Genomic DNA, 57,671 nt, shown 5'->3' with positions numbered 1-57,671 from the left:
CGGCTACTACAGCGGGGTGGTGGCCCTGCTGGGCCGCGACCAGGACGGCGGCCACGCGCTGGACTCCTCGATCCTGATCCGTACCGCCGACATCGATGCCACCGGCCGGCTGCGGATCGGCGTCGGCGCCACCCTCGTACGCCACTCCGACCCGATGTCCGAGGCGGCCGAGACCCGCGCCAAGGCGGCCGGTCTGCTCGCGGCGCTGGAGACCGGCGGTCAGGTCCGGCTCTCCGCCAACCCGGAGGTGCGGGCGGCGCTCGCCGAACGCAACTCCTCGCTGGCCGACTTCTGGCTCGCCCACGCGGGCGACCGGCACGCCCCTGACCCGTACCTCGCCGGGCGGCGGGTGCTGGTGGTCGACGCCGAGGACACGTTCACGTCGATGATCGCCCAGCAACTCGGCGCGGTGGGACTGTCGGTGACGGTGCGTCGGTTCGACGAGCCGTACGATCCGGCCGACCACGACCTCACGGTGATGGGCCCGGGCCCGGGCGACCCGCGGGACCTCACCGACCCGAAGATCACCCATCTCGACGCGACCGTGGGGAAGTTGCTGGAGACCCGTACGCCGTTCCTCGCCGTCTGCCTCAGCCACCAGGTGCTGAGCCGCCGGCTGGGGCTGCCGCTGATCCGCCGGGAGGTGCCCAACCAGGGCGTCCAGCGGGAGATCGACCTCTTCGGCCGGCGGGAACGGGTGGGCTTCTACAACACCTTCGCCGCGGTGTCGGAGGAGGACAAGACCGACTGCCCGGGCGTCGGCCCCGTCGAGGTCAGCCGCGACCCCGGGTCCGGCGAGGTGCACGGGCTGCGGGGGCCCTGGTTCGCCTCCACCCAGTTCCACGCCGAGTCGGTGCTCACCCGCGACGGGGTACACATCACCCGCAACCTGCTGACCGAACTGCTGCGGCGCACCGAAGGAGCGGCCCGATGACGAGCGACGACCCGGCCCTGGTCAACACCGAGCGTACGGAGGGCGATGCGCCCGTCCTCACCGTCTGGTCGGACATCGGCTGCCCCTGGGCGGCGCTGGCCCTGCACACCCTGCGGGCCGCCTCCGAGCGGCTGGAGCTGCCGGTCCTGGTCGACCACCGGGCCTTCCCGCTGGAGCTGTTCAACCGGGAGCCCACCCCGAAGTTCATCGTGGACGTGGAGCTCGCGGCCATCGCCGCCCGCCGCCCCGAGGTGGGCTGGCGGCGCTGGTCGGCCCCGGAGTGGACCTATCCCTCCAGCATCCTGCCCGCCCTGGAGGCCGTACAGGCGGCGAAGTCCCCGGCCGTGGGCGGGCTGCGCGCCTCCGACGAGCTGGACACCGCGCTGCGCCACGCCTTCTACCGCCAGAGCCGGTCGATCGGCGTGCACGCGGTGATCCTGGAGCTCGCGGAGGCGTGCGAGCACGTGGACGCGGAGGCGCTGGCGAAGGCGCTGCGCGCGGGGGAGGGCCGGGCGGAGGTGTACGGCCAGTGGGACATCGCCCAGGGACCCCAGGTGCAGGGCAGCCCGCACCTGTTCGCGCCGGGCGGGTACGCGGTGCACAACCCGGGGGTGCGGTGCCGCTGGACGGACGCGCCGGAGAACGGCGGCTTCCCGCTCTTCGAGGCGTACGAGGACGGGTGGGCGGAGGAGCTGCTGCGGCGGCTGCACGGCTGAACACACGGGTGCGCGGTGGCACTCCTCTCGGGGGTGCCACCGCGCACGTGTGTGATCAGCGGCGAGGGGGTTCTCCTTCCTGCCCCACCTCGCGGTCGACCAGGGTGCCCGCCGCACCCGTGTAGTGCGCCGGGTCGCAGAGCCGGTCCAGCTCCGCACCGGCCGGCAGCGCGGTGGCCTCGGGGTGGGCCGCCAGCACCTGCGCCAGCGAACGCCCGCCGGTCCGTACCTCGTCGGCCACCTCACCGAGCAGCCGCTTGGCCGCCGTACGGCCCAGGTGCGGGGCCAGATGCGCGGCGATCCGCTCGGTCACCACCTGGTCGCCGGTGAGCGCCAGGTTGTCCCGCATCCGGTCCGGGTGCACCTCCAGCCCCGCGCACAGCTCCACCGCCGTGTGCGCGGCCCCGGCGGTGAGCCGCAGGCACTCCCGCAACGGAGACCACTCGGCGTGCCAGACCCCCGCCGAACGCTCGTCCTCCGACACCAGGCACTGGGTCAACCCTGCTGCCAGCAGCGGCACTTGGAGGGCGGCGCTGCGGATCAGGGTGGCGAGGACCGGGTTGCGCTTGTGCGGCATGGCGGAGGAGGCGCCGCGCCCGGCCACGGACGGCTCGGCGACCTCGGCGACCTCGGTGCGGGCCAGCGACTGCACGTCGATCGCGATCTTGCCGAGGGCGCCGGTGGTGAAGGCGAGGGCGGCGCCGAGGTCGGCGACGGGCGTGCGCAGGGTGTGCCAGGGCAGCGGGGGCCTGGCGAGCCCGGTCTCGGCGGCGAACCCGTCCAGCAGCAGGCCGAGGTAGCCGTCGACGTCCTCGGCCCGTTCGTCGCCGTCGACGAGGGCGTACTCCAGGTACCCGGCGAGCGTCCCGGCCGCCCCGCCGAGCGAGACGGGCAGCCCGCCGTCGAGGACCGCGGTGATCCGCCGGTGGGCGTCCAGCAGCAGCCGCCGCCACCCGGCCGCCTTGAGCCCGAAGGTGGTCGGCACGGCCTGGAGGGCGAGGGTCCGCCCGGGCATCACGGTGTCCCGGTGCTCCCGCGCCAGGCCGGCCAGGGACGCGGCGGCCGCCTCCAGGTCCGCCGCGATCAGCTCCAGGGTCCGGGCGGCGACCAGCATGGCCCCGGTGTCCAGGATGTCCTGGCTGGTGGAGCCCCGGTGCACATACTCGGCGGCCTCCGGCGAGACCTCCGCGACGGCCCGGGTCAGCGCCGCGACCAGGGAGACCACGGGGTTGGCGGTCTCCCTGGAGGCGAGCGCGAGGGCCCGCAGATCCAGGGCCTCGGCCCGCGCCACCCGCGTGACGGTCTCGGCGGCCTCCTTCGGCACGGTACCGATCCCGGCCTGGGCCCGGGTCAGCGCCGCCTCGGCGTCCAGCATGGCCTGGAGCCAGGCCTCGTCGCCGGTCACGGCCTCACCGGGCGTGCCGACGCGGACGGGCGACAGGATCCCGGAGTCGATGCCGGGGGATGCCCCCGTACCGGTGCCGTGCGGAGCGGGTGACCGTACCCCCGCGGGGGCGCCGGCACGGGCGGGCGACGGAGCCCGGGAGCCGCTCCCCGGGGGCGTCCCCGGCCGGTCACCGGCCGGAGCCGGTGACCGTACCCCGGTATCGGCGCCGGTACGGGCGGGCTGCGTCGGTCCGGCGGCGGCGCCGGCCGGTCGCGCCGCCGCCCCCGGTGCCGGAGCACCGGGGGCGGCGGCGCGGGGGCCGTTGGCCTCGGCGGTCACACGATCACCCCGACGAAGCCCTCTGCCGAGGCGTGGGGCTGCGCGGACCACGGCTTGTGGGCCACGGGCGGCACGTCCAGGGCCGCCCGCGCGATGGCGTCCGAGTCGCCGAGCGTCACCGAGTCGACGCCGGGACGGATGCCCGCCGCGGTGACCCAGTGCACCGACTCCGTCGGCACGCCGTAGGCGAAGCGCCGGGGGTGCGCCTGCCCGTTCCCGTCCAGCAGCCGGTAGGGGCGTTCGGTGACGGCCAGCCCGCCGGTCTGGTAACTCCCGCCCCGCGAACCGGCGATGGAGTACGGACGGGCCTGCCCGGTGTCGAGGAGGTGGCGCATCAGCGGATCGTCGGTGCGCCGCAGGTCGGGCTCGGGCAGCCGGGCCTCGATCAGCACCGTGGAGTGGATCGGCGGCCCGGGTACGTCGGTGGAGACCGCGACGAACTGCGGCACGGCGGTGTCCACCGCGATCTTCGTGCCCGGCCCGGTCACCTCCAGCAGCCCGCACTCGATGAGCGCGATCATCTCCTCGATCCGCGAGGCCGGCGGACCGATGGAGAGGAACGCGTTGAGCGGCGTGTACCAGCCCTCCAGCTCGTCCCGGTAGGAGTCGCCCTCCAGACCGCCGTGGTCCACCGCGAGCCGGATCTCGTTGCGCAGATCGCGCAGCACGTCCAGCGCGGCCTTGACCGGCCCGCTGACGTTGCCGCTGCGGGCCGCGACCACATCGGCGGCCAGATACTCCAGCAGCCAGGCCCGGAAACCGTCCCGGCTGGTGAACTCCCGGTCCTCGTAGGGCCGGGAGAGCCGCTCCCAGGACCAGTGCTCGTCCGGCTGGATCCCGAACTCCGTGAGCAGCCGCCCCCCGTCGTCGTCGGCGGGCCGCTCCAGGTACCGCTCCGCCAGCTGTGCGCCGTCGTCCGCGCGGCCCTGGGCGGTGAGCAGGGTCTCGTAGTAGACGCTCTCCACCTCCCGCGAGATCAGCGGCCACAGATCGGTGGAGAACCGGATCCGCTGGCCCTCGGCGGAGCGGGCGCGCAGCTTGGCGATGTACTCGACGGTGAGCAGCCGGGGGAAGTACCGCCCGTAGGCGCCCTTCTGGTTCTCGCCACGGGAGTGGTACGGCACCCCGCGCCGCGAGAACGCGTACATCTGCGGTTCCCGGCCCGAGGGCCGGTAGACGAGCTTGCCGTCCGCCCCGCGCTCGTACGTCCCGCCCCGGCCCGCGCTGAACAGGGCCATGTGGTCGAAGAAGTTGAGCCCGAGGCCGCGCAGCAGGACCGGCTGGCCCGGCTGGATGGAGCTGAGGTCCAGGTCGGCCGGGTTGGCCGGGGCCACGTAGGTGAGGTGGTGGATACGGGCGAGGCCGGCCGTCCGGGCCTCACGGGTGGTCAGCCGGGTGGGCAGGTGGCCCTGGGCGAGGACGATCACGTCGAGTTGGTTGAGCCGGGTGCCGTCCTCCAGCCGTACGCCCTGGGTGCCGTCGGTGACACCGTGCACATCGGCGATGGCCACCGCGCGGGAGCGGTGGACGGTGACGGTCACATGCTCCGGCGCCCGGTCCACCACCTGCTGGAAGCAGCTGCGCAGGTAGCGGCCGTAGAAGGACCGGGTGGGGTACGTGTCCGGGCCCAGGGCCCGGGCCTCCGTCAGCACCTCCTCCTCGGCCTCGCCGTGGCCCGCCTCGGTCCGGGCGACGAGCGCGCGGGCCCACTCGTACAGGCTGGGCCCGGACTCGATCGGGCCCTCCAGCCGGGCGCTGTCGTCGGTGAAGACGGTGATCTGCGAGGCCACGGTGTTCATCAGCAGATGGCGGGACTGCTCGGGCCGCCAGACCGTCCCCGCGCCCGGCGGCGAGGGGTCCACGACATGGATGGTGATGGCGGAGTGGCGCGGGGTGGCCCGCTCGTTGGCGCAGAGCCGTTCCAGCACGGACAGTCCGCGGGGCCCGGCGCCCACCACACAGATCTCGAGAGGGGCCTCGCTCATGACAGCCCGCCCGCTGAACCGTTGGCGGCGGCAGACCCGTTGGAGCTGACGGTCCCGTCGGATTCCTCGGCACCGCCCGCCAGCAGCCGGGCCAGCTCCAGCCGCTTGATCTTGGTGGTCGCCGTCTGCGGCAGGTCCTCCAGCTTCCACCGGACCGGGTCGGCCATCGGCGGCAGACCGACCACCGCGTCCCGCCACACCCGCTCGTCCAGCGGCTTGTCGTCGCGGGTGGAGACGACGGGGACGGGCCGGCCGTCCGGGCCGGGGATGATGATGACCTCGATCAGGTCCTCGACCCGGGCGAAGAGCTTGTCCTCGATCTCCAGGGTGGACTCCACGCCGGGGATCTCGTCGACCTCGCGGTCCAGCAGGTGCAGACAGCCCCACTTGGTGCGGAAGCCGACGTCGCCCATCCGCCACCAGCCGTCGTTGACCTGCTTCTCCCACCGCTGGTGCTCACCGAGGTAGGTGACGATCCGGCCGTCGCTGCGCACCTCGATGAAGCCCGGCGAGGACTTGCTGGGCGGCCGCCCGTCGCGGCTGACCACGCGTACGTCGGTCATCCCCTGGAACGGTCGCCCGACACACCGGCCGTCCGCCTCGGCGCCGCGCTTGCGGGAGTAGGTGCGGGCCGCGATCGGGCCCACCTCGCTCTGGCCGTACGCCTGGGCGAACAGCGGCAGCCGGCGGCGCGAGGCGCCCAGCAGGGTGTGCACGGTCCGGGGGTGGATGGCGTCGAAGGTGGAGCTGAAGTATTTGACGTTGCCCAACGGGCCGCGCGGGTCCTTCGCCAGCACCTCCCAGCGCAGGAAGGTGTTGGGGTGGGCCTCGATCAGCCCGGGAGGGACCTGCGAGAAGAGCGTGGCCACCGACTGCGGCTCGTCGTCCTTGAGGATGATCAGCGGGTGGCCCTGGAGGATCGCGATCGGCATGGCGGTGAACATCCGCGAGTGCACGAACGAGACGTGGATGGCGACCGGTTCACGGCTGCGGACCGCCGAGACCACGGTGGCCTGGGGGCGGTAGCGGGCCTGGAAGGTGTGCCCGGTGTGCACGGCCAGCTTGGGCGTGCCGGTGGTGCCCGACGTGTGGGTGATCAGGGTCGGGTGGTCCGGCGGCATCGTGATCGGATCGACCCGTACGGCACCGGCGTACGAGGCCAGCGGGGTCGCACCCTCGAAGGTGCCGGAGGTCAGGAGAACCTTGCGCGCCGCCTCGAAGACCTCCGCCGGGAGGCTGTCGGTGAGCTTGGCCTCGTCGGTGACCAGATACGGCTCCTGCGCCCGGCGCACCAGCTCCACGACGGTGGCGCCGTCCAGCTTGGGGGAGAGCAGCACCGGTACGGCGCCGATCCGGGCCGCCGCGCAGGCCAGCAGCGAGATGTCGAAGCCGTCGGTCTTGTGGACGACGATCCGCTCACCGGTACGGACCCCGGCCGCCCACAGCCGGGATGCCAGTTCGGCGATCAGCTCGGCCACCTCGGGCAGGGACAGCCGCCGGCCCAGCTCGGGCGCGACGTCCAGGTCGTGGTCCAGGATCACCATGTTGCCGGGGTGCCGGGCGGCCGCCCGGTCGAAGAGCGTTCCGAGCCGGATGCCCTTGTTCCCTATTCGTTGCAGAAACATCTCGCCCACTCCGTTTCACGAACGTTCACGTACGCGGGAAGGAACCCGTGGGAACCCGCATCGCGGATTCAGGAACCCGCGATGCGGATTCGAAGGACCCGTCATCCGGATTCGCGCCGGACCCGCCATGCGGATCCGAGGAACCGTCATGCGGATTCGATGACGTCCTTGATCCGCTTGAGGGTGTCGTCGAGGTCCCGTTCCAGCTTTGCGGTCCACTCGTCGATGAATCGCTTGCGGGCGTCCTCGTCGAGTTCGGAGACAATCTTGTGAATTCCGGCGGTCGCTTTCCCCATGCGGAAGTGGTGGACCAGCCGGCTGCCCTCGGCGAGGGGTTCGATGTCGAAGCCCCAGACCGATTCCTGGTCGTCCTGGGCGTGCGAGAGCATCATCCAGCGGAAGGTCACGCCCGGCTCGGCCGCGGTGACGCGGGCCTCGGTGTACCAGGTCCCGCGCACGAGCGGGGCCCAGGCGACGACTTCCTCGCTGCGCAGGTTCTCCCCGCGGAAGATGGTGCCCACGGCCGCGGGCTCGCCGCCGATCCATTCACCGCCCTGGCACTCGGGGCTCCATTCCGCGCTACGCGGCAAATCGCTGACGACCGCGTAGACCTCTTTCGGGGTGGCGGATACGGCGATGTCCGCGCGCAGTTCGAAAAGCGGCGTGTTGTCGATGACTGATTTACTCATGAGGAGAACTCTGGTTGCGCGCGGAACGCGGGTCAACCAACCGCCGTATGGTCCGTCAAGTTCTACCGGCCGGAGCTCAGGAATGAACCCTGAGCAGGATTTTTCCGCGCACCTCGCCGCGTTCGAGGCGGCCGTGCGCGTCGGCGGCGGCGCTCAGCGGCATCGGGACCGTCGCCGGGGGCCGCAGCTTCCCCGCCGCCAGCAACGTGCCGATGGTCCCCGCGGCGGCGGCGAGTTCGGCGGCGGTGGCCTGCGAGATGGCGAAGCCGACGACGGAGCAGTCCTTGAGGTACAGCGGACCGGCGGGCAGCACCGGCCGGGTGGCCATCCCGGCGAGGATGACGATCCGCCCGCGCCGGGCGAGCAGGCCCACGGCCGTCTCCAGGTCGTTGGCGGCCGAGGTGTCGACGTACACGTCAACTCCCCCCGGACAGGCGGCTCGCAGCCGTCCCGCCACATCCGGGTCGCGGTAGTCGATCACCTCGGCGGCCCCCAGGCCCCGGCAGTGTTCGATGTCCCGCGCCGATGCGGTGGCGACGACCCGGGCGCCCGCGTGGACGGCCAGCACGATGAGGGCGCTGCCCACGTTGCCGCCGCCGCCCAGGACGACGACGGTCTCGCCGGCCTGGACCCGGCCGTGCGGATGGAGGGCGAGGTAGGCGGTGGCGGCGGGATGGGCCAGGGCGACGGCGTCCTCCGGGTCAACCCCGCCGGGCAGCCGGTAGAGCCGGTCGGCCGGGACGGCCACCCGCTCGGCGGCGGCGCCCTGCCGCCCCGCGTGCCCCATGCTGTTGCACCAGACCCGGTCACCGGCCTCGAAACCGGTCCCGGGCGCGGAGGCGGCGACAGTCCCGGCCAGGTCGCGGCCGATGACGAAGGGGAAGGTCAGGGGGGTACGCCAGGCCCCGGACCGGACGAACGTGTCGACGTGGTTGACGGAGGCGACACTCACGTCGACCAGAACCTCGCCCGCCTGTGCCACAGGCGGGGGGAGTTCGCCGTACCGGATGGTGTCGGGGGTACCGAGCTGTTCGATGTAAGCGGCGAGCATGGTGCCGGATTCTGGCAGCGGCACCCGGGCGCCGTCGCCACCCGGCGGGATTCTCTGTCAGGTCGTACGGGGCACACCCGGCGGGGCCCGGCCCGCTCCTAGCATGAGCGCCGTGGACCTGACACTCACCGACCTCACCCCCGACGACCCCCGCATGTCCGCCGACGCGGAACCCCTGATCCGCACACTGCGCCCGGAGTTGACCGCCGAGGCCTTCACCGCCTTCGCGCGGGAGGCGTACGGCCAGGGGCTCCGCTTCACGGTCGCGTACGACACCGCCACCGCCCGCCCCCTGGGCGCGGCCACCCACCGCCTGCTGGCGACCAGCCGGGGCCGGGTGCTCTTCGTCGACGACCTGGTGACGGCGCCCGAGTCACGGGGCCGGGGCGTGGGCGCCTACCTGCTGGCGGAGTTGGAACGTCGCGGCCGGACGGCGGGCTGCCTACGGGTGGAGCTGGACTCCGGCACGACCAACGTCCAGGCGCACCGCTTCTACCACGCCCAGCGCATGACGATCGGGGCGCTGCACTTCGGCCGGAACCTGTGACACGGACCACACGAGCCGAACCGATGACTTCCCGGCCCGGCCCCAGTCGTACGAACAGCGGAACAGAGTGCTCCGAAGCAACCGGCGTACGGGCACGCGCAACGGCCCACACCCCAGCCGCCACCTATGAGACAGACAGGACATACCCATGACCGATGCCGTGAAGGGCCCTGCCAGCTACTTCCCCTCGATCGAGAAGACGTACGGCCGCCCGGTCTCCGAGTGGAAGGCCCTCATCCGCGCCTCCCCGCTGACCAAGCACATGGAGCTGGTCAGCTGGCTCAAGACGGAGCACGCCCTGGGCCACGGCCATGCCAATGCCCTGGTCGCCCACACCCTGGCGGAGGACAAGACCCGCTGACCACAGCCGTGTTGCTCCCTTGCATAGGGTCTGCGAAGCGACGGGACCGGCCGACCGGTCCCCAGGGGGGCGGAGCCATGGCCGAGTCGGAGACCGCAGCGAGGCCCTGGCCCGGCGGCTCCTGGGTTCGACGCAGCTCGCGGCCGGCGAGGTCGGCACGGCGGTGGAGGCGCTGAACAGAGTGGAAGCGGCTCTCGCCGACGTACGACGGAACGATGGATACGGGACCGCCTGACGCTCAGAAGGCGTACCGGATCCGCAGCCACGGCGTGCGCTCCCCGATCAGCTCCCGCAGCCGGGCGAGGGCGTCGCGCTTGACCTCCAGCGCGTAGCGGACGTTGAGGGCGCCGTTCTCCGACCGCTTCGTCTCCTGCGCGCCCGGCTGCCACAGGACCTCCTCGGCCCGGGGATGCCAGCCGAGGTTGACCTCGTGGAGCTGCTGGTTGTGGGTGAGCATGATGATCTCGGCGGCCGCCTGCGCCTTGACCCGCCCGGGAAGGACATCGTCCAGCTGTCCGAGCAGCTCGGCCCAGTCCCGCTGCCAGCCGGGCCGCAGCACCACGGGCGAGAGGTTGAAGTGGACCTCGTACCCCGCGTCCAGGAAGTCGGCGGCGGCCGCGATGCGCTCCGCGACCGGGCTGGTACGGAGGTCCAGCAGCCGGGAGTCGTCGGCGGGCATCACGGAGAACCGCACCCGGGTACGGCCTTGCGGATCCAGCGCGAGCAGATCGGGGTTGACGAACTTGGTGGCGAAGGAGGCTTTGGCGCTGGGCAGTCGGCGGAACAGTGCAATGAGGTCGGCCGTGTTGTCACAGATCAGGGCGTCGACGGAACAGTCACCGTTCTCACCGATGTCGTACACCCAGGCGTGCGGATCGCACTGGTTGGGCTGGGACTTGGGCCCCTGGGCCCGTACATGACGCCGTACGTGGGCGGCGATGGCCTCGATGTTGGTGAAGAGCGTGATCGGGTTGGCGTACCCCTTGCGGCGTGGAACGTAGCAGTACGCGCACGCCATGGCACAGCCGTTGGAGGCACCGGGGGCGATCCAGTCGGCCGACCTGCCGTTGGGCCGGGTGGTGAGACTCTGCCGGACGCCCAGGACCAGGGTCTCGGTCTTGATCCGGGTCCAGCGGGCGATGTTGCCGTCGTTGCCGTGGAGGGAGGGGATACGCCAGTGCCCGGCCACCTCGGTGACGGGAACGCCGGGCAGCCGCGCCAGGATCTGCTGCCCGCGCGGGGAGGCGATCGCGGCGGGCTCGGCGTAGACCTCCCGCACGTCCAGCATGCGCCGGGCCCGGGGGCTGTCCCGGAACCCGCCGCCACGGTCCGGCGGCTCGGCGGGCAGGGCGTCCTCCCAGCCGAAGAGAGCCTGCTGCTCGGGCTCTTCGGGGCTCTGGTCCACGGCGTAGACCCTACGGGGGCGAGGGAGGGGAGGGACGCGACGGACCGGTGACGGAGTGTCGCCGTACGGGAAGGCCGGCCGGCTGCCAGCATCGACCGGACCGAACACCGAACACCGGGCTCGGGACGCGAGGCGGAGGATCTCCATGGCACCACGCCCCCACTGGCTGTTCGGCGACCAGCTGGGCCCGCACTTCCTCGACCCACGCCACGGCGGCCCGGACGACCGCGCCCCGGTGATCATGATCGAGGCACGTTCGGTGCTGCGCCGCCGCCGCTTCCACCGGGCCAAGGCGCACCTGATCCTCTCGGCGATGCGGCACCGGGCCGCCGAACTGGGCGACCGGGTCACGTATCTCCGGACGGAGACGTACGCGGAGGGCTTGGAGCAGGTGCGAGGGCGCCGTGACCCGGCCCCTTTGACGGTCCGCCACCCCACGTCACGCAGGGCGCTGGACTTCGTGAGCGCGCGGGAGAACGTAGAGGTTCTCCCCCGAAGGGCTTCCTGGTGGCCCAGGAGGACTTCGCGGAGTGGACGGCCAGGAACAAGGGACAGGGCAAGAGCGCGGGGGCTGGTGCCCTCCGCCTGGAGGGCTTCTACCGCTGGGTGCGGGAGCGGCACGACCTGCTGATGGACGGCGACGACCCGGCCGGCGGCCGGTGGAACCTGGACCACGACAACCGCGAGCCACCACCGCGCGGCCAGGACACCCTGGACGTCCGGGGCCCGTGGCGGCCGACCGAGGACGAGATCGACGACGAGGTCCGCCGCGACCTCGACCGCTGGGAGCGCGACGGCGAGGTCTCCTTCGTCGGCCGGGACGGCCCGAGGCGCTTCCCCGCCACCCGGCGCGAGGCACGTTCCGCGCTACGGCACTTCGTGGCCCACCGCCTGGCCGGCTTCGGCCGCCACGAGGACGCGATGCTGGCCGCCGACCCGGTGATGAGCCACAGCCTCCTCTCCGTACCGCTGAATCTCGGTCTTCTGGACCCGGCGGAGTGCGTGGAACTGGCCGAGCAGGCGTACCGCTCGGGCGACGCGCCGCTCAACAGCGTCGAGGGGTTCGTCCGGCAGATCGCGGGCTGGCGCGAGTACGTATGGCACCTCTACTGGCACTTCGGCGAGGAGTACCGCCACCGCAACGCCCTGTGCCACACGGCCCCGCTGCCGGACTGGTTCCTCGACCTGGACGCCGACGCGGTCACGGCCAACTGCCTGTCCACGGTGCTGGCCCAGGTCCGGGACACCGGCTGGACCCACCACATCCCCCGCCTGATGGTGCTCGGCAGCCGCGCCCTCCAGGACGGCTGGGACCCGGAGGCCGTCACCGACTGGTTCCACCGCTGCTTCGTGGACGGCTACGACTGGGTGATGCTCCCGAACGTGGTCGGCATGTCCCAGTACGCCGACGGCGGCATGATGACGACGAAGCCGTACACCTCGGGCGGCGCCTACATCAACCGCATGAGCGACCTCTGCGCCCCCTGCGCCTACCGCCCCACCCACCGCACCGGCGACGAGGCCTGCCCGTACACCACCGGCTACTGGTCCTTCCTCCACCGCCACCGCACCCGCCTCTCCACCAACCACCGCACGGCCCGCGCGGTGAAGGGCCTGGACCGGCTGAAGGACCTGCGGGAACTGCTGGACTTGACGGCGGAACGGGGGGACGCGCCGCCTTGACGCGACCGGCACTGTCCGACCCGCCGAGGAGGCCCGGAGACATGGAGCTGACGGGTGGCGGGTGGGGGGGGCGAACGGGCAACCGCCCGCGCCCGCTTCGAACGCGACGAGAAGCGGCGGTCCGGGTGCCGCAGCGGACGCTCAGAGGTGTCCGTCCAGGAACCGCCGTACCTCATCGCTGGTCATGGGCCCCGTGCCGTGCGCCACCGCCGTTCCCTCCTTCAGCAGGAGGCAGGACGGGGCTCCGGTGATCCCGTATCGCTCGGTTGCCGCCGGGCAACGCGTGATGTCGGTGCGGACGACCGTCAGGCGGCCCGCGTAGGCGGCGGCGATGTCGCCCACGACGACATCCATCACCCGACAGGGCTCGATTGCCTTGGGCCATGCCCCGGTGAAGTAGGCGAGAACCGGAACCTTGCTTCTCCCGAGGATGAAATCGAACTCCGCGTCCTCACGAGGTCGGTGAACCAGTTTTGTCATGGGAGCTCCTGACCTCACGTTTCGTACTCCGTCCCATTCTCCGTCGCGCGGTGTGCCAGGTCGGCCCTGGCCGCTCGTCCGACCGGCTGCCGGGAGGGAGACACGGGCCGCCGCAGGACGGCGGTGGCCCCTGGGGCGAGCGGCCCGGCCCCCTTGCCACGACGACCGGAGAGCCGCCGTTTCCCGGGTCACGGCGGCTGGGCACCGGGAGCGGCCAGGATCTCCGGTCGCCCGCGGGCGCGAAGGTGGACGGGTGACGCGTCAGCCGACCCGGAGGCCGACCGCCAGCGTCAGTTCAAGGACCCGGTGTGGTGATGCGAGATCGGGAAACAGCTCCCGGAGCTGCGACATCCGGTATCGGACCGTCTGGGGGTGGACGAACAACTCCGCCGCGACCTCGTCCCGTCTGCCCTGGTACAGCAGCCACGCCCGCAAGGTCTCCTCCAGCCGCCGTGCGGTTGCGGCAGGCAGGGCCTGCAACGGTGCGAGGGCTCGGGCGCGCAGGTCTGCGAACGCTTCCGCGTCGGCGCTGAGCACCAGGTCGGGCAGGTGGTCCTCGGTGTCGCGAATGTCAGAGGAGAGGGAGCGCGCGCGTAGGGCTCGTGCGTACGAGGCGGACGCGTGGGTCCATGGCCGTGTCGGGCCGACCACGGCGGCGCGGTCGGTCAGCTGCCGTAGGAGACGTGACCGGTCGGCATCGGGGACGAGGAGCACACCGGTGGCATCCGGCAGATCGTCGAGGACGAGGGTGCTCGGGTCGAGTGTCCGGTAGGCAGGCCGGGCCTGCGCGGCGGGCAGCAGGACGGCGGTCAGCGAAACCGGAGGCTGCCACCTGGCCCGTTGGCCGGAGGCCAGCAGCACGTCCGGGCCCGCGCCGGCGAGGAGGTCGCGGGCCAGGTGTTCCAGGTGACGCTCGTGGGCTCTGCCCCGGGCGGCCAGTTCGTCGGCGTGGCCCGCGGCGCTCGCGGCGGAGAGCTCGTCGATGTAGGCGAAGGTCAGCTCGGCGAACTTGGCGACCTCGGCGGCGGGCAGACCCGCGGGTACGGCACCCGCTGCCAGACATCGCCAGGCGACCCGGGCGCCGACGCGGTAGGCGCTGAGCAGGGCGTCCATGGAACGGCCGTCGCGCACCTCGCCGCGGCCCAGCTCGTAGGCGGCGTCCCCGGCGTCGCCGCCCGTGGCATTCCCGCTCGCAAGGTCCAGGTAGTGCCCCAGAGCGGTGCGGACGGCTCTGCGGATCGTGGCGCCCATGCGGCCCGACAGGGCATGGGCGTAGGGAGGAACCTCGTCGATGATCGCCTGGACGACTTCGTCCGCGGTGGTCCTGAGGGCGGCCCGGACGGCGGTGACCGTCGTCTCATCCAGGGACAGTTCACTGGCCCTCCGGATTGCATAGCTCATTTTCTGTTCCCTGCGAACAATTCAGTCGACCAGATTTACGTCCAGTGGTCAGGACTTTACGCCCAGAGGCGCAGCAAGCTGGAGTCATGACGAGTGGAGCCCTCCGCAGCAGGGCGTGGAAACTGCTGGAGATGGTCACGACGCCGCTGCTGCCGTCGGACTACCTCGACCTGGTCAGCCCGCTGCGCGCGGGCGCTGACCTGCGTGGGCGCATCGAGGCCGTGCACTCCGAGACCGATGACGCCGCGACTGTCGTGATCAGGCCGGGGCGGGGCTGGCGCGGCCACACAGCCGGCCAGTACGTGCGGATCGGGGTCGACGTCGACGGAGTGCGCCTGTGGCGTGCCTACTCCATCACCTCGCCGACGAACCGCCGGGACGGCCGTGTCACGATCACCGTCAAGGCGATCCCGGACGGCAAGGTCAGCAACCACCTGGTCCGCAGCGCGAAACCGGGCACGCTGATCCAGCTCGACCAGCCGACCGGTGACTTCGTCCTGCCGCAGGCCAAGCCCGCCAAGGTGCTCTACCTGACGGCCGGCAGCGGCATCACGCCCGTGATGGGCATGCTGCGCGACGTCGAACTCGACGACGTCGTCATGGTCCACTGCGCGCCACAGCCTCAGGACGTGATCTTCCGCAAGGAGCTGCACGGCCTGGTCGCGGACAAGAAGCTTCGGCTCACCGAGGTGCACACCGACACGGACGGCAAGCTCGACATCGCCCGTCTCCAAGAGCTCGTGCCCGACTGGGCCGAGCGCGAGACCTGGGCGTGCGGGCCCGCGGGTCTGCTCGACGCCGCCGAGGAGCACTGGGGAGAGCACGGCGTCCTTGAGCGCCTGCACACCGAACGCTTCCGCCCCGGCATCGTCGTCGCCGGGGACGGCGGCGAGGTCACGTTCAGCGTCACCGGCAAGACCATCGGCGCGGACGGCGCCACGCCGCTGCTGGACATCGGCGAGGAGATCGGCGTGCTCATGCCCTCCGGGTGCCGTATGGGCATCTGCTTCGGGTGCGTCTCGCCGCTCAAGGCCGGCGCTGTCCGAGACCTGCGTACCGGCGAGATCACCGAGGCCGGGCCGGGCGTCCTCATCCAGACCTGTGTGTCCGCCGCGGCGGGCCCCTGCGACATCGAACGGTAGGAGCACCTTGACCGCCACCGACCCCACCGCCCACCTGACCGCGGAGCAGATCGAGGAACTGGGACGCGAGCTGGACGCCATCCGCGACGAGGTGATCGCCGACCGCGGCGAGAAGGACGCCGCCTACATCCGCCGGGTCATCTCGGCGCAGCGCAAGCTGGAGCTGGTCAGCAGGGGTGTGCTGCTGTTCTCGATCTTCCCGCCCGCGTGGCTGATCGGCACCGCCGGGCTGTCCGTGGCGAAGATCATGGACAACATGGAGATCGGCCACAACGTCCTGCACGGCCAGTGGGACTGGATGCGTGACCCGAAGATCCACTCCACCACCTGGGAGTGGGATCACGTCTCGCCGTCCGACCAGTGGAAGCACTCGCACAACGAGCTGCACCACACGTACACCAACGTGATCGGCAAGGACAACGACCTCGGCTACGGCATCATGCGCGTCGACGAGGACCAGAAGTGGCACCCCTTCCACCTCGGCCAGCCGCTGTGGAACTTCCTCAACGCCTGCTTCTTCGAGTACGGCATCGCAGCGTACGACCTGGAGCTCGGCAGGAACCTCACCAAGCGCCGCCGCAAGAACCCGGAGTTCCGTGCGCGGGCCAAGGCCGTGGGCCGCAAGATCCGCAAGCAGGTGCTCAAGGACTACGTGATCCACCCGCTGCTCTCGGGCCCCTCGTTCCTCACCACACTCGCCGCCACGTTCACCGCGAACCTGGTCCGCAACCTCTGGACCCACTCGGTGATCATGTGCGGGCACTTCCCCGAGGGCGTACAGGTCTTCGAACGCAGGTCGATCACGGGCGAGACACGCGGCCAGTGGTACCTGCGCCAGATGATGGGCTCGGCGAACATCAGCGGCAGCAAGGCCATGCACTTCATGACCGGCAACCTGTCGCACCAGATCGAGCACCACCTGTTCCCGGACCTGCCGAGCAACCGGTACGCCGAGGTCGCGGTGAAGGTGCGCGCGCTGTTCGAGAAGTACGAGCTGGAGTACGTCACCGGCCCGCTGCCCAAGCAGGTGTTCTCCGCGTGGCACAAGGTCTTCCGGCTCGCACTGCCGAACAAGCAGCCCAAGGTCGGAACGCCGGACCGTGAGCACGACCTCATCGCCGCCTGACTTCCCGCCGCATCGCAGCCCCCGGTGACGTCACTGCTGCGACACGACGGCCTGGCCGGCCGGTGGAGTTCCCCGCTGCCCGGGTCCCACAGCCTGGTGGGACAGCGCTGGTCCAACGTCTACGGCACGTCCATGGGCGGACGCCTGGCCCAGCGACTCATGCCCGCCACGCGCACCTGGTGCGCGCCCTGGGCGCTGGCCTGGGGCTCTTTCGTGGAGCGGGTGACGAGAATCGAACTCGCGCTTCTGAGCGTGGGAATCAGCGGTGCTGGAGTCTCAGGAAGGGTTCTGACCTGCGCTTTCCAGCGAGGAAGCTGGGAGCGCCATGGTCTCTGGAGGCTGTACCTGACCGCTGTTGTCCGCTCTGCTGGGCACGGATGGGGCACGAGAGTAGCGGTGTAGCGGACCCTGCCAGGGGGTGTGCTCGGGGTGGGCCTGCGCGTCAGATCAGAGAGGGATGATGCGGACCTGGTTTCCGCAGAGTCGGGTCATGTCGTCGCTGTCGGAGGTCAGGAGGGCGACGGGTTTCGGCTGGCGGAGAGCGACCTCGGCGACTGTGGCGTCGATGGCGTACTTGTGTCCGTGCAGTCCGGCACCTTTGAGAAGCTCAGCCGCCGCCTTCGCCGCCTGTTCGGTGACGGGCTCCACCTTGACGCGGGACAGGGCCCAGTTCAGGCGGGGCATGTTGGTGCGGGAGTGGCTCACTTCCACGATGGTGTTGGCCCCGATCACCAGGTCGGCTCCCATGTCGTGGAAGACCTTCAGCATCGCGAGAAGCTTGCGGTCCTGCGCGATCCAGGCGGAGAGCCCTTCCGAGTCCAGGACGACGGTCTCGATGCGCTCGCTCACGCGGCGTCCGCGCCCTTGGAGGTGCCGGCGGGGCCGAAGATCTTTCCGCGGGCCTCGGCGAGCTCCTCATCGCTGAAGGGACCGTGCTCCTCCTCGTGACGGCGGAGATCGTCGCCCAGGAGCTGGTGCCGGATCTGGCGGGCTACGGCTTCCGCCACGTAGCCGGAGACGTTGTCCGTGAGCTTGCGGAGCTCCGCCACCTGGTCGCTGGGGAGCGTGACGGTGATGCGAGTCGTTGAGGACATGAGCCCAAGCATACTGGAGTATGCACGCGCTGGCTCAGGTTTCTGGTCCCCAGCCTTGACGCTTGCGGTCGCATGCGCCGGATGAAGAACATGGGGGCGATCACTCGCCGGCTGTTCCTGGCGTGTGACGCTCTGGGCCCGTGCCGTTGGACGGCAAGTGAAGGGCCCCAGTCATTGACCAGGGCCTCAGTCGTGGAGCGGGTGACGAGAATCGAACTCGCGCTCTGAGCTTGGTAATCAGCGGTCCATGAACGGTCGTATTGGCTCTGACCTGCGTGGTTGGCCGAGACGCGCGAGGTTGGCATGGCCTCCCAGCACCGCACGCGACCGCGGCTGTCCGCTCCGCTGGGCACGAATGGGTACGAGCGGGAAGAGTGGGCGCCAGCACCGGAGACCCCCGGCTCTCGGCCGCGCGGGGAGCCGAACCCACCGCCGGCCTTCACGGCATCACGACAGCTGCTCCTCGGAGCAGTGGGATGCCGCGCATTGGCGCAGCTCTGCGTCGTCGCCCAGACGCTGATGCCGCATCTGGGCGGGATCCGGGTTTCGCCGCATAGCCGGAGACGTTGTCTGTGAGCTTTCGCGTCTCCGCAGTCTGATTGCTGGGAAATGTGAAGGTGATGCGGGTCGTTGAGGATATCGGTAGAGGATTTCAGCTCGGTGCATCGGAGAAGGGTTGGGTAGTTCCTCCCCAAACGAATGTGAACTGGCCCTCCGCAACCTCATACCTGACGGTAGCGCCTGAACTGTCGATATCAAATCGCTCATGAAGCCACCCGTCCATGGCCAGCGCAGCCGCCTCGGACCGATAGTCGCTCAGGGGGTAATCGAGTGAAGATGCGTGAATAAAAATTCCATCGGGGAGGAGTTCGCTCAGGGCGTGAGCATTTATGGAAACCCCGAATGCCAGCCAGGCGGCGTCTTTCCAATGCAGGCCGGATGCGGGTAGGCCGAGCCAGACCTTTTTGTAGATCTGCATGCTGTGCGGTGGGATCTCGCCGGCAAGTGTGGTGGCTTCTGCTCTTAGGTTGACCGCGATCCCACCTGCCGGACCTCGGAAGCGGAACTTGAATACTTCGGTCATGATTTCCTTCAGTCGCCGAAATTAAGAAGATCGAAAATTCGCCTGTGAAAGTAGTGCTCGTCACCCATCCCTGTGTGACCTCGGATATAATCGAAGTCGTGCGGCTTTCCGTCTCCGTACAGGCGGCTGTAGCGGTCCATGAAAGCTTCTGCCTGGGCAGGGGACATCTCCACTACGTCGGCTTTATGTAGCGATGAAAAATCCGAGTCGGAGATTCTGAATCTCAGGACTTCGACATCGGCGCCACGGCTGCGGAGCCGTTCCGCGTAGCGAGCTGCTTCCTCCGCCGACCCCCATGAGTAGACGCCTTCTCCGTATTGTCCGCGAATATCTTCTGTCGGCCAGGGTGTTCCGTCTCCTCGCAGACGAGTCGCGTTGGCAGCGTCCTGGACGGAGTGGAACTCGTGATATTCGGGAGCGAGTCCGAGTGGGTCCGCCCAGGTGTGAGGGTTGTGGACATAGGTGGACGGATTCGGAGAGGGAGCCAGCCCCAGAGGGTCCGGGGTGAGGTAGCGAGCGGTCTCGGGATCATAGTGACGGTGGTGGTTGTAGTGGAGGCCGGTTTCGGGATCGAAGTACTGACCGGGGAACCGTAGTGGAGTGTAGGTGGTGCTGCCCTTGGCCCAGGCTGTCGTACCCCACAAGGCCGTGCGACTGCGCCAGGCAAGGGCGCCCGCCTCGTCAACGAGTTCGGTGGGACTGCCCACAAGGTCGGTGGCCATGGCGAAGAAGCGCTCGTCGATCGCTTCCTGAGACGCCTTCGCGTCCAGGAGACGCTCCGTCTGTGCCAAGGGGCGGGTGCCCTGATGGTCCCAGGTCAGGGTGACGGTGTGAGGCAGATTGGCCGAGTCGGTGGACTGTTCGCAGAGTGTTGTGCCGTCCCAGGTGAATCGGGTCTCCTCCAGCACCGTCTCACCGTCCTGGGCGAGACGCTGCTTCGCTGTGCGGCGCCCCAAGGGGTCGTACCGGTAGCGCCAGCGGATGCCGTCGGGCGTGACGGTGGAGACCAGGCGGTTCTCCGCGTCCCATGCGTAACGCCAGGTGTCGGGCTTCCGGGAGAGCCGAGATATCTGGCGCAGGACGATACGCCCGGCTGCGTCGTATTCGTAGCGCACCTTCCCGGCCCTCACGAGGGTCGTGCCCGTGTATTCGCGCGCGCCGGTCGCCTCGCTGCCAGGGTGGAACGAGGGCCAAGAGGCTGAGGTCTGATTGCCCGCGCTGTCGTACGCGTATGTCTCGGTCCAGTTGACGGCCGTGACCTCGGTGACTCGGCCTGCCTCGTCGAGGCCAAAGCGGTGAAGGCCGCGCGAGGCGTCGTCCATCGCCTCGAGATGACCATCGGCCCGGTAGCTGTAGGAGCGGCGGTTCACCAAGCGGTCGCCCGCCAGCAGGTGCTGCGCGGACAGGCGGCCTGCCTCGTCCCAAGCCGAGGTCAGGGTGACCGTGTCACCGAAGGCGCGTTGTACCTCGCGACCGATGGCGTTGTAGGCGAAGGTGACGCGGTGGCCGCCGCTGTTCAGGCCGGTGAGACGTCCGGCCGGATCGTACTCGCGGGTGGTGCGCTTCCCGGTGGGAGTGGTCCGGTGGGTACGGCGGCCCAAGGCGTCGTGCGCGAAGGTGAGCACACGACCGTCGGCCAGTTCCGTCTTGACGTGCCCCCCGCGCCCATATTGGTACATGAGGTCGCCGTCCGGCCCGGATGCCTCCACCAGACGTCCAGCCCGGTCATAGGTGTACGTGGTGACCCGGCCCGCTATTTCTTTCCCTACCACCCGGCCGAGCGAGTCGTGCGTGTAGGTGATGGTCTCGCCAAGCGGATTGGTACGCGCGCCGATCCGGCCGGCGGAATTCCGGTGGTAGATGTGGACACGACCGTCGAAGTCCGACTCGGAAACGAGCCGCCCGGCATCGTCATAGGTGTACGACCAGGTCAGGCCCTGCGGATTGGTGACCTGGGTCAGCCGCAGCTCCGCGTCGTGGGTGAACTCGTAGCGCGCGCCGTCCGGGCCCGTACGTGCCTTGAGCAGGTCGAAGTGGGTGTATTCGAAACGGGTGCTATTGCCGACCGGGTTGGTGTGGGTGAGGCGGTTTCCTTCACCGTCATAGGTCCAGGTCTCCGTCGTGCCGTCGGGTTCAGTACGTTGCGCGAGATGGCCGTCGGCAGACCATGTGAGGACGGTGACCGCCCCCACTGAGTTCGTCACGCGCACGGTGCGGCCCAGGGAGTCCCGCTCGTGGCGGGTCACGCCACCCAGGGGGTCGGTGACCTCCAGTGGCAGCCCGGCCGGGTCGCAGCTCACCTTGGTGACATGTCCCAGCGGGTCACTGACCGAGACGAGACGGCCCTGTGCGTCGAAGCCGTAGCGAGTGCTCTGCCCGGCGGGGTCGGTCACGGCGATGCGATTGCCTCGATCGTCGAACTCCTGCTCCCAGCGGGCGCCGTCGGGCCCGGTGAACCGGCTGGGTAGACCGAGCTGGTTGCGGTCCGTGCGCTGTTCGCTGCCGTCGGGACGGATGATCGAGGTGAGTCTGCCCGCCGCATCGTAGGCGAAGGCCGTGGTGTGCCCGACGGGGTCGGTACGGGTCAGTTGATTGCCCGAGGCATCGTAGGAGAAGTGTGTGGTATTGCCCAACGGATCGGTGGTGGCCAGGATGCGGCACGCACCATCGATCAGGTGCTTCGTGCTGCGCCCGTCGGCCGTGGTCAGCGTGGTGAGCCGTCGACCGGTTGAGTGATCGGGCTCGCCATGGGTGAGAGTCAGCTGGAAGTGACCCGCCTCGCCCCCTTCGGCGACCACCCGGTCCTGGTCGTCGTAGACGTACGCGTAGCACGAGCCGTTGGAGTCGGTCCAGGAAGTGACCCGGCGGCGGCCATCGTAGGTGAACGTGAGTGACGCGCCCGACGGCTTGGTGACGGTGACGAGGTTGCCATCCGCGTAGCCGTACCCCATGAGGCGCTTCGGCGCGTCACCGTCGACGTGGTCGCTCGCCGTGTGCGGTGAACCGACGAGGTCGAGCGCGGTGACGAGGCCGGAAGCCGTCGTGGTCCGGATCTGGTATCCCGCCGTATGCACGAGCGCCAGGGGGGTACCGTCCTCGACGCGGTCGATGGAGATGGTCCCCCCGTTCCGGTCGGTGATCTGGACGAGCCAGGCAGCACCGTCTCCACCGGGTTCGCATCCGGGCGGAGCCGCGAAGTGGCGTACGAGACCGGTTGAGGGATCGGCGACGGTGTAGTCGCCGTCTCCGTCGCGGCCCAGGATGCCCCGCGTGGTCCCGGAGCCCGGGAGCGTGGGCAGCCCTGGCGCGGGATGGGGGTAGGTGATCAGGAGTCCGTCGTCGGTGACGTGGATGACGCCGTGGGCGTCGATCTCCAGGCGTTCGTCGACGGTGGAGGACCAGGAGGGTCCGAAGAACCGGCCCGCGGTGTAGCCCGACTCCACCCGGCGAGTGAAGACCAGGGGCAGCACCCCGGGCAGGACCACGTCGGTCTGGGGCAGGAACATGCGCCCGGAGGCGAGGTCGACCGGGTCGGTGCCCTGGATGGTGCGAATGCCGTCAGGGCGGTTGTGGGTTCCTTCGGGGGCGGCACGCTCGAGTTTCCGGGCGTCGGAGGCGATGTCGGCGGCTTCCTTCACCACCCGGGCCCCCTTGACGCCGGCCCCCGCGCCGCCGGTCGCGACGGTGAGGGCGGCGTCGGGGAGGAGTCGGCCGAAGCCTTCGGCGGGGTCCTTCATGAAGTCGTCGAGCATCTGCTTGCCGGTGCCCCAGGGGTCGTTGGCGACCCGGACGAGGCCGGCGGCGGTGTTGTTGAGCGCGAGCCCGTACTCGGCGGGGTGGGTGATGTTGTACAGATCCATCGGGTTGACGCTGCGCGCGAAGGTCAGGATCCCCGCCGCGCCCTTGACGACGCCGCCCGCGAGATGAGTCTTGATCACCTGGTACTCGGCGAGCCCGTCCATGGCCTGCTCCGCGTAGCGCGGCTTCTCCGGTGCGGCGTCGCGCGCAGCCACCACCGCCTTGCGGGCCGTCTCGGCTGCCGTGTTGCGCTGCTTACGAGCCTCCGCGAGCAGCTCCTGGGCTTCCTTCATCCGCCCGGTGCCCGGATCGCTGAAGGTGCCCGGCTTGGGCGGCAGGGTGGAGGGGTCGCGCTCGTCGGCGGGCTTGGCGTTGTAGGCGTCGACGACCTTGTTGTACGTGGTCGTCTTCTCGTTGTACGCGTCCCGGGCCTCCTCCGACGCCTTGGTCCCGGCCTTCCACTTGTCGATCGCGGTCTGCGCCTGCCCCTGGGCCCACTCCACGGTCCCGGCGAACGAGTCGAGCGCACCGGCGGCCTTCTCGAAGGCGTCGGCGGCCTTGAACCACTTCGGCGGCTCGACCGACACCGAGTCCCGGAACGCGTCCGCCGCCTGTCCCTTGAGCGCGGACGAGTCCACGCCCTTGAGCCCGCCGCCGACCTTGTCGAACGCGCCCTGGAGCTTACGGAGGTGGGTGGCGGTGGACCGAATCTCGGACGGGCTGCCGTAGATGAGCTTGGTTTTGTCCTCGGTCTGCCCGAGGTCCATCTCGTCGACCTCGGCGCCCATCCGGTTCGCCACCGACCGGGACTTCTCCCGGACCCAGTCCGCCCCGGACTCCCAGCCGGCGTCCTCCAGCCGGTCGCCGGTCCAGTTCCCGGCGTCCTCGACCCGGCCACCGACCCACTCGACACCGTCCTCGACCGCGTCCTCGACGACGTCGGGCGTGATGTCCCGGACGAAATCCCCGATCCCCATGACCTAGTTCCCCCGCTGCCTTGCTGCTCCTGCTGGCCGGCCCGCTCCTCCGGTGAAGGCCCGAACGCCTCGTCCACGGACCGGTCGAACGCCTCCTGGTCCACGCCGAACAGATCGTTCAGCTGGTCGGCCTGGCGTCCGCCGTTCCCCTCGGTGACGAGCGCCCGCCCGGTGTCCTTCCAGGTCTGCCCGGCCTCATCGGCGGTCCGCTCGAACGACTCGCGACTGTAGTCCGGACTCAGATAGTCCGGGGTGAAGACATCGCCCCAGTGCTGCTGGACGATCTCGTCTTCCGAGGCATGCGGATCCCCCACGCCCGCGTTCACGGCGATCTTGAACGTCCCCTCGACGTACCGGTCCTCCTCCCACACGATCCCGGCCGCCAGCCCCAGCTTCGCCGCGATCGCATTGGCGTCCTGGACCAGCGCACGGACGCCCCACTCCCACCGCTCGCAGAAGTCCTCGAAGTCCACCGACAGCCCGTGGTGACCGGCTTCCATCCCGGTCATCGACAGGTCCGAGAGCCCCTTGCCGAGCACCGCACCGGTACCGGTACCGATCTCCCTCAACTCGGCAACGGCCTCACGCAGCCCGCTGGTGATCTGCTGAACACTGACGGGATCAACGTTGAGGTCTTCCGCCCCGGTACCGCTCACCGCTGCTGCCCCCCGCTCGGGCCGTCCGCGTCGACGGCGACGGCATCCGGCACGATCCCCACCACCGGCGGGAACAACATCGACCCGTCCGGATCGGCCACGTTCACCGCGACCCCGGCCGGTACTCCCATGGCCGGAATGATTTCGTCCAGCAATCGCGCCCCCCGGAACACGGCATACTCCCAACTCCGCGAGGCGGCTCCGGCCCCCTCCACCACAGCCCGCTCCGCCGCGAACCGGGCCAACGCCCCCTCATCGGTGAACCCGCACACCCACCGCACCCCACCGAACTCCGCGGTCCACAACCCCCCACCGTCGAACGGCACCAGCACCAACGCCCGCCGCAGCTCACCCACCAGAGCCTGCGGATCACCGACCCCGGCCCGCCGCTCGGCTATCCGCTCCACCAGCGCTGCTCCGTCACCCACCGGAAGCCCTCCCCGTACGCGAGCCGTCACCCTTCACTTCTGCACACGCTAGAACACCACGCCCGTCGGCAACCCCGTAGTTCCCGCCGTCCCCACAGCCTCCACACCTCAGGCCGACCCCGAACACAAGAAGAGCCCCGGTCGCTGACCAGGGCCTTCATCAAAGCAGGTGACGAGAATCGAACTCCCGATCCGAGCTTGGGAATCAGCGGTGCTTCGGCTGTCAAAGGGGTCCTGAACTGGGGTTTGCAGTGGGCAGGTGGATGGCCCCTTGTCTCTGAGAGCCGTATCTGACCGCTATCGTCCGCTCTGCTGGGCACGGATGGGGCACAGGGGGGCGATTGACCTGGCGTGCACCGTGCTGAGCGCATCTGGCCTCCATGCGCCCATCAGTCTTCGTGCGGACTCTCCAGCTCTTGGAGCCGTTCGCTGATGTCGGTGGCCCATGCCTGTGCCCACTGGCGCAGCCCGGTGATCGCTTGTTCGTCGAGTCCGTAGGCGGCGAATTCCGTGTCGTCGATCCAGTCAGCTCCCGTCAACCGCGCTTGGAGCTCGCTCAGGTCGAAGGAGTCGCGGGCGTGGCGTCGACCGAGCTCTTCGAGTTCGACATGGCTCCAGCGGTTCGCGGCAGCCTGTACGTCGATCAGGTCCCTGGCGAGTCCGCGGTCGAAGAGTGCGCGGACTTTGGTCCCGACGACATCTTCGAGGGACAGCACCAGTCCGTGGTCGGTGTGTACGGGCGGTCGCCACAGCGCTTCCTTGAGGATGTCGACCTCGCACTCTTCGTGACTGATGGGATCGGTGACGATCAGGCGTGCGGAGAGCGGGTCTGTTTCCAGAGCGCTGACCTGCCACCCGTGTTGTTCCAGGCCGACGCGGACCGCAGCAGCAATGTCCTCCATGCGAACGGAAGTCTCGGTCGCAACGTCGAGGTCCTGGCTGAGGCGGTCGACCAGGCCGTGTGCCTGGACTGCGTAGCCGCCGGTAAGCGCCAGAGGGTAGGCACCGCCCACGGCGAGTACATCAGCCAGCAGGCGACGGTGCAGATCGGTGAGGTTCACGCAGCAGCCTGGGCGCTGTGAGCCAGCTCGTCGAAGGCGTGCTCCCAGACTTCACGGACATCACGGCTGATCAGTGTGCGCAGCGTGGGCCACAGGCTGACGAGGAGGCCGCGGTTGAGGTACTGGACCAGGTCGTCGTGCTGGCCCTCGGCCAACACGATGCGGTAGTAGCTCATCCGTAGCCGTGGCTGGTCGAGGTCGAACGTGGTCAGCCCCGACCATGCCAGGTGAAGTGGCAGGCGTACCGTGCCGTGCTCGGGGCCGACAAGCTCGGAGAGTGCTGCGGGCGTTCGCCGGGCGAACTTGGCACGGCGGAGATCGGAAAGACTGGGCTGTGATGCCATAGGTCGATTATCCAGGGAGAGGCCACCGAAGCCGACCGGCCGCATCCAAGGTGACCCGAACGAAGAAGCCCCGGGCCGCTGGCCTGGGGCTTTCATGTGGAGCGGGTGACGAGAATCGAACTCGCGCTCTGAGCTTGGGAAGCTCATGTTCTACCATTAAACTACACCCGCGAAGCATGCCGATGACCGGCGTTGCATCGTCACACACTGTACCCCATGTCAGGCCCCCGGCGGATGAGCCGTGGGGTCTTCTCGTGCTGTGCCCCAAGGGGTGGGCCGGGTGGACGCGGTTGGGGTGGGCGGGAGTTGGGGGCGTAGCGTGGGTGGTCGGAGTGCCGCTTGTGGTGGCGTCCTGTTCATCCCCTAATGTGGCTTTCTCGTCCATATGTGGTTGGGGAAGGGACTTGATGGAGTCGATGGAGCGCACCGTCGTCCGCTGTGCCGAAGGGCATGTTTTCGCTACCTCGTCGTTCCCGATGCAGCAGCTCGGGGCCGACCGGATCGGGCCGGGGCGGTTGATCCGGTGTCCCCGGTGTGCACGGTTGCGGCAGGCCGTTCCCGTGGGGTTCGAGAAGCGGTAGGGGTATAGGCGGAAGGCACCGGCGCCGGTCCGGTTGGGGTGGGGTCGTGCCTTCTGCGTATCCTCGGGGCGTGCTTCTCTCAGACAAGGACATCCGGGCCGAGATCGACGCCGGGCGAGTCCGTATCGATCCGTACGACCCTTCGATGGTGCAGCCGTCGAGCATCGACGTGCGGCTGGACCGCTATTTCCGGGTGTTCGAGAACCACCGGTACCCGCACATCGACCCGGCGGTGGAACAGCCTGATCTGACGCGGACCGTCGAGCCCGAGGGGGATGACGCCTTCATCCTGCACCCGGGCGAGTTCGTGCTGGCGTCCACGTACGAGGTGATCTCGCTCCCCGACGACCTGGCCTCGCGGCTGGAGGGGAAGAGTTCGCTCGGGCGGCTCGGTCTGGTGACGCACTCGACGGCCGGGTTCATCGATCCCGGGTTCTCCGGGCACGTGACCCTGGAGCTGTCGAACCTCGCGACGCTCCCCATAAAGCTCTGGCCGGGCATGAAGATCGGGCAGCTGTGTCTGTTCAAGCTGACCTCGTCCGCCGAGTTCCCCTACGGCTCCGAGCGGTACGAGTCGCGGTACCAGGGGCAGCGGGGGCCCACGGCCTCACGGTCGTTCCAGAACTTCCATCGGACCCAGGTGTGATCAATCGTGGCCAGTGACGTGCGGGAAAATCTTACCTACGAGGGCTTCGGGCGGGCCGTGCGCGAGCTCGCGCAGGCCGTTGCCGACGACGGGTACGAGCCCGATGTCGTTCTCAGCATCGCCCGGGGTGGGGTCTTCGTTGCCGGTGGGCTCGCCTATGCCCTTGACTGCAAGAACATCCACCTCGTCAACGTGGAGTTCTACACCGGGGTCGGGACGACCCTGGAGATGCCCGTGATGCTGGCGCCGGTCCCCAACGCGATCGACTTCTCGGAGAAGAAGGTCCTGATCGCCGATGATGTCGCCGATACGGGGAAGACCCTCAAGCTCGTCCACGACTTCTGCGTCGATCACGTCGCCGAGGTCCGCAGCGCCGTCATCTACGAGAAGTCCCACTCCCTCGTGAAGTGCGAGTACGTGTGGAAGAAGACCGATCAGTGGATCAACTTCCCGTGGAGCGTGGAGAAGCCCGTCGTGCGGCGGGACGGGCAGGTCCTCGACGCGTAGGGCCACGCCGGTGGACGGACACGTGGGGTCATGCCCTGTGGATGGACGCGTAGGGCCATGCCCTGTGGAATATGAGCAGGCCCCCGGAGTGCGTCCCGCGCTTCCGGGGGCCTGCTCATATCGGTCTCGGCCTCAGATCGTGCCCAGCTTGATGATCGACAGCAGCGCGAGCAGCTGGATCGCCGACGCTCCCAGCGCCTTCGGCCACGGCAGGTCGTGCGACTTGCTCACCATCGACGTGAACAGTGCGCCGGCCGCCAGCCAGGTCAGCCAGCCCAGGATCTGCACCAGGGAGTTCTCGCCGCCCAGGAAGAGGGCGAAGAGCAGCCGCGGGGCGTCGGTGATCGACATGATCAGCATCGACAGGCCCACCGTCGGCTGCCAGGAGCCCGTGCCGCCCAGCTGGCGGGCCAGGGTGTGGGTCACCGCGCCGAGGACCAGGCCGCCGATGACGAAGCCGACGCCGGTGAAGAGGACGTACGGGACGGCCGTCGCGACCGGTGCCTTGATCGCCTCGTCGCGCGCCTGGTCGAAGCCGAACAGCGCCAGCAGGCCGTAGAGGAACGTGACGATCAGCGCCGGGGCCCAGACCGCGTAGTCGCGCATCTGCCAGAACGTGGGGCCCGGGCGCGTGACGATGCCGGTCAGCAGTGCCTTCCAGGGCAGGCGCGGGCCTGCGGGCTGGGCGGGGGCGGAGCCGGCGCGGTAGGTGTTGCCGTCGCCGTACGGGTCCTCGTCGATGCTGAACGCCTGCGTGTGACCCGGGTTGTTGGCGTACGGGTCATGGGGTGCGGGGTCGGCGTAGGGGTCGCCGAAATACTCCGGCTCGCCGTGCCCGCCGCGGGTTCCGTGCGGGCCTTGGTGGCCCTGCCCGTGTCTGCCGTCGTACCCGTCGGCCGCATGGCCGCCGCCGTTGTACGGGGCGCCCTGCGGGGCTCCGTACGGTGGCGCCGCGCCGTTGCCGCCGCCTCCTGCCGACGGCCACGGCTGAGCTCCGTACGGCGGCTGAGGTGCCTGCCCTCCGTACGGCTGCTGCCGCTGCTGCTGCGGTTGTTGCGGGGTGCGGTTGTCCCGGCCGCGTCCGATCCTGAATCCAGCCACCCGTCGAACGTACCTGGTCCCCGGTGGTGGGGGGTGGGGGCCGGGGGAACCCGCCCGCCATTGCGGCCGAGCTGTGACATCCCCTAGGGGGCGCGGGGAGGGGAGTTCAGGGCCGTACGAGGGTTGGGGCGGGGAGAGTTCGGGGAGTCCGGGCTCACGGTAGGAACAGGGACGTCGAGAACGTCAGGACCGGGTCGTCCGTGTTCCCCGCCGCGTACAGCGCGATCAGGTCCTCACGTCCGCCGCGGTGCGTCCGTACGACCGTGTCCGCCTTCTTGTCGCCGTCGAAGTCGCCGTGGGACAGGAGCGTGGTGCGGGTGGTGCCCCTGGTGCGCAGGGGGGCCTCGGGGAGCTTCTCCGCCCGGAAGGTGTACGCGCCTCCGGCGCGCGCCGGGCCCTCCGCCGAGCCCAGCAGCAGGGTCCCCTTCGCCGCCTTGCCGGGCGTACGGGGGCGGGCGGTGGCGACGAGGTCGTCGTGGCCGTCGCCGTCGGTGTCGGCCTCCGGCTCGGGGGCGTACAGGTACGGGCCGCCGTCCGGGATCAGTTCCGCGCCGGCCGGGGACCCGGTGCGGGTGAAGGGGCCGCGCAGGAAGGAGATCCGGCCGTCGCCGGCGGTGACCGCGAGGTCGGTGCTGCCGTCGCCGTCGAAGTCGCCGCAGACCGGGTGCTCGGGCCACTCCTTGCCGAACCGGGCCTGCGCCGGGATGCGTACGGTCACCGCCCTGCCGGTCAGGCCCTCCGGCGAGCCGAACAGGATCTGGAGCGGGACGGGCGGGGCGCCGACGCCGTTGTACGGGGGGTCGGTGGAGACGACCAGGTCCGTGAAGCCGTCCCCGTCCAGGTCGCAGGCGGCCTCGGCGTCGAACGCGGCCGGCAGGGTGTTCCCGGACTTCGCCGCGTTGGCGCGGGCGTTCAGCAGCTGGCGGGCGCCCGGGTCGAGGGGGCGGTCCCCGGTGCCGTACACGATGCCTGTCCCCGCGTCGTCGCCGTGCGGGCCCTCGGGTGCCTTCACCAGGTCGTTGATGACCAGGTCCTGGTGGCCGTCGCCGTTGAAGTCGTACGGGACACGGCTTCCCCCGCCGTGCGGGACGGGGACCAGGGGGACGGGCTCGGTGTCGCCGTTCTTGGCGTCGGTGGCGGCGGGGGAGGGGCCGGAGGCCGAGGAGCTGTCGCAGGCCGTGAGCATCAGCAGCAGACCGGCGCAGCCTGCGGCGAGGGCGGCCGCGGCCCTGGTGGTGGCCGTCGCCGCTGTCGTTGCCTTCGGGTGCGTGTTGCTCGTGCGCACGGGGCCTCGTTCGTTCGTCGCTCTGTGTCTGTCGTGGAGGGTCGGGCTCCGGTTCGACGGTGTCCGGGGCACATGATGCTCCAGACGGGCCCGGCGCGTACATGTCGGGAATCACATGCGGGCCGCGTCACCCCGTCCGCGTACGCACGGAAAAGCGGCCGGTCCTGCCCCCGAGGCAGGTCCGGCCGCTCATCGCGCTGATGCGTTACGTCACTTTGCCGGTTCCGGCTCCGGTGCGTCCACCTGCTCCGGCTCACCGGTCGGGTCGGCGGGCGCCTTCACGGACTCCAGCAGGAGCTGCGAGACGTCCACGACCTGGATGGACTCCTTGGCCTGGCCGTCGTTCTTCTTGCCGTTGACCGAGTCGGTCAGCATGACGAGGCAGAACGGGCAGGCCGTCGAGACGATGTCCGGGTTGAGGGCGAGGGCCTCGTCGACGCGCTCGTTGTTGACGCGCTTGCCGATCCGCTCCTCCATCCACATCCGGGCACCACCGGCGCCGCAGCAGAAGCCGCGCTCCTTGTGGCGGTGCATCTCCTCGTTCCGCAGACCCGGGACCTTGGCGATGATCTCGCGCGGCGGGGTGTAGATCTTGTTGTGCCGGCCCAGGTAGCACGGGTCGTGGTAGGTGATCAGGCCCTCGACCGGGGTCACCGGGATCAGCCTGCCCTCGTCGATGAGGTGCTGGAGCAGCTGCGTGTGGTGGATGACCTCGTACTCGCCGCCCAGCTGCGGGTACTCGTTGGCGATCGTGTTGAAGCAGTGCGGGCAGGTCGCGACGATCTTCTTCGACGACTTGGGCTTCTTCGTCTCCGGCTCGACGTTGCCCTCGTCGTCGAAGGACTCGCCGTACGCCATGTTCAGCATCGCGACGTTCTCCTGGCCGAGCTGCTGGAACAGCGGCTCGTTGCCCAGGCGGCGGGCGGAGTCACCCGTGCACTTCTCGTCGCCGCCCATGATCGCGAACTTGACGCCCGCGATGTGCAGCAGCTCCGCGAAGGCCTTGGTGGTCTTCTTGGCCCGGTCCTCCAGGGCGCCCGCGCAGCCGACCCAGTACAGGTAGTCGACCTCGGTGAGGTCCTCGACGTCCTTGCCGACGATCGGGACCTCGAAGTCGACCTCCTTGGTCCACTCCACGCGCTGCTTCTTGGCCAGCCCCCAGGGGTTGCCCTTCTTCTCCAGGTTCTTGAGCATCGTGCCCGCCTCGGACGGGAACGCGGACTCGATCATCACCTGGTAGCGGCGCATGTCGACGATGTGGTCGATGTGCTCGATGTCGACCGGGCACTGCTCCACGCACGCACCGCAGGTGGTGCAGGACCAGAGCACGTCCGGGTCGATGACGCCGTTCTCCTCGGCGGTGCCGATCAGCGGGCGCTCGGCCTCGGCGAGGGCGGCCGCGGGGACGTCCTTGAGCTGCTCCTCGGTGGCCTTCTCGTTGCCCTCCATGTCCTTGCCGCCGCCGGCCAGGAGGTAGGGGGCCTTGGCGTGCGCGTGGTCGCGCAGCGACATGATCAGGAGCTTCGGGGAGAGCGGCTTGCCGGTGTTCCACGCGGGGCACTGCGACTGGCAGCGGCCGCACTCGGTGCAGGTGGAGAAGTCGAGGATGCCCTTCCAGGAGAACTGCTCGACCTGGGAGACACCGAAGACGGCGTCCTCGGCCGGGTCCTCCCAGTCGATCTCCTTGCCGCCGGTCGTCATCGGCTGGAGCGCGCCGAGCGCCACGTCGCCGTTGGCGTTCCGCTTGAACCAGATGTTCGGGAAGCCGAGGAAACGGTGCCAGGCGACACCCATGTTGGTGTTGAGCGAGACCGTGATCATCCAGATCAGCGAGGTGCCGATCTTGATCATCGCGGTGAGGTAGATGAGCGTCTGGAGCGTGCTGACGCTCAGCCCCTTGAAGGCGAGCACCAGGGGGTACGACACGAAGTAGGCGGCGTCGTAGCTGCCGACGTTATGGATCGCGCCCTCAAGGCCGCGCAGGGTGAGGATCGCGAGGCCGATGATCAGGATGATGTACTCGACGAAGTACGCCTGCCAGGCCTTGGAGCCGGCGAAGCGCGACTTGCGGCCGGCCCGCGAGGGCAGGTTCAGCAGCCGGATCGCCATCAGGGCGACGATGCCGACGACCGTCATCAGGCCGATGAACTCGATGTACATCTCGAACGGCAGGAAGTTGCCGATGACCGGCAGCACCCAGTCCGCCTGGAAGAGCTGCCCGTACGCCTGGAGCAGCGTCGGCGGCAGGGTCAGGAAGCCGATCGCGACGAACCAGTGGGCGAAGCCGACGATGCCCCACCGGTTCATCCGGGTGTGGCCGAGGAACTCCTTGACCAGCGTGATCGTGCGGGCCTTGGGGTCGTCGGTGCGGCTGCCTGCTGGTACCGGCTGTCCGAGACGGACGAAGCGGTAGATCTGCGCGACGGCTCGGGTGATGAGCGCAACGCCGACGACCGTCAGCACCAGCGACACGATGATCGCGGCGAGTTGCATTTCGGGGCTCCTCGGGCCTGCGAGAGCGGGATCCAGTTACGTCTGCCCACTACTACTAAGCAGTAACTTAATTAGTCTGTGCTGACACTATCCACTTAGTCCACCCGGCTGTAGCCGGGCGAGCGGTGATCTGTGTCGCTCAGGTGTGCCTTGGTTGACCGTGCCTTCCCGAGCGCCGTCCGCAGGGAACCGCGTACGGCTTCCGCGAGGATCGCCAGGTCGAGTACGACTCCATGGTGCTCTGCGTAGTGCTGGTCCAGCAGGGCGGGGTCGTCCCACGGCATCCCGGACCGGGCCCGCACCTGCGCCAGCCCGGTCCACCCCGGCCGCAGCTCCTGCCGCCACTGCCGGGCCCCCGGCCACGCGGCGCGCGGGTCGCCCGGGGCCAGCGGGGCCGGTCCTACGAGGGAGAGCTCGCCCCGGACGACGTGGGGGAGCCGGGAGAACAGGTCCAGCCGGAGCCGGCGGGTGCGCAGGGTGCGGAGCGTGAAGACCTGGCCGCCCAGACCCGTACGGGTGCTGCGCTTCCATACGTTGCCGGGGCCCCGCCGGGCCGCGAGGGCGAGGGCCCCGACGGCGACGGCGGGGGCGGTCGCCACCAGGAGGGCGGTGCCGAGGGCCAGGTCCAGCACCCGCTCGGCCGATGCGCGGGGGGCGAGGCGGTCCGCGAGGTGCTCGGCCCGGTCGCTGAGACCCGCCAGGCGTGCGGCGGGGCGCGAGGGGAAGTGGCCCCGGGCGGTGCCGGTGGGGCGCGGGTGTGGGTGCCTTCGGGGGGCGGGGGGCTCGGTGGCGTACGGGGTCGAGGGCGGGGGCGGGGGTGGCTGAGCTGCGGGGTGGCGGTGCGGCGGGGGGCCCGCGGGCGCCTGCGCCTGTGGTTCCGCCTGGCCCGGCGACTCGGCCTGCGCCTGTGTCCGGGGCTGTGCCCGGACCTCTGTCTGCGCCTGCGGCTGGGCCTGCTTCCCCGGTGCCTTCTTTCCCTGTGCCTGCTGTCCCTGCCGTCCCTGCTGCTTCTTCCGCTGGTTCTTCTGTCGCACGCGCCGCTGTCTCGCGTTCCGCATCGCGCCCGCCCGGGGTTCGGAGTCCGATGAAGTGTGTGCCCGTACCAGCCGATCGATGACGTTTGTGACCGTCTCGCGGCATTTTGTGACAGAACGATCCCACGGTGGGATGGTGGGTCGGGGGAACGGCGCGATGGTGACGCGCACCGGCACCTAAGTTGAGTCGGCTCGACTCAGGTCTGTTGACTCCGGGACGGGTCTCGTGCATTCTTGAGTCAGATCCACTCAAGTAGTCAGTTGGAGGAATTGAAATGGCACGTGCGGTCGGCATCGACCTGGGCACGACTAACTCCGTCGTCAGCGTTCTCGAAGGCGGCGAGCCCACCGTCATCACCAACGCCGAAGGCGCCAGGACCACGCCGTCCGTCGTCGCCTTCGCCAAGAACGGCGAGGTGCTCGTCGGCGAGGTGGCCAAGCGCCAGGCAGTCACCAACGTCGACAGGACCATCCGCTCCGTCAAGCGCCACATGGGCACTGACTGGAAGATCGACCTCGACGGCAAGAGCTTCAACCCGCAGCAGATGAGCGCCTTCATCCTGCAGAAGCTGAAGCGCGACGCCGAGTCCTACCTGGGCGAGAAGGTGACCGACGCGGTCATCACCGTCCCGGCGTACTTCAACGACTCCGAGCGTCAGGCGACCAAGGAGGCCGGTGAGATCGCGGGCCTCAACGTCCTGCGCATCGTCAACGAGCCGACCGCCGCCGCGCTGGCGTACGGCCTGGACAAGGACGACCAGACGATCCTCGTCTTCGACCTCGGCGGCGGCACCTTCGACGTGTCGCTCCTGGAGATCGGTGACGGCGTCGTCGAGGTGAAGGCCACCAACGGTGACAACCAGCTCGGTGGTGACGACTGGGACCAGCGCGTCGTCGACTACCTGGTGAAGCAGTTCGCCAACGGCCACGGCGTGGACCTGTCCAAGGACAAGATGGCTCTCCAGCGTCTCCGCGAGGCCGCGGAGAAGGCGAAGATCGAGCTCTCGTCCTCGACCGAGACCACGATCAACCTGCCCTACATCACGGCGTCCGCCGAGGGTCCGCTGCACCTGGACGAGAAGCTCACGCGCTCGCAGTTCCAGCAGCTGACCTCGGACCTCCTGGACCGCTGCAAGACCCCGTTCCACAACGTCATCAAGGACGCGGGCATCCAGCTCTCCGAGATCGACCACGTCGTTCTCGTCGGTGGCTCCACCCGTATGCCGGCCGTCGCCGAGCTCGTCAAGGAGCTCACCGCCGGCCAGGAGGCCAACAAGAGCGTGAACCCGGACGAGGTCGTCGCCATCGGCGCCTCGCTCCAGGCCGGTGTCCTCAAGGGCGAGGTCAAGGACGTCCTGCTCCTCGACGTCACCCCGCTCTCCCTCGGGATCGAGACCAAGGGAGGGATCATGACCAAGCTCATCGAGCGCAACACCACGATCCCGACCAAGCGTTCCGAGATCTTCACGACGGCCGAGGACAACCAGCCCTCCGTGCAGATCCAGGTCTACCAGGGCGAGCGCGAGATCGCGGCGTACAACAAGAAGCTCGGGATGTTCGAGCTGACCGGTCTGCCGCCGGCCCCGCGCGGTGTGCCGCAGATCGAGGTCGCCTTCGACATCGACGCCAACGGCATCATGCACGTCGCCGCCAAGGACCTCGGCACCGGCAAGGAGCAGAAGATGACCGTCACCGGCGGCTCCTCGCTGCCGAAGGACGAGGTCAACCGGATGCGCGAAGAGGCCGAGAAGTACGCGGAGGAGGACCACGCCCGCCGCGAGGCCGCCGAGTCGCGCAACCAGGGCGAGCAGCTCGTCTACCAGACGGAGAAGTTCCTCAAGGACAACGAGGACAAGGTCCCCGGTGACGTCAAGACGGAGGTGGAGACCGCTGTCGGCGAGCTGAAGGAGAAGCTCAAGGGCGAGGACACCGCCGAGATCCGTACGGCCACCGAGAAGGTCGCCGCCGTCTCCCAGAAGCTGGGCCAGGCGATGTACGCCAACGCCCAGGCCGATGGCGGGACGCCGGGTGCCGAGGCTCCGGGCGATGCCCAGGGCAAGGCCGATGACGATGTCGTCGACGCCGAGATCGTGGACGACGAGAAGGACACCAAGGGCGGTGCGGCGTGACCGAGGAGACTCCGGGCTTCGAGGAGAAGCCCGACGTCCCCTCCGGCGCCACCCCTGATGACGCCGAGCCGAAGGACGCCGACTCCTCCGAGGAGGAGGAGACGGCGGCCCCGGCCGGGGACACCGACCGGACCGCCGGCCTGACCGCAGAGCTGGACCAGGTCCGCACCGCGCTCGGCGAGCGCACCGCGGACCTCCAGCGGCTCCAGGCCGAATACCAGAACTACCGCCGCCGCGTGGAGCGGGACCGGGTCACGGTCAAGGAGATCGCCGTCGCGAACCTCCTGTCCGAGCTCCTGCCCGTGCTCGACGACGTCGGCCGCGCACGGGAGCACGGTGAGCTGCTCGGCGGCTTCAAGTCGGTCGCCGAATCGCTGGAGACGGTCGTCGCGAAGCTGGGCCTCCAGCAGTTCGGCAAGGAGGGCGAGCCCTTCGACCCGACGATCCACGAGGCCCTGATGCACAGCTACGCGCCGGACGTCACCGAGACGACCTGCGTGGCGATCCTCCAGCCGGGGTATCGCATCGGCGAGCGCACCATCCGCCCCGCGCGGGTGGCCGTCGCCGAGCCGCAGCCGGGCGCCACGCCCGCGGCGGCCAAGGAAGAGAAGACAGACGACGAGGAGAGCGGTGGCACCGAGGAGGTCTGACGACACCACGTCCGACCACCAGGGTGCACACCGACCGGTCCGGCGGCCGGCCCACGGGCCGGCCGCCGCGCCGATCGTCCGGAAGGAGGGACGTCGATGAGCACGAAGGACTTCGTCGAGAAGGACTACTACAAGGTCCTCGGCGTCCCCAAGGACGCCACCGACGCCGAGATCAAGAAGGCGTACCGCAAGCTCGCCCGTGAGTTCCACCCCGACGCCAACAAGGGTGACGCCAAGGCGGAGGAGCGGTTCAAGGAGATCTCCGAGGCGAACGACGTCCTCGGCGACTCCAAGCGGCGCAAGGAGTACGACGAGGCGCGCGCCCTCTTCGGCAACGGTGGCTTCCGCGCCGGCCCCGGTGGTGCGGGCGGCAACTTCAACTTCGACCTGGGCGACCTCTTCGGCGGCGGCGCCCCGGGCGGCGGACAGGGCGGTGCGGGCGGCGGGTTCGGCGGCGGCGGAGGCGGTCTCGGCGACGTCTTCGGCGGGCTGTTCAACCGCGGCGGTACCGGCGCCCGGGTCCAGCCGCGGCGAGGCCAGGACATCGAGTCCGAGGTGACGCTCAGCTTCACCGAGGCGGTCGACGGGGCCACGGTCCCGCTGCGGATGTCCAGCCAGGCGCCCTGCAAGGCGTGTTCGGGCACCGGTGACAAGAACGGCACCCCCAGGGTCTGTCCGACCTGTGTCGGCACCGGCCAGGTCTCGCGCGGCACCGGCGGCGGGTTCTCGCTCACCGACCCGTGCGTGGACTGCAAGGGCCGGGGCCTCATCGCCCAGGACCCCTGCGACGTCTGCCACGGCAGCGGCCGGGCCAAGTCGGCCCGCACGATGCAGGTCAGGATCCCGGCGGGCGTCTCCGACGGCCAGCGGATCCGGCTGCGCGGCAAGGGCGGCCCGGGCGAGCGCGGCGGTCCGGCCGGCGATCTGTACGTCGTCGTCCACGTCGGCGCCCACCCGGTCTTCGGCCGCAAGGGCGACAACCTCACGGTCACCGTGCCTGTCACCTTCGCCGAGGCGACGCTCGGCGGCGAGGTGAAGGTCCCCACCCTCGGCGGACCGCCGGTCACCCTGAAACTGCCCCCGGGCACCCCCAACGGGCGTACTATGCGCGCCCGGGGCAAGGGCGCGGTCCGCAAGGACGGCACCCGCGGCGACCTGCTGGTCACCGTGGAGGTGGCGGTCCCCAAGGGCCTCGGCCAGGAGGCCAGGGACGCGCTGGAGACCTACCGCAAGGCGACCGCGGACGAGGACCCGCGGGCGGAACTGTTCCAGGCCGCGAAGGGAGCTTGAGATGGACGGCCGTCGACGCAATCCGTACCAGCTGACCGATGAATCGCCGGTGTACGTGATCTCGATCGCGGCCCAGCTCTCGGGCCTGCACCCGCAGACGCTGCGCCAGTACGACCGTCTCGGCCTGGTCTCCCCGGACCGTACGGCCGGGCGCGGCCGGCGCTACTCGGCCCGCGACATCGAGTTGCTGCGCACCGTGCAGCAGCTGTCGCAGGACGAGGGCATCAACCTGGCGGGCATCAAGCGCATCATCGAGCTGGAGAACCAGGTGACCGCGCTCCAGCAGCGCGTGGCCGAGCTCTCGGCGGCGGTGGACGGCGCGGCGGTGGCCATGCAGCAGCGCGAGGCCCAGGTGCACGCCTCGTACCGGCGCGATCTCGTGCCCTACCAGGACGTGCAGCAGACCAGCGCGCTGGTGGTGTGGCGGCCGAAGCCGAAGAGGCCGCCGACGGAGCAGTAGAGGACCACGGGGACTTTGCGGGGCCGGGAGAGCGTTCATGACGCCTTCCCGGCCCCGCTGTCGTGTTCGCCTCACGTACCGCCCTGACCGGCCCCGACGATGCCCGACTCGACGAGGAGCGCGCAGAGGTGGGTGCGGCTGGCGGCGCCGAGGGCCTGCACGAGTCTGGCGATGTGGGATGGGCAGGTGTGGACGCTGATGCCCATCGTGCGGGCGACGACGTTGTCGACGTGGCCTTCGGCGAGGAGGCAGGCGATGCTGTGCTGGACGGCGGTGACCGGGGCGCCGGGGGCGGTCGTCCGGTGGTTCTCGGCCAGGGGGACGGCCTGGGCCCAGAGGGCCTCGTACACCTGGATCAGGTAGGAGACCAGGGCGGGGTGGCTGATCCGCAGGGCGGCGGTGTCGCGGTCGGCACAGGCCGGGAGGTACGCCACGGTCCGGTCGACGATCAGCCGTCCGACGGTCAGATCGGTGGTGCGCACCTGGAGGTGCTGGGCCGGGACCTGGGAGAGGTAGTCCCTGACGGTGCCGCTGTAGCGGGCCGGGTGCTGGTAGATGTGCCGGATCCTGGCGTCGCGCCGGACGGCGGTGTGGGCGTTGGCCACGCCCTCCTGGAGGACGCCGGCCGGGCGGTCGCTGCCGGGCTGGATGCGGTGCAAGAAGTTGACGGGGGTACCGGCGTAGTTCTGCGGGGAGTGTGGGCCTGTCGGTGAGCCGGGAACCTCCTCGGCATCACCTGGGCGTCGGCTGTCTTCTCCCCATTGCGCGGCCCCGCACGGGTTCCCGGACGGGGGGATCTCATCGCGCGGTCAGGAATCCGATTCCAGGATTCCTGACCGCGCGATGAGATAACCGAGTTGGGCCCGGCTGTTGCTGCCGAGCGCGGCACTGAGTTTGGCGATGTGGGAGCGGCAGGTGCGCACATTCATGCCCAGGCGGCGGGCGATGGCCTCGTCCACATGGCCCTCGACCAGCAGTTTGGCGATGGAATGACGTACTCCGGAAATCCCTTCCGGTACGGGGTCGTAAGGGATCTGGTCCTGCAGCGGGACCGCGCGTTGCCAGAACTGCTCGAATACCTTGGCGAGGTACTTCACAATGCCCGGGTGCCGTAGTTCGAGAGCCACGCTTCGGTCGTCCGTGGCCGGAATGAACGCGACGGTGTGGTCGAAGATCATGAGGCGTTCCACGAGTTCTTCGAGGGTGCGGATCTCCATCTTGCTCTCCGCCATGCGCGCGGCGTAGTTGAGAGTTCCCTGACTATGACGGGCGGTGTGCTGGTACAGGGTGCGCATGCCCACCCCGCGCTGCATGAGCATGTTGCCGCGCTCCATGGCCATGTTCAGCGTGTCCTCGCTGCGGCCGCCTCCGGGCTGGATGGTGAGGACTTCGGAGTGGCACTCGGCCATGGCGAGTTTTATGGAGGCGTTGATGCGGCCGATGCCTTCGAGGACGGTGATCGCGTGGGTGATCGGCGGCGTCTGGGCGCTGACGGCCATGAAGGGTTCGAACGCCTTGGTGAGCTCGATCGAGAGGCGCCTGCGCTCCTGTATCTCGCGCTCGATGGGATGGAGCCGCTGGGTGAGGGCCGCGAACGCCGGCACGGGCCGTAGCCAGGTGGGGTCGTCCGGATCGGGGTGCAGCAGGGCGAACTCCAGCAGGCATGGAGCGTCCTCCGCCTCGGTGCGGGCTATCTTCCCCACGCTCAGCGCACTGGCGTAGAGCCGTGCCCCCTCGTCGCACAAAGTGCTGACAGAGTGGGGATGTGTCGCTTTTTTCCCATCCGTGGTCAATTCTCCACCCCCCAGGAACATGCATCAGCAGGAACATGATGCATCGTTTCTGTGGTTTGACGTGCCTTGATGAGCCATCGTCTTGTGATGCGGGGGAGAGGAAACCTTGGAAGTAAGGACGAAGCCCACCATGAGTAACAAAACGCTTCGCTCGGTGCTTGCTGTGGCCTTCTCCGCCGGGCTCGCGTTCGGGGTGTTCGGTGCCTCGGACCTGACCCGGGGCGATGTACCTCATCAGGCAGTCGCAGCTTGGTCGAAGGCGGCGCCGAAGCCAGGTGATGTCGTTTGGGATACCGTCCCCGCCCGTCAGACAGGGGTGAACGCGGAAGCGGCCCACCTCGCCGACAGGGCATGGGACTTCGCCCCGACCGAAAAGGACCGAGCATGACCACGCCGCCGGACGACCGCACCTTCCGGCGCGAGATGGCAACCGCCTATCGCTCAGGGTGGCATTTCATCGATCTGCTCACGGCACTCCCCCGTCGTGGCGACTCGTTGATGGTCACCCTGTTCGGAGAGCCGATCGTCGTCGTGATGGAAGAGGACGAGGACGTCCGCGCCTATCGCTGTCTCCGGCGCCCCCGTGGCGCGCCGCAGCCCGTCCGCTGCGCCGTCAGGTACGGGATGATCTTTGTGAACCTCGATCAGCGGGACCACGAGCTGATCGCGTCAGAACCCCTTTCCGCCACCCCCCGCAGTGCCTGAGCGATTCCCCCGTCGTCACCTGTCGCTCCAGGCGCTTCCCCCACACAGCGGCGCCACCGTGACCTGAACACGGTGGCGCCGTTGTGCTGTTCCGGTTCGGGGGACGGGCGGGGCGCGGTCAGGCTTTTCCGAGCGCCCGGTCGACGGCGATCTCGATGACGATGCGCTCCGGGTTGGGCCTCGGCGTGCGCTCGTAGCGCTCCGCGTAACGGCTCTCCGCGTCCGCGACGGCCTCCGGTTCGCTCCGGATGGTCGCGACGCCCTCCAGCGTCGCCCAGCGCGCCTTGTGCATCTGGCAGACGGCGACCCGTGCCCCCTCCGGGCCGGCGGCCAGGATGTTGGCGACCTTGCGGGTGCCCCTGCCGGTGATCACGCGGGCCACCCCGGCCTCCGGGTCGTACGTCACGCCCACCGGCACCACGTGCGGTGTGCCGTCGGGGCGGAGCGTCGTCAGCGTGCACACGTGGCGCTCGCGCCAGAACGCGAGGTACTCGGGGGTGGGGTTCCGTACGTCTGCCATGGGTGAAGCGTAGGCGGCGCGGGGTGCGGACGCGGTGGCGGGCGGACCCGGCAGCCCGTTCACTCGGAGCGGAGGGCCGGCGTGCCGTATTCTTTCCTTGAGTGGAATAGACTCAACTTTGTGCACGTTGTTTCCGTCAAGGGACGGGTTCCAGCTGCGAGGAGGAGTAAGCACACGTGGACGCCGAGCTGACCAACAAGAGCCGGGACGCCATCAACGCGGCCACCGACAGGGCCGTGAAGGGCGGGCACCCCGATCTCACCCCCGCCCATCTGCTGCTCGCACTCCTGGCGGGCGAGGACAACGAGAACATCACCGACCTGCTCGCCGCCGTCGAGGCCGACCAGGCCGTCGTGCGCGGCGAGACCGAGCGGCTGCTCGGGACCCTGCCCAGCGTCACCGGCTCCACCGTCGCCCCGCCGCAGCCCAACCGCGAGCTGCTGGCCGTCATCCAGGACGCGGCCCAGCGGGCGAAGGAGCTGGGGGACGAATACCTCTCCACCGAGCATCTGCTCATCGGGATCGCCGCGAAGGGCGGGCGCGCCGGTGAGATCCTCGACGGGCAGGGTGCCGGTGCGAAGAAGCTGCTGGCCGCATTCGAGACGAGCAGGGGAGGGCGCCGCGTGACCACACCCGACCCGGAGGGCCAGTACAAGGCCCTGGAGAAGTTCGGCACCGACTTCACGGCCGCCGCGCGCGACGGCAAGCTGGACCCGGTCATCGGCCGCGACCAGGAGATCCGCCGCGTCGTGCAGGTGCTGTCGCGCCGCACGAAGAACAACCCGGTGCTCATCGGTGAGCCCGGCGTCGGCAAGACCGCCGTCGTCGAGGGGCTCGCCCAGCGCATCGTCAAGGGGGACGTCCCCGAGAGCCTGAAGAACAAGCGGCTCGTCTCGCTGGACCTCGGCGCGATGGTCGCGGGTGCGAAGTACCGCGGCGAGTTCGAGGAGCGCCTGAAGACCGTCCTCTCCGAGATCAAGGAGAGCGACGGCCAGATCATCACCTTCATCGACGAGCTGCACACCGTCGTCGGCGCCGGCGCTGGCGGCGACTCCGCCATGGACGCGGGCAACATGCTCAAGCCGATGCTGGCCCGCGGCGAGCTGCGCATGGTCGGCGCGACCACGCTGGACGAGTACCGCGAGCGCATCGAGAAGGACCCGGCCCTGGAGCGCCGCTTCCAGCAGGTGCTGGTCGCCGAGCCGTCCGTCGAGGACACCATCGCCATTCTCCGTGGTCTCAAGGGCCGTTACGAGGCCCACCACAAGGTCCAGATCGCGGACTCGGCGCTCGTCGCCGCGGCCACCCTCTCCGACCGCTACATCACCTCCCGCTTCCTCCCCGACAAGGCCATCGACCTGGTCGACGAGGCCGCCTCCCGGCTGCGGATGGAGATCGACTCCTCGCCCCTGGAGATCGACGAACTCCAGCGCTCCGTCGACCGGTTGCGCATGGAGGAGCTGGCCCTCAAGAACGAGTCCGACGCCGCCTCCAAGCAGCGCCTGGAGAAGCTGCGCCGCGACCTCGCCGACAGGGAGGAGGAGCTGCGCGGCCTCAACGCCCGCTGGGAGAAGGAGAAGCAGGGCCTCAACCGGGTCGGTGAGCTGAAGGAGCGCCTGGACGAGCTGCGCGGACAGGCCGAACGCGCCCAGCGCGACGGCGACTTCGACGCCGCCTCCAAGCTGCTGTACGGGGAGATCCCCGGTCTGGAGCGGGAGTTGGAGGAGGCCGCCGAGGCGGAGCAGGAGGCGTCCAAGGACACCATGGTCAAGGAGGAGGTCGGCCCGGACGACATCGCGGACGTCGTCGGCGCCTGGACCGGCATCCCGGCCGGGCGGCTGCTGGAGGGCGAGACCCAGAAGCTGCTGCGGATGGAGTCCGAGCTGGGCAAGCGGCTGATCGGGCAGAGCGAGGCCGTGCAGGCCGTCTCCGACGCCGTACGCCGGACCAGGGCGGGCATCGCCGACCCCGACCGGCCCACCGGGTCGTTCCTCTTCCTCGGGCCCACCGGCGTGGGTAAGACCGAGCTGGCCAAGGCGCTCGCGGACTTCCTCTTCGACGACGAGCGGGCCATGATCCGCATCGACATGAGCGAGTACGGCGAGAAGCACAGCGTCGCCCGGCTCGTCGGCGCCCCGCCCGGTTACGTCGGGTACGAGGAGGGCGGCCAGCTCACCGAGGCCGTCCGCCGCCGCCCGTACAGCGTCGTGCTCCTGGACGAGGTGGAGAAGGCCCACCCCGAGGTCTTCGACATCCTGCTCCAGGTCCTCGACGACGGCCGGCTCACCGACGGCCAGGGCCGCACGGTGGACTTCCGCAACACCATCCTCGTCCTCACCTCCAACCTCGGCAGCCAGTTCCTCATGGACCCCCTGGTCAAGCCCGAGGTCAAGAAGGAGCAGGTGCTGGAGGTGGTGCGGGCCTCCTTCAAGCCGGAGTTCGTCAACCGGCTGGACGACCTGGTGGTCTTCTCGGCGCTCTCCGGCGACGAGCTGGCCCACATCGCCAAGCTCCAGGTCGACCGCCTGGCGGCCCGCCTGGCCGACCGCCGCCTCACCCTGGACGTCACCCCCGAGGCGCTGGCCTGGCTCGCCGAGGAGGGCAACGACCCGGCGTACGGGGCGCGCCCGCTGCGCCGCCTCATCCAGACGGCGATCGGCGACCGGCTCGCCAAGGAGATCCTCTCCGGCGAGGTCACGGACGGTGACACCGTACGGGTGGACCGGGCCGAGGACGGCCTGATCGTCGGCCCGGCCGCGTAAGGCACCCGCCCGGCAGCCCGGGAAACCGGCCCGTACGGCCCCTCTCCGCACCCGCCGCGTGTCAGCTTGTGGCGGATAGGGGCCGTGCGGGCTTGCCATGCCCCGCCCGCCATGGGAGAGGATGGCCGCCAACCGCACGAAGGGAAATAACGGTGAGCATCGATCCGTCCTCGATTCCTAATTTCGGGGGCCAGCCCGAACCGCAGGCGGCAGGACCGGAGGGCCCCGTCGTCCCTGACCAGGACCTCGTCAAGCAGCTCCTCGACCAGATGGAGCTCAAGTACGTCGTCGACGACGAGGGCGACCTCGCCGCGCCGTGGGAAGAGTTCCGGACGTACTTCATGTTCCGGGGCGAGGACGAGCAGCAGGTCTTCTCGGTCCGTACGTTCTACGACCGCCCGCACGCCCTCGATCTGCGTCCCGTCCTCCTGGACGCCATCGACGACTGGAACCGCCGCACCCTGTGGCCCAAGGTCTACACCCACGCCCACGAGGGCGAGGAGGGCGAGGCGGGTTCCGTCCGGCTGATCGGTGAGGCGCAGATGCTCATCGGCACCGGCGTCAGCCTGGAGCACTTCGTCTCCTCGACGGTGAGCTGGGTGCGCGCCTCCATCGAGTTCGACAAGTGGCTCGTGGAGCGCCTCGGCCTCACCCCGGCCGAGGGCGGGACGGACGCCGAGGGCACGGAGTCCGCGGGCGCCTGACCCCTCGATCCAGCTAAGGCAGCGGCCCGGGAGGGCGGTCACCACGACCACCTCCCGGGCCGCTGCCGTGTCCGGGGCACCGGGTGTCGTGTCAGAGCCGCCGCAGCCGCTCCACCGCCTCCGCCAGCACGTCCTCGCGCTTGCAGAAGGTGAAGCGGACCTGGCTGCGGCCCGCCTCCGGATCGTCGTAGAAGACCGAGACCGGTACGGCGGCGACCCCGCAGCGTTCCGGGAGGGCGCGGCAGAAGGCGTAGGCGTCCTCCTCGCCGAACGGGGAGATGTCGGTGGTGATGAAGTACGTCCCCGCCGGCTCGTGGACCTGAAAGCCCGCGCTCCGCAGGCCCTCCGCGAGCAGGTCGCGCCTGCGGCGCATCCCCTCGCGGAACTCCGTGAAGAACGTGTCCGGCAGGTTCAGCGCCTCCGCGATCGCGTACTGGAACGGGCCGCCGCTCACGAACGTCAGGTACTGCTTCGCCGAGCGCACCGCCGTCACCAGCGGCGCGTCGGCCGTCACCCAGCCGATCTTCCAGCCGGTGTACGAGAAGGTCTTGCCGGCCGACGAGATGGAGACCGTCCGCTCGCGCATCCCCGGGAGGGCCGCGATCGGGTGGTGGGCGCCCTCGAACACGAGGTGCTCGTACACCTCGTCCGTCACCACCAGCAGGTCGTGCTCCACCGCCAGGGCCGCGATACCGCTCAGCTCCTCGGGGGTGAGGACCGCGCCGGTCGGGTTGTGCGGGGAGTTGAGCAGCAGCAGGCGGGTGCGCGGGGTGACCAGGGCGCGCAGTTCGTCGAGGTCCGGGCGGAAGGCGGGGGCGCGCAGCGTGAGGGGGACGCGGACGCCGCCCGCCAGGGCGATGCACGCGGCGTACGAGTCGTAGTACGGCTCGAAGGCGATGACCTCGTCGCCCGGCTCCACCAGCCCGAGCACGGCGGCGGCGATCGCCTCGGTGGCCCCGGTGGTGACCAGGACCTCGGTGTCGGGGGACCAGGTCAGGCCGTAGAACCGCTTCTGGTGGTCGGCGACGGCCGCGCGCAGCTCGGGGATGCCGGGGCCCGGCGGGTACTGGTTGCCGTGCCCGGCGCGCAGCGCCCGGACCGCCGCCTCCCGGATCTCCTCGGGGCCGTCGGTGTCGGGGAAGCCCTGGCCGAGGTTGATCGACCCGGTCCGCGCCGCCAGCGCGGACATCTCGGCGAAGATCGTCGTACCGAACCCGGCGAGGCGGCGGTTGAGCAGCGGTCGTCCCTGTGTCATGGGCGCCATCCTGCGCTGAAGCTCTGGAGTTGCTCAAGTCTGCTTTGGGCCGCGTGCGCCGGGGGGATCCCCCTGTCACGTGCGGGGGATCCCTCCGCACGGAGAGGCCGGGAACCGACGGGGGAACCGCGCTTCGGGGGAAGAGAAGGGGTGAGGGGCATGGGTGTCTTCATCACGGTGCTGATCGCTGTGGGGGTCCTGGTAGGTCTGGTGGTGTTCCTGGTGCGGGTGAGCAGCACCAGGAGCGGTCCGTCCCGCTCGGGCGCCAAGCGCCGGTCCGCCGCCGATGGCGGGGCGGGCGGCGGTGGCTGGTGGGCGGGCGGTGACAGCGGCGGCGACTCGTCCTCCGGCCACTCCCACCACTCGTCCTGCGGTTCGTCCTCCGGCCACTCCGGCCACTCGTCCTGCGGCTCCTCCTCCGGCCACTCCTGCGGCGGCGGCTCGTCGTGCGGCGGCGGTGGGGGCTGCGGCGGCAGCAGCTGACCGGGTCGTGAGGCCGTCACCGTGACGGTCGCCGCAACCGTAGAAACGGCCGTCACCGACAGTGACTCCGGCACCTGGCGCCCGAAGGTGAACTCCCTTCGGGCGCCCTGTCGTTGAGCCACGCAGGCGAAACTGGTTGAACAGTTGAACCGGGCTGCCCCCGGGGGGATGGAAACCACGTCAAGTTGGGTAAAAACGCTGCGAGTGCGGCGTACTTCGTGATTCCCTCGTTGAAGAGAACATTCAGCCCTCGGACCCCAGTTGGACCAGATCGGGCGCTCCCTCCTCCCACGCGCATGCCCAGGGGACGCCCGCTGTCCATGTGTCCATGTGTGTTTGCGGAGCCGACCCATGCTCACCACCCTCCAGACGGCCTACTCCGATACCCGCGCCGCCGACCTGGCCTGGACCCTGGGCCGGGAGCCGCTCCCCGCCCTCGCGGTCCTCGACCTCCAGCTCGGTGGCGCCGAGCTCCAGTTGAGGCTCCTCGGCGCCTCCCATCAGGTCCTCCTCCAGGAGGACCGCGGAGTCTGCTCCGAGACCGTTGCCTGTATGCCGGGCAGCAGTACCCCGCTCCCTCTCGGCGTCGCCAAGCGGCTCGGCGACTGGGAGTACGAATTCGCGGCCCGGGTCGAGACCCTGACGCAGGGGCAGTTCGCCGGGCGGGCGCAGGAGCTGCTCGCGCTCGTGAGCGATCACCCGCACGGCCTGGCGGGCACCTTCCCCGGCTCCCCGTACGCCTTCACCGCCATGCTCGCCCAGCGCATCGAGGGCCAGGTGCGTTGGCGCACCTGGCACGCGTACCCGCAGGAGGGGCAGTTGGTGGTCACCCGGACCCGGGTGGGGGTGCGCATCCCCGTGACCGCTGTCTGAGGGGTCCGGCCGGGGGCCGGGCGCCCCCGGCCCTCCACTTGCACCCTTGTGGGTGACAAGCAGCGACGGGGCAGTGACGTAGCGTTCGCCTCATGATCGACCAGCAGGTGTCGCTGCGAGGGGGCGCGGCGCGGCTTCCCGTACGGCCGAGGACCGGCCGGTTCCTCGTGCTGGCCGCCGTCTTCGTCTGCGCGGCCTGCGGCCTGGTCTACGAGCTGGAACTGGTCGCGCTCGCCTCCTACTTGATCGGCGACTCGGTCACCCAGGCCTCTGTCGTGCTCTCCGTGATGGTCTTCGCGATGGGTATCGGCTCCCTCCTCGCGAAACGTTTACGCTGCCACGCCGCCGTCGGGTTCGGGCTGATCGAGGCGGCCCTCGCGCTGATCGGCGGCTCCTCGGCGCTCGTGCTGTACGCGTCGTTCGCCTGGCTCGGCGAGTCGCAGTACGCGCTGGTCGGGTTCTCGCTGGCGATCGGGGTGCTGATCGGGGCGGAGATCCCGCTGCTGATGACGCTGATCCAGCGCGTCGACCGGCAGGACGCGGGCGGCGCGGTGGCCGACCTCTTCGCCGCCGACTACGTGGGCGCGCTCGTCGGCGGGCTGGCCTTCCCCTTCCTCCTGCTGCCGATGCTGGGGCAGCTCACCGGCGCGCTCCTCACCGGCGCGGTCAACGCGGCGGCCGGCGGGGCGCTGGTCCTGTGGGTGTTCCGGCGCGACCTCACCCCCCGCTCGCGCTGGCTCCTCGTGGCTGCCAACGTCTCGGTCATCGCCGTCCTGGCCACCGCCACGGTCCTGGTCGACGACTTCGAGCGGGCGGCGCGGCGGGCGGTCTACGGGGACCAGGTGCGGGTCGCCGTGCAGACCGGGGTGCAGGAGGTGGTCCTGACCGGCACCGACCGCGACTCCCTCGGCCTCTACCTGGACGGCCGGCTGAGGGTCAGCGCCCGCGACGAGCACCGCTACCACGAGGCGCTGGTCCACCCCGCGATGGACGGGCCCCGCGCCCGCGTCCTCATCCTGGGCGGCGGCGACGGGCTCGCCGCCCGTGAGGTCCTCCGCTACGGGGACGTCCGCTCGGTCACCGTCGTCGAGATCGACCCCGCCGTCACCCGGCTGGCCCGCACCGACCCCGCGCTCTCCGGGCTCAACGGCCACGTCTACCGCGACCCGCGCCTCACCGCCGTCGGCGCGGACGCCTTCACCTGGCTGCGGGCCGACCACCAGCGGTACGACGTGGTGATCTCCGACCTGCCGGACCCGGGGGTCACGGCCAGTACGAAGCTGTACTCCGCCGAGTTCTACGGGCTGATCGCCGAGGCCCTGGCCCCCCGTGGGCGCCTGGTGGTCCACGCGGGCCCGCCGGTGGTCCGGCCGCACACCTTCTGGACGGTGGATGCCTCGGTACGGGCGGTGGGCCTCGCGACCCGCCCGTACCGCATCCCGGGCCGCCCCTCCGGCTTCACCGCCAGCCCCGACCGGCTCGGCTCCGGGGACCGGCCCCCGGAGGACTGGGGCTTCCTCCTCGCGGCGGCCGGGGCGGTGGGGGAGCCGGGGCTGGCCGCCGGGGCGCCCGCACTGCGGTCGCTGAGGGCGCCGGAGCTACGGGACGGGGCCCGGGCGGCGGACCGGCTGCGGCTGCCGGGGCAGGTGCCGTCCACGCTGATCCACCCGCGCTACTGGGAGGAGGCGTGAAGGTGGAGGCGTGCGGGTCGGGCGGGGGGAAGCCCTGACGTGCCGGCCGGGGGCGATTAGGCTCGGGAGCTATGGAGCATCAGGTGTTCGTCCCGGTCCCGGTCCCGGCTCTGCGGCGCACGCTGGGTGACCCCGTCCGGGTCGCCCGCTGCGTACCGGGGATCCAGCAGGACGCCGACGCGGCGGCCGCGCCGCTGGCGGGCCGGCTGAAGTTCCGGGCCGGCGGCCACACCATCACCTACCGGGGCGAGCTGAAGCTCTCCGGTCCCGGCCCGCGTTACTCGCTCACCGGGGAGGGCGTGGAGGCCCGGGGGACCGGTGCGGTGAAGCTGGCCCTGACCATCGCCCTCACGGAGACGGACGGCGGGACGACCCTCGTGTACAGCGGCACGGCGAGCGGTGACGGCCGCCTGGCCGAGCTGGCGGAGGGCGCGGCGCTCGCGGCGGCCCAGCGGCTCCTGGACCGCTTCACCCAGCAGCTTGTGACCGAGACGCTGGCCGCGCGTGAGGGGGGCGGTGGCGTGTCGGCGGAGGGCGGCGCGGAGGACGGCCTTGCGCCGGAGAGCGGCCCGGAGGGCGGCGGCGCGGTGGATGGCGGTGCTTCGGAGGACGGCGGCGCGGAGGACGTGTCGGCGGAGGGGCTGGAGGGGGACGTCGAGGGGGCGGGGGGCGGTGTGCCGGGCGGTGAGCGGCCCGGCAGCGAGCCGTCGGGCAGCCAGTCGGAGGGTGATGCGCCGTCCGGTGATGCGCCGTCCGGTGACGAGGCCTCTGCCGGTACGGGTGCCGTCGGCGAGGCGGCCTCTGCCGGTACGGACGCCGGCGATGAACCCGCTGGGTCCGGCGAACCCGCCGAGCCCGCCTCCGTATTCGACTCGCCCGTCCCCCCGCCCGCCCTCGACCCCGTCGCCGGAGTGGAGTTCACCGTTCCGGACGAGCCGCCCGCCGAGGCCGCGCACGCCCGTCGCACCATGATCGGCCGCAGCGCGGAGGAGGTCGACCACGCGCCCCCGCGCGGCCGGTACGCCCCCGTGCCCTCGCCGGACGCGGGCGGGGCGGGCACCACCCTGCGCTGGGTCGCCCCGGCCGCCGCCCTCGCGCTGGCTTCCGCCGTGGTGCTGGGCAGGGCGTTGCGGCGCCGCAGGTGAGGCACCGCCAGTAGGGTCGTCGGGTGAGCAGCAGCGAAGAGAGCACCCGTAGCGAAGAGAACGTCAGGCTGAGCGCCGGCGACGCCGAGTTGACCGTCGACCCCGCCCACGGCTGCCGGATCAGCAGCCTGCGGATCGGCGCCACCGAACTGCTGCGCCAGGGCGGGCGGTACGGCTGCTTCCCGATGGTTCCCTGGTGCGGGCGTACCGGGTACGGGCAGTTCCGCAACGGCGACACCGCCCACCAACTGCCCCTGAACTCCCCGCCGCACGCCATCCACGGCACCGGCCGGGACACCGCCTGGCGGACCGCCCACGTGGACAAGGCGCAGGCGGCCTTCTACTACGACCTCGCCGAGCCCTGGCCGTACGAGGGCCGGGTCACCCAGACCTTCGAGCTGACCGAGGACACCCTGACGCTGGGCCTCGCCGTCGAGACGTACGGCACCTCCTTCCCGGCCCAGGCGGGCTGGCACCCCTGGTTCCACCGCAACCTCGAGGGCCGGGACGCCGAGCTCTCCTTCGACGCCGCCTGGCAGGAGGAGCGCGGCGAGGACCACCTGCCGACCGGCCGCCGCATCGACCCCGTACCGGGTCCGTGGGACGACTGCTTCGGGATGCCCGACGGTGTCGACGTGAAGCTCACCTGGCCGGAGCAGCTGGAGCTGACGGTCAGGAGCCGCAGCGAGTGGGTCGTGATCTACGACGAGCAGGACGAGGCCGTCTGCGTGGAGCCGCAGTCCGGGCCGCCGAACGGGCTGAACACCGCGCCCCGGCTGGTCACCCCCATCGACCCGCTGGAGATGACCACCACCTGGAGCTGGGCGCGGCTCTGAGGCGGGCGCCGGAACCGCTTACCCTCGTGTCCATGACTGACGTACGCGCTGACCTGCTCCAGCAGATCAAGGACAAGGCCGTGGTGCACGGCAAGGTGACCCTCTCCTCGGGTCTGGAAGCCGACTGGTACATCGACCTGCGCCGGATCACGCTGGACGGCAAGGCCGCACCACTGGTCGGCCAGGCCATGCTGGACGCCACCGCGGAGCTGGACTACGACTGCGTGGGCGGGCTGACGCTCGGCGCCGACCCGGTCGCCACCTCGATGCTCCACGCCTCCGCCGCGCGCGGTGGGAGCCTGGACGCGTTCGTCGTCCGCAAGGCGCAGAAGGCGCACGGGATGCAGCGCCGGATCGAGGGCACCGACGTGAAGGGCCGCCGCTGCCTGGTCGTCGAGGACACCTCCACCACCGGCGGTTCGCCGCTGACCGCCGTCGAGGCCGTACGGGAGGCGGGCGGCGAGGTCGTCGCCGTCGCCGTGATCGTGGAGCGGGGGGCCGCTCCGGCCATCGCCGAGGCCGGGCTGCCGTACATCCAGGTCTACTCGGTGGCCGACCTCGGCCTCGCCTGAGCCGAGAACGGACCCGGCGGAAGAGGACCTGGCGAAAGAGGGCCCGGCGGACGTTTCACGTGAAACAGGGTCCGCCGGGTGGAGCCGGATGAGGAGTCTGGGAAGATGGGGGCGACGATGACGTCGCCCCCAGGTCAGGGACTTACACGCCTGTACACCCGCACATCCCAAGGAGCGGTCAGATGCCCATCGCAACCCCCGAGGCTTACGCCGAGATGCTCGACCGGGCCAAGGCGGGCAAGTTCGCCTACCCGGCCATCAATGTCACCTCGACGCAGACCCTGCACGCGGCTCTGCGCGGCTTCGCGGAGGCCGAGAGCGACGGCATCGTCCAGATCTCCACGGGCGGTGCGGAGTTCCTGGGCGGCCAGTACAACAAGGACATGGTCACGGGCGCGGTCGCCCTGGCCGAGTTCGCGCACATCGTCGCCGCCAAGTACGACGTCACCATCGCGCTGCACACGGACCACTGCCCCAAGGACAAGCTGGACGGGTACGTACGTCCGCTGCTCGCCGTCTCCGCCGAGCGCGTCGCCAAGGGTCTGAACCCGCTGTTCCAGTCCCACATGTGGGATGGCTCGGCCGAGACCCTCGCCGACAACCTGTCCATCGGCCAGGAGCTGCTGGCCCAGGCCGCCGCCGCCAAGATCATCCTTGAGGTCGAGATCACCCCGACCGGCGGCGAGGAGGACGGCGTCACGCACGAGATCAACGACGAGCTGTACACGACCGTCGACGACGCGCTGCGCACCGCCGAGGCGCTCGGCCTGGGTGAGAAGGGCCGCTACCTGCTGGCCGCCTCCTTCGGCAACGTCCACGGTGTCTACAAGCCGGGCAACGTCGTGCTCCGCCCCGAGCTGCTGAAGGACCTCCAGGCGGGCGTCTCGGAGAAGTACGGCAAGCCGGCCGGCAGCCAGCCGTTCGACTTCGTCTTCCACGGCGGCTCGGGCTCCACCGCCGAGGAGATCGCCACCGCGCTGGAGAACGGCGTCGTGAAGATGAATCTCGACACCGACACCCAGTACGCCTTCACCCGCCCGGTCGTGGACCACATGTTCCGCAACTACGACGGTGTCCTGAAGGTCGACGGCGAGGTCGGCAACAAGAAGACCTACGACCCCCGCACCTGGGGCAAGGCCGCCGAGGCGGGCATGGCCGTGCGCGTCACCGAGGCGTGCGCGAACCTGCGCTCCACGGGTACGAAGCTGAAGTAGGCAGTACACGAGTACGGATGTACGGCCTCGGGCCCGGTCCTCCTTCCCAGGGAGGCCGGGCCCGTTGCCGTGCCGAGAGCAACAAGAGCAACGAGAGCAAGGAGGGCCGCTCGTGGCCGCGCTGTACGACTTCGACACCGCCGTCGACCGCCGGGGCACCTGGTGCGTCCAGTGGGACGGGGTGGCGGACCGGTTCGGGGTCGACGGGCTGCTCCCGTTCACCATCTCCGACATGGACTTCGCCACCGCCCCCGAGGTGCTGGCCGCGCTGCGGGCCCGGCTGGAGCACGGCGTCTTCGGCTACACCACCTGGCAGCAGGACGACTTCCGCTCGGCCATCGCGCACTGGTACGCGACGCGGTACGGCACCGAGATCGACACCGGGCAGCTGGTGTACGGGCCGTCCGTGCTCAACCAGCTCTCCCAGCTCCTCCAGATGTGGACGGGCGAGGGGGACGGGGTCGTCGTCCACACCCCCACGTACGACGGTTTCCGCAAGGCGGTCACCGGGCTCGGGCGGGAGCTGCGCGGGGTGGCGGTGGGGGACTGGGAGGCGTTGGAGCGGGAGCTGTCCCGGGCGGACGCGAAGGTTCTGGTGCTCTGTTCGCCGCACAATCCGACCGGCCGGGTCTGGACGGCCGCCGAGCTGACCCGGACGGCGGAGCTGGCGGGGCGGCACGGAGTGGCGGTGATCAGCGACGAGATCCATGCGGACTTCGTGCATGAGGGGTATGCCCATGTGCCCTGGGTGCGGGTGGTGGGGGCCGGGTCCGGGGGTGGTCGCTGGGCGGTCGTCTCCTCCGGGTCGAAGGCCTTCAACTTTCCGGCGCTGACCGGGTCGTACGGGCTGATCGGGGATCCGGCGGACCGGGCGGAGTACCTGCGGCGGATGGAGACGGCGGAGGGGCTGGCGTCCCCGGCGGTGCTGTCGCTGACGGCGCACATCGCGGCGTACCGGGAGGGCGGGCCGTGGCTGGACGCGGTGCGGGCCTATGTGGCGGGGAACCTGGCGTACGTGGCGGAAAGGCTGGCGGCGGACCTGCCCGAGCTGGGGTGGGAGCCGCCGCAGGCCGGATACCTGGCGTGGATCGACCTGCGGGCGGCGGGGGTGGACGACGCGGAGTTGCAGCGGGTGCTGGTGGAGCGGGAGAAGGTGGCGATCATGGGGGGTGCGGTTTATGGGGCGCCGGGGTTCGTGCGGGTGAACGTGGGGTGCCCGCGGGGGAAGGTGGAGCGGGGGGTGGAGGCGTTGATCCGGGCGGTGCGGGTGGTGGGGGCCGTGCGGTAGCCGGGTGGTTTCGGGGGCGCTGCCCCGGGCCCCCGGCTCCTCGATCGCCGGAGGGGCTCACTGTGTGCCGGCCCCCGGGATGGGTTTTCCTTAATCGCCGGAGGGGCTTGAGGGGGGCCGGAGAGGCTTGAGGGTGGCCGGGAGGGCTCCTTTTGTATGGGCCTTCCGCTGCGAGGGCCCCCGGGACGGGGCAAGCTGGCCCCATGGTCGCTGCCTCCGTTCCCGGGGAGATCCGGGTTGCCTCGCCTGTCGGGCGTTGGGTCGTGCTCACCACCGTGCTCGGGTCCGCGATGGCGATGCTGGACTCGACCGTCATCAACGTCGCCCTGCCCCGCATCGGCGCCGACCTCGACACCGATCTGGCCGCGCTCCAGTGGACCGTCAACGCGTACATGCTCACGCTCGCCGGGCTGATCCTGCTGGGCGGGGCGCTCGGGGACCGGTACGGGCGGCGGCGGGTGTTCGTGGTGGGGGTGGTGTGGTTCGCCGCCGCCTCGCTGCTCTGCGGGATCGCGCCGAACGCGGGGGTGCTCATCGCGGCCCGGGCCCTGCAAGGCGTCGGCGGTGCGCTGCTCACGCCGGGGTCCCTCGCCCTCATCCAGGCCAGCTTCCATCCCGACGACCGGGCGCGGGCCGTGGGGCTCTGGTCCGGGTTCGGCGGGGTGGGGGCGGCCGTGGGGCCGTTCGTGGGCGGGTGGCTCGTGGACGGGCCCGGGTGGCGGTGGGTGTTCCTGCTCAACCTGCCGCTCGCCGCGATCTGCGTCCCCGTCGCCCTCCGCCACGTACCGGAGTCGCGTGATCCGGCGGCGCACGGCCGGTTCGACGTGGTGGGGGCCGCGCTCGGGGCCCTTGCCCTGGCCGGGGTGACCTACGCGCTGATCGAGGCGCCGGGGCGGGGCGCCTCGCCGCTCGTGATCGGGGCGGCGCTCGGCGGGGTGCTGCTCGGGGTGGCGTTCGTGCTGGTGGAGCAGCGGCGGGCCGATCCGATGCTGCCGCCGTCGATCTTCCGCTCGCGGCTGTTCACCTCGGTCAACCTGGTGACGTTCTGCGTGTACGCGGCCCTCGGCGGGTTCTTCTTCCTCTCGGCGATCCAGCTCCAGGTGGTGGCCGGGTACTCGGCGCTGGGGGCCGGCACCGCGCTGCTGCCGACCACGGTGCTGATGCTGCTGTTCTCCGCCTGGTCGGGGGAGCTGGGGCGGCGGATCGGGCCGCGCATCCCGCTCACGGTGGGGCCGCTGCTGGCCGCCACCGGGATGCTCCTGATGCTGCGGGTGGGGCCGGGCAGTGCGTCCTTCGGCGGGTACGTCGGTGAGGTGCTGCCCGCCGTCGCGGTGCTGGGCGCCGGGCTCGTCGTGGTCGTGGCGCCGCTCACCGCGACGGTCCTGGCCGCGGTGGACACCGGGCGGGCCGGGCTGGCCAGCGGGATCAACAACGCGGCCGCGCGGGCGGCCGGGCTGATCGCGGTGGCCGCGCTGCCGCTGCTCGCCGGGATGGGCCCGGAGGCGTACCGGGACGCGGGGGAGTTCGCGGCGACCTTCCGGCGGGCGATGCCGATGTGCGCCGGGCTGCTGGTGCTGGGCGCGGTCGTCGCCTGCTGGACCGTCCGCACCCCGCCGGCCACCCCGGCGCGGGAACGGGAGGAGGAACGGCCCGAGTGCACCGTCCACTGCGGCATCGTGGCCCCGCCGCTGGAGCCGGAGCGGGCCCGGGAAGCGGGGCGGTGAGCCACCTCCGGGCCCGCGTGGTGAGCCGCCCCCAGCCGTGCCCCGGGCCCGCGTGGTGAGCCGCCCCCGGGAGATGCCCCGGGGGACGCGGGCCCGGGGTGTCCCCGGCACCCCGGGCGTGGACGGTGAGCCCGCCCTCTGAACGCGCCCCGTGTGGTGTCACCCGCGCCCCGGTCCAGGCACACTTGATCCATGTCCATCCACGAGAACCTTCTCGGGGGCCCCGCCCCGACCCACCTGCCCGACGACCCCGAGCCGCGCGAGCTGCTCGCCGCCGGTACCCCGCCCGCCGAGGTCGCCGCGAAGTACCCCACCTCCTCGCTCGCCTGGGCGCAGCTCGCCGACGAGGCGTACGAGGGCGGCCGGGTCATCGAGTCGTACGCGTACGCCCGTACCGGCTACCACCGCGGCCTCGACTCCCTGCGCCGGGCCGGCTGGAAGGGCCACGGCCCCGTACCGTTCGAGCACGAGCCGAACCGTGGCTTCCTGCGCGCCCTGCACGCCCTCGCCCGGGCCGCCGGGTCCATCGGGGAGACCGAGGAGCACGAGCGCTGCTCGACGTTCCTGCGCGACTCCTCGCCGACCGCCGCCGACATCCTGGGCTGAGCAGCCCTCCCCTGAGCCGCTCCCCGCCCAAGCGCAACGGGCGGGGAGCCGCTTAGTATGCGAGCAGGGGACCGGAGCTCCATCACCTCACGGAAGGGGCGGACCGCTACCCGGAAGCTCGTGTCGAGGAGACAGCGATGTCGACGAACCACCCCGACCCCGAAGCCACCGGTGCGGAGACCCCGCACCTCGACTTCGCGGGAACGACTCCGTACGAGGACTATGTCCAGGCGGATGTCCTGACCCACCTCCAGCACCTCCGCTCGGACGACCCCGGCGAGATGGTCTTCCTGGTCACGACCCAGGTCATGGAGCTGTGGTTCACGGTCATCGTCCATGAGTGGGAGACCGCCACCCGCGCCCTGCGCGAGGACCGCATACCCGTCGCGCGCGACGCCCTGAAGCGTTCGCTGCGCGAGCTGGAGGCGCTCAACGAGTCCTGGCGGCCGCTCGCCGGACTCACCCCCGCCCAGTTCAACTCCTACCGGGGCTCGCTCGGCGAGGGCTCCGGGTTCCAGTCGGCGATGTACCGGCGGATGGAGTTCCTGCTCGGCGACAAGTCCGCCTCCATGCTGGTGCCGCACCGGGGCGCCCCGCGCGTGTACGCCGAGCTGGAGAAGGCGCTCGGGGAGCCGAGCCTGTACGACGAGACGCTCGCCCTGCTGGCCCGGCGCGGGTACGCCGTCCCCGAGTCCGTCACCGGCCGGGACCTCACCCAGCGGTACGAGCCGTCGCCCGAGGTCGAGGCGGTGTGGGCGGAGATCTACGCCTCCGACGACCAGAACGACGAGCTGGTCCGCCTCGGCGAGCTGCTCACCGATGTCGGCGAGCTCGTCTGGCGCTGGCGCAACGACCACCTCGTCGCCACCCGGCGCGCGATGGGCTCCAAGACCGGCACCGGCGGCTCCGCCGGGGTGGCCTGGCTGGAGAAGCGCGCCACGAAGAACGTGTTCCCCGAGCTGTGGACGGCGCGCAGCCATGTCTGAGACCACGGCCGCACGGGAGGAGCTG

Annotated in this window: 50 protein-coding genes, 1 tRNA gene and 3 pseudogenes (2 of these 54 cut by a window edge); 28 read left to right on the top strand and 26 right to left on the bottom strand. The window is 70.5% G+C overall.

Features of this window, described 5'->3' with window-relative positions; all coding sequences use genetic code 11:
* Nucleotides 1-934, top strand: the end of a protein-coding gene (locus tag D6270_RS15840) for an anthranilate synthase family protein (protein ID WP_109164825.1). Its footprint begins 956 nt before the window's first position; only the last 934 of its 1,890 coding nucleotides appear in the window; its start codon lies off the left edge, out of view; its stop codon occupies nt 932-934.
* Nucleotides 931-1,650: a DsbA family oxidoreductase gene (locus D6270_RS15835; protein ID WP_109164826.1), complete on the top strand. Its 720-nt coding sequence runs from the start codon at nt 931-933 to the stop codon at nt 1,648-1,650. The genes D6270_RS15840 and D6270_RS15835 overlap by 4 nt, the downstream gene beginning before the upstream one ends.
* A 55-nt stretch (nt 1,651-1,705) precedes the next feature.
* On the opposite strand, the gene pcaB is transcribed toward D6270_RS15835, so the two are convergent.
* From pcaB to D6270_RS15810, 5 genes are all read right to left on the bottom strand, one after another.
* Nucleotides 1,706-3,106, bottom strand: coding sequence for a nitrosuccinate lyase (gene pcaB, locus D6270_RS15830; RefSeq protein ID WP_109167419.1), 1,401 nt, complete (start codon nt 3,104-3,106; stop codon nt 1,706-1,708).
* A 266-nt stretch (nt 3,107-3,372) separates the two neighbouring features.
* Entirely contained in the window at nt 3,373-5,361 is a 1,989-nt protein-coding gene (locus tag D6270_RS15825) for an FAD/NAD(P)-binding protein (protein WP_109164827.1), read from the bottom strand.
* A complete protein-coding gene (locus tag D6270_RS15820) occupies nt 5,358-6,986 on the bottom strand; it encodes a class I adenylate-forming enzyme family protein (RefSeq protein WP_109164828.1) in 1,629 nt (542 codons plus the stop codon). Before D6270_RS15820 ends, D6270_RS15825 begins: the two co-directional genes overlap by 4 nt.
* Before the next feature lie 146 nt (nt 6,987-7,132).
* Entirely contained in the window at nt 7,133-7,675 is a 543-nt protein-coding gene (locus D6270_RS15815; RefSeq protein ID WP_109164829.1) for an SRPBCC family protein, read from the bottom strand.
* A 76-nt stretch (nt 7,676-7,751) separates the two neighbouring features.
* Nucleotides 7,752-8,726 (bottom strand): NADPH:quinone reductase, encoded by a 975-nt coding sequence (locus D6270_RS15810; RefSeq protein WP_109164830.1) that lies wholly within the window; start codon nt 8,724-8,726, stop codon nt 7,752-7,754.
* A gap of 103 nt (nt 8,727-8,829) precedes the next feature.
* Between D6270_RS15810 and D6270_RS15805 the strand changes: the two genes are divergently transcribed.
* Both D6270_RS15805 and D6270_RS15800 read left to right on the top strand, forming a co-directional pair.
* Nucleotides 8,830-9,273 (top strand): GNAT family N-acetyltransferase, encoded by a 444-nt coding sequence (locus tag D6270_RS15805; protein ID WP_109164831.1) that lies wholly within the window; start codon nt 8,830-8,832, stop codon nt 9,271-9,273.
* Between the two features lie 148 nt (nt 9,274-9,421).
* Nucleotides 9,422-9,634 carry a DUF4287 domain-containing protein gene (locus D6270_RS15800; protein ID WP_109164832.1) on the top strand — a complete coding sequence of 71 codons (213 nt, stop codon included), beginning with the start codon at nt 9,422-9,424 and terminating at the stop codon, nt 9,632-9,634.
* A 238-nt stretch (nt 9,635-9,872) separates the two neighbouring features.
* On the opposite strand, the gene D6270_RS15795 is transcribed toward D6270_RS15800, so the two are convergent.
* Complete coding sequence (locus tag D6270_RS15795; protein WP_109164833.1) at nt 9,873-11,039, bottom strand: spore photoproduct lyase family protein; 1,167 nt, start codon at nt 11,037-11,039, stop codon at nt 9,873-9,875.
* A gap of 145 nt (nt 11,040-11,184) precedes the next feature.
* On the opposite strand from D6270_RS15795, the pseudogene D6270_RS15790 reads away from it, so the two are divergent.
* Nucleotides 11,185-12,722 (top strand): annotated as a pseudogene (locus tag D6270_RS15790) (cryptochrome/photolyase family protein).
* Nucleotides 12,723-12,863: 141 nt separating this feature from the next.
* Here D6270_RS15790 and D6270_RS15785 read toward each other — a convergent pair.
* Entirely contained in the window at nt 12,864-13,202 is a 339-nt protein-coding gene (locus tag D6270_RS15785; RefSeq protein ID WP_109164834.1) for a thioredoxin family protein, read from the bottom strand.
* 261 nt (nt 13,203-13,463) lie between these two features.
* A complete protein-coding gene (locus D6270_RS15780) occupies nt 13,464-14,603 on the bottom strand; it encodes a PucR family transcriptional regulator (RefSeq protein WP_109164835.1) in 1,140 nt (379 codons plus the stop codon).
* An 86-nt stretch (nt 14,604-14,689) separates the two neighbouring features.
* Here D6270_RS15780 and D6270_RS15775 point away from each other — a divergent pair, with 86 nt between their 5' ends.
* Together D6270_RS15775 and D6270_RS15770 are read left to right on the top strand one after the other, a co-directional pair.
* Complete coding sequence (locus D6270_RS15775) at nt 14,690-15,745, top strand: ferredoxin reductase (protein WP_109164836.1); 1,056 nt, start codon at nt 14,690-14,692, stop codon at nt 15,743-15,745.
* Nucleotides 15,746-15,752: 7 nt separating this feature from the next.
* Complete coding sequence (locus D6270_RS15770; RefSeq protein WP_109164837.1) at nt 15,753-16,871, top strand: fatty acid desaturase family protein; 1,119 nt, start codon at nt 15,753-15,755, stop codon at nt 16,869-16,871.
* 447 nt (nt 16,872-17,318) lie between these two features.
* On the opposite strand, the gene D6270_RS15765 is transcribed toward D6270_RS15770, so the two are convergent.
* The 10 genes and pseudogenes from D6270_RS15765 to D6270_RS15725 form a co-directional block, all read right to left on the bottom strand.
* Nucleotides 17,319-17,720: a PIN domain-containing protein gene (locus D6270_RS15765; RefSeq protein ID WP_109164838.1), complete on the bottom strand. Its 402-nt coding sequence runs from the start codon at nt 17,718-17,720 to the stop codon at nt 17,319-17,321.
* A complete protein-coding gene (locus tag D6270_RS15760) occupies nt 17,717-17,965 on the bottom strand; it encodes a type II toxin-antitoxin system CcdA family antitoxin (RefSeq protein ID WP_151414697.1) in 249 nt (82 codons plus the stop codon). The genes D6270_RS15765 and D6270_RS15760 overlap by 4 nt, the downstream gene beginning before the upstream one ends.
* 447 nt (nt 17,966-18,412) lie before the next feature.
* Nucleotides 18,413-18,605, bottom strand: a pseudogene (locus D6270_RS15755) (hypothetical protein).
* A gap of 12 nt (nt 18,606-18,617) precedes the next feature.
* Nucleotides 18,618-19,049: a hypothetical protein gene (locus D6270_RS32535; protein WP_158650525.1), complete on the bottom strand. Its 432-nt coding sequence runs from the start codon at nt 19,047-19,049 to the stop codon at nt 18,618-18,620.
* 8 nt (nt 19,050-19,057) lie between these two features.
* Complete coding sequence (locus tag D6270_RS15750; protein ID WP_109164840.1) at nt 19,058-23,824, bottom strand: putative T7SS-secreted protein; 4,767 nt, start codon at nt 23,822-23,824, stop codon at nt 19,058-19,060.
* An 8-nt stretch (nt 23,825-23,832) separates the two neighbouring features.
* A pseudogene (locus D6270_RS33090) lies at nt 23,833-24,480 on the bottom strand (hypothetical protein); the annotation flags it as partial.
* Nucleotides 24,477-24,908 carry a hypothetical protein gene (locus tag D6270_RS15740; RefSeq protein WP_109164842.1) on the bottom strand — a complete coding sequence of 144 codons (432 nt, stop codon included), beginning with the start codon at nt 24,906-24,908 and terminating at the stop codon, nt 24,477-24,479. The gene D6270_RS15740 and the pseudogene D6270_RS33090, both read right to left, overlap by 4 nt.
* Before the next feature lie 389 nt (nt 24,909-25,297).
* Entirely contained in the window at nt 25,298-25,969 is a 672-nt protein-coding gene (locus tag D6270_RS15735; protein WP_109164843.1) for a nucleotidyl transferase AbiEii/AbiGii toxin family protein, read from the bottom strand.
* On the bottom strand, nt 25,966-26,313 hold the full coding sequence (locus D6270_RS15730) for a transcriptional regulator (protein ID WP_073218904.1): 348 nt from the start codon (nt 26,311-26,313) through the stop codon (nt 25,966-25,968). Before D6270_RS15730 ends, D6270_RS15735 begins: the two co-directional genes overlap by 4 nt.
* 97 nt (nt 26,314-26,410) lie before the next feature.
* Nucleotides 26,411-26,484, bottom strand: a tRNA-Gly gene (locus D6270_RS15725).
* Between the two features lie 480 nt (nt 26,485-26,964).
* Between D6270_RS15725 and dcd the strand changes: the two genes are divergently transcribed.
* A complete protein-coding gene (gene dcd / locus D6270_RS15720; protein WP_093690006.1) occupies nt 26,965-27,540 on the top strand; it encodes a dCTP deaminase in 576 nt (191 codons plus the stop codon).
* Nucleotides 27,541-27,546: 6 nt separating this feature from the next.
* Nucleotides 27,547-28,047: a phosphoribosyltransferase gene (locus D6270_RS15715; RefSeq protein WP_109164844.1), complete on the top strand. Its 501-nt coding sequence runs from the start codon at nt 27,547-27,549 to the stop codon at nt 28,045-28,047.
* A gap of 132 nt (nt 28,048-28,179) precedes the next feature.
* Here D6270_RS15715 and D6270_RS15710 read toward each other — a convergent pair whose 3' ends face one another.
* The 4 genes from D6270_RS15710 to D6270_RS15695 form a co-directional block, all read right to left on the bottom strand.
* Nucleotides 28,180-29,148 carry a Yip1 family protein gene (locus D6270_RS15710; protein ID WP_109164845.1) on the bottom strand — a complete coding sequence of 323 codons (969 nt, stop codon included), beginning with the start codon at nt 29,146-29,148 and terminating at the stop codon, nt 28,180-28,182.
* Nucleotides 29,149-29,302: 154 nt separating this feature from the next.
* Nucleotides 29,303-30,433, bottom strand: coding sequence for an FG-GAP repeat domain-containing protein (locus D6270_RS15705; protein WP_204117113.1), 1,131 nt, complete (start codon nt 30,431-30,433; stop codon nt 29,303-29,305).
* 210 nt (nt 30,434-30,643) lie between these two features.
* A complete protein-coding gene (locus D6270_RS15700; RefSeq protein WP_109164846.1) occupies nt 30,644-32,926 on the bottom strand; it encodes a (Fe-S)-binding protein in 2,283 nt (760 codons plus the stop codon).
* A 95-nt stretch (nt 32,927-33,021) separates the two neighbouring features.
* Nucleotides 33,022-33,627: a sugar transferase gene (locus tag D6270_RS15695; RefSeq protein WP_109167422.1), complete on the bottom strand. Its 606-nt coding sequence runs from the start codon at nt 33,625-33,627 to the stop codon at nt 33,022-33,024.
* Nucleotides 33,628-34,235: 608 nt separating this feature from the next.
* Here D6270_RS15695 and dnaK point away from each other — a divergent pair.
* The 4 genes from dnaK to D6270_RS15675 all read left to right on the top strand — a co-directional run bounded on the left by dnaK (nt 34,236) and on the right by D6270_RS15675 (nt 38,489).
* On the top strand, nt 34,236-36,089 hold the full coding sequence (gene dnaK / locus D6270_RS15690) for a molecular chaperone DnaK (protein ID WP_109164847.1): 1,854 nt from the start codon (nt 34,236-34,238) through the stop codon (nt 36,087-36,089).
* The gene (gene grpE, locus D6270_RS15685) at nt 36,086-36,739 is read left to right on the top strand and encodes a nucleotide exchange factor GrpE (RefSeq protein ID WP_109164848.1); all 654 of its coding nucleotides are present in this window, start codon (nt 36,086-36,088) and stop codon (nt 36,737-36,739) included. Before dnaK ends, grpE begins: the two co-directional genes overlap by 4 nt.
* A gap of 96 nt (nt 36,740-36,835) precedes the next feature.
* Nucleotides 36,836-38,029: a molecular chaperone DnaJ gene (gene dnaJ, locus D6270_RS15680; RefSeq protein WP_109164849.1), complete on the top strand. Its 1,194-nt coding sequence runs from the start codon at nt 36,836-36,838 to the stop codon at nt 38,027-38,029.
* A gap of 1 nt (nt 38,030) precedes the next feature.
* Entirely contained in the window at nt 38,031-38,489 is a 459-nt protein-coding gene (locus D6270_RS15675; RefSeq protein WP_109164850.1) for a heat shock protein transcriptional repressor HspR, read from the top strand.
* Between the two features lie 71 nt (nt 38,490-38,560).
* On the opposite strand, the gene D6270_RS15670 is transcribed toward D6270_RS15675, so the two are convergent.
* Entirely contained in the window at nt 38,561-39,148 is a 588-nt protein-coding gene (locus D6270_RS15670; protein WP_391040797.1) for a helix-turn-helix transcriptional regulator, read from the bottom strand.
* Between the two features lie 150 nt (nt 39,149-39,298).
* A complete protein-coding gene (locus D6270_RS15665; protein WP_109164851.1) occupies nt 39,299-40,303 on the bottom strand; it encodes a helix-turn-helix transcriptional regulator in 1,005 nt (334 codons plus the stop codon).
* Nucleotides 40,304-40,666: 363 nt separating this feature from the next.
* Here D6270_RS15665 and D6270_RS15655 point away from each other — a divergent pair, with 363 nt between their 5' ends.
* Nucleotides 40,667-40,987 carry a Rieske (2Fe-2S) protein gene (locus D6270_RS15655; RefSeq protein WP_015609572.1) on the top strand — a complete coding sequence of 107 codons (321 nt, stop codon included), beginning with the start codon at nt 40,667-40,669 and terminating at the stop codon, nt 40,985-40,987.
* Between the two features lie 118 nt (nt 40,988-41,105).
* Here the strand turns inward: D6270_RS15655 and D6270_RS15650 are convergent, their stop codons facing one another.
* Complete coding sequence (locus D6270_RS15650) at nt 41,106-41,507, bottom strand: pyridoxamine 5'-phosphate oxidase family protein (RefSeq protein ID WP_109167423.1); 402 nt, start codon at nt 41,505-41,507, stop codon at nt 41,106-41,108.
* A 176-nt stretch (nt 41,508-41,683) separates the two neighbouring features.
* Here D6270_RS15650 and clpB point away from each other — a divergent pair, with 176 nt between their 5' ends.
* Nucleotides 41,684-44,269: an ATP-dependent chaperone ClpB gene (clpB, locus tag D6270_RS15645; RefSeq protein WP_109164852.1), complete on the top strand. Its 2,586-nt coding sequence runs from the start codon at nt 41,684-41,686 to the stop codon at nt 44,267-44,269.
* 152 nt (nt 44,270-44,421) lie between these two features.
* Nucleotides 44,422-44,973, top strand: coding sequence for a YbjN domain-containing protein (locus tag D6270_RS15640; RefSeq protein WP_109164853.1), 552 nt, complete (start codon nt 44,422-44,424; stop codon nt 44,971-44,973).
* Between the two features lie 91 nt (nt 44,974-45,064).
* On the opposite strand, the gene D6270_RS15635 is transcribed toward D6270_RS15640, so the two are convergent.
* Nucleotides 45,065-46,228, bottom strand: a complete 1,164-nt coding sequence (locus D6270_RS15635) for a pyridoxal phosphate-dependent aminotransferase (protein ID WP_109164854.1) — start codon at nt 46,226-46,228, stop codon at nt 45,065-45,067.
* Nucleotides 46,229-46,387: 159 nt separating this feature from the next.
* On the opposite strand from D6270_RS15635, the gene D6270_RS15630 reads away from it, so the two are divergent.
* From D6270_RS15630 to kynU, 12 genes are all read left to right on the top strand, one after another.
* A complete protein-coding gene (locus D6270_RS15630) occupies nt 46,388-46,711 on the top strand; it encodes a hypothetical protein (RefSeq protein ID WP_109164855.1) in 324 nt (107 codons plus the stop codon).
* A 351-nt stretch (nt 46,712-47,062) separates the two neighbouring features.
* Nucleotides 47,063-47,584, top strand: coding sequence for a DUF2617 family protein (locus D6270_RS15625; RefSeq protein WP_109164856.1), 522 nt, complete (start codon nt 47,063-47,065; stop codon nt 47,582-47,584).
* A gap of 92 nt (nt 47,585-47,676) precedes the next feature.
* Nucleotides 47,677-49,275: a polyamine aminopropyltransferase gene (locus tag D6270_RS15620; RefSeq protein ID WP_109164857.1), complete on the top strand. Its 1,599-nt coding sequence runs from the start codon at nt 47,677-47,679 to the stop codon at nt 49,273-49,275.
* 71 nt (nt 49,276-49,346) lie between these two features.
* The gene (locus D6270_RS15615) at nt 49,347-50,420 is read left to right on the top strand and encodes an SRPBCC family protein (protein ID WP_109164858.1); all 1,074 of its coding nucleotides are present in this window, start codon (nt 49,347-49,349) and stop codon (nt 50,418-50,420) included.
* Between the two features lie 23 nt (nt 50,421-50,443).
* The gene (locus D6270_RS15610) at nt 50,444-51,256 is read left to right on the top strand and encodes an aldose epimerase family protein (RefSeq protein ID WP_391040802.1); all 813 of its coding nucleotides are present in this window, start codon (nt 50,444-50,446) and stop codon (nt 51,254-51,256) included.
* Nucleotides 51,257-51,288: 32 nt separating this feature from the next.
* Nucleotides 51,289-51,828, top strand: a complete 540-nt coding sequence (gene pyrE / locus D6270_RS15605; RefSeq protein WP_109167425.1) for an orotate phosphoribosyltransferase — start codon at nt 51,289-51,291, stop codon at nt 51,826-51,828.
* Between the two features lie 182 nt (nt 51,829-52,010).
* Entirely contained in the window at nt 52,011-53,042 is a 1,032-nt protein-coding gene (fbaA, locus tag D6270_RS15600) for a class II fructose-bisphosphate aldolase (protein ID WP_109164859.1), read from the top strand.
* A 112-nt stretch (nt 53,043-53,154) separates the two neighbouring features.
* Nucleotides 53,155-54,330: a MalY/PatB family protein gene (locus D6270_RS15595; RefSeq protein WP_109164860.1), complete on the top strand. Its 1,176-nt coding sequence runs from the start codon at nt 53,155-53,157 to the stop codon at nt 54,328-54,330.
* Between the two features lie 203 nt (nt 54,331-54,533).
* A complete protein-coding gene (locus D6270_RS15590; protein ID WP_109164861.1) occupies nt 54,534-56,054 on the top strand; it encodes a DHA2 family efflux MFS transporter permease subunit in 1,521 nt (506 codons plus the stop codon).
* Nucleotides 56,055-56,246: 192 nt separating this feature from the next.
* Nucleotides 56,247-56,660 (top strand): DUF3151 domain-containing protein, encoded by a 414-nt coding sequence (locus D6270_RS15585; protein WP_109164862.1) that lies wholly within the window; start codon nt 56,247-56,249, stop codon nt 56,658-56,660.
* Between the two features lie 137 nt (nt 56,661-56,797).
* The gene (locus tag D6270_RS15580; protein ID WP_109164863.1) at nt 56,798-57,646 is read left to right on the top strand and encodes a tryptophan 2,3-dioxygenase family protein; all 849 of its coding nucleotides are present in this window, start codon (nt 56,798-56,800) and stop codon (nt 57,644-57,646) included.
* Nucleotides 57,639-57,671: the start of a kynureninase gene (kynU, locus tag D6270_RS15575; RefSeq protein WP_109164864.1), read on the top strand. 1,188 nt of this gene lie beyond the right edge of the window; the window shows 33 of its 1,221 coding nt (coding positions 1-33); the start codon lies at nt 57,639-57,641; its stop codon lies beyond the right edge, outside the window. The genes D6270_RS15580 and kynU overlap by 8 nt, the downstream gene beginning before the upstream one ends.

Source organism: Streptomyces griseus subsp. griseus, from assembly GCF_003610995.1.
Taxonomy (GTDB): domain Bacteria; phylum Actinomycetota; class Actinomycetes; order Streptomycetales; family Streptomycetaceae; genus Streptomyces.
The sequence above is the reverse complement of the archived record's forward strand: the minus strand, read 5'-3'. Positions and strand labels throughout refer to the sequence as shown.

Coding starts and splice junctions, on each gene's coding strand:
- D6270_RS15835 (WP_109164826.1), top strand. CDS start 931: ATGACGAGCGACGACCCGGCCCTGGTCAACACCGAGCGTACGGAGGGC.
- D6270_RS15825 (WP_109164827.1), bottom strand. CDS start 5,361: ATGAGCGAGGCCCCTCTCGAGATCTGTGTGGTGGGCGCCGGGCCCCGC.
- D6270_RS15820 (WP_109164828.1), bottom strand. CDS start 6,986: ATGTTTCTGCAACGAATAGGGAACAAGGGCATCCGGCTCGGAACGCTC.
- D6270_RS15815 (WP_109164829.1), bottom strand. CDS start 7,675: ATGAGTAAATCAGTCATCGACAACACGCCGCTTTTCGAACTGCGCGCG.
- D6270_RS15810 (WP_109164830.1), bottom strand. CDS start 8,726: ATGCTCGCCGCTTACATCGAACAGCTCGGTACCCCCGACACCATCCGG.
- D6270_RS15805 (WP_109164831.1), top strand. CDS start 8,830: ATGAGCGCCGTGGACCTGACACTCACCGACCTCACCCCCGACGACCCC.
- D6270_RS15800 (WP_109164832.1), top strand. CDS start 9,422: ATGACCGATGCCGTGAAGGGCCCTGCCAGCTACTTCCCCTCGATCGAG.
- D6270_RS15785 (WP_109164834.1), bottom strand. CDS start 13,202: ATGACAAAACTGGTTCACCGACCTCGTGAGGACGCGGAGTTCGATTTC.
- D6270_RS15780 (WP_109164835.1), bottom strand. CDS start 14,603: ATGAGCTATGCAATCCGGAGGGCCAGTGAACTGTCCCTGGATGAGACG.
- D6270_RS15775 (WP_109164836.1), top strand. CDS start 14,690: ATGACGAGTGGAGCCCTCCGCAGCAGGGCGTGGAAACTGCTGGAGATG.
- D6270_RS15760 (WP_151414697.1), bottom strand. CDS start 17,965: ATGTCCTCAACGACTCGCATCACCGTCACGCTCCCCAGCGACCAGGTG.
- D6270_RS32535 (WP_158650525.1), bottom strand. CDS start 19,049: ATGACCGAAGTATTCAAGTTCCGCTTCCGAGGTCCGGCAGGTGGGATC.
- D6270_RS15750 (WP_109164840.1), bottom strand. CDS start 23,824: ATGGGGATCGGGGATTTCGTCCGGGACATCACGCCCGACGTCGTCGAG.
- D6270_RS15730 (WP_073218904.1), bottom strand. CDS start 26,313: ATGGCATCACAGCCCAGTCTTTCCGATCTCCGCCGTGCCAAGTTCGCC.
- D6270_RS15700 (WP_109164846.1), bottom strand. CDS start 32,926: ATGCAACTCGCCGCGATCATCGTGTCGCTGGTGCTGACGGTCGTCGGC.
- dnaK (WP_109164847.1), top strand. CDS start 34,236: ATGGCACGTGCGGTCGGCATCGACCTGGGCACGACTAACTCCGTCGTC.
- dnaJ (WP_109164849.1), top strand. CDS start 36,836: ATGAGCACGAAGGACTTCGTCGAGAAGGACTACTACAAGGTCCTCGGC.
- D6270_RS15675 (WP_109164850.1), top strand. CDS start 38,031: ATGGACGGCCGTCGACGCAATCCGTACCAGCTGACCGATGAATCGCCG.
- D6270_RS15665 (WP_109164851.1), bottom strand. CDS start 40,303: ATGTTCCTGGGGGGTGGAGAATTGACCACGGATGGGAAAAAAGCGACA.
- D6270_RS15655 (WP_015609572.1), top strand. CDS start 40,667: ATGACCACGCCGCCGGACGACCGCACCTTCCGGCGCGAGATGGCAACC.
- D6270_RS15650 (WP_109167423.1), bottom strand. CDS start 41,507: ATGGCAGACGTACGGAACCCCACCCCCGAGTACCTCGCGTTCTGGCGC.
- D6270_RS15635 (WP_109164854.1), bottom strand. CDS start 46,228: ATGACACAGGGACGACCGCTGCTCAACCGCCGCCTCGCCGGGTTCGGT.
- D6270_RS15630 (WP_109164855.1), top strand. CDS start 46,388: ATGGGTGTCTTCATCACGGTGCTGATCGCTGTGGGGGTCCTGGTAGGT.
- D6270_RS15625 (WP_109164856.1), top strand. CDS start 47,063: ATGCTCACCACCCTCCAGACGGCCTACTCCGATACCCGCGCCGCCGAC.
- D6270_RS15620 (WP_109164857.1), top strand. CDS start 47,677: ATGATCGACCAGCAGGTGTCGCTGCGAGGGGGCGCGGCGCGGCTTCCC.
- D6270_RS15615 (WP_109164858.1), top strand. CDS start 49,347: ATGGAGCATCAGGTGTTCGTCCCGGTCCCGGTCCCGGCTCTGCGGCGC.
- pyrE (WP_109167425.1), top strand. CDS start 51,289: ATGACTGACGTACGCGCTGACCTGCTCCAGCAGATCAAGGACAAGGCC.
- fbaA (WP_109164859.1), top strand. CDS start 52,011: ATGCCCATCGCAACCCCCGAGGCTTACGCCGAGATGCTCGACCGGGCC.
- D6270_RS15590 (WP_109164861.1), top strand. CDS start 54,534: ATGGTCGCTGCCTCCGTTCCCGGGGAGATCCGGGTTGCCTCGCCTGTC.
- D6270_RS15585 (WP_109164862.1), top strand. CDS start 56,247: ATGTCCATCCACGAGAACCTTCTCGGGGGCCCCGCCCCGACCCACCTG.
- D6270_RS15580 (WP_109164863.1), top strand. CDS start 56,798: ATGTCGACGAACCACCCCGACCCCGAAGCCACCGGTGCGGAGACCCCG.